The sequence below is a fragment of the Dehalococcoidia bacterium genome, from assembly GCA_035310145.1.
Taxonomy (GTDB): domain Bacteria; phylum Chloroflexota; class Dehalococcoidia; order CAUJGQ01; family CAUJGQ01; genus CALFMN01.
In genome coordinates this window covers 1-54,679 of the sequence record DATGEL010000043.1, presented here as the reverse complement: position 1 = coordinate 54,679, position 54,679 = coordinate 1, and the positions used below count along the sequence as shown (strand labels likewise).

The window sequence follows — 54,679 nt, the reverse complement described above, 5'->3', positions numbered from 1 at the left end:
GTGAAATCCGCCATGCGCGGCTATGATGCCCGCGCATCCCGCAGGCATGGCCGCGCCACGGCCGCGGTACACGGAGTTGTCAACGGAGTTCTCAGATGAAGCTCGGCATGTTCCTGATGCCCTCGCACCCGCCGGAACGCGACTTCAAAGAAGGCCAGGAGTACGACCTGCGCGTGCTGCGCACCGCGGACGAGCTGGGCTACAACGAGGCCTGGATCGGCGAGCACTTCACCTCGCCCTGGGAGCCGAACCCCTCGCCCGACGTGCTGATCGCCCAGGCGCTGCTGCAGACGAAGCAGATCAAGCTCGCGCCCGGCGCTCATCTCCTGCCCTACCACCACCCGGCCGAGCTGGCCTGCCGCGTCGCCTTCATGGATCACCTGGCGCGCGGCCGCTACATGCTCGGCGTCGGCGCCAGCGGCCTGCCCAGCGATTGGCAGCTCTTTGCCGTGGACGGCGCCGGCGGCAAGAACCGCGACATGACCCGCGAAGCGCTCGACATCATGCTCAAGATGTGGGAGACGGACGGCGGGCTGGACTACGAGGGCCAGTTCTGGCACGTGAACGTGCCGGAGCCGATGCTGCGCACGCTGAAGCACCACATCAAGCCGTACCAGAAGCCGCACCCGCCGATCGGCGTCGCCGGCTTCAGCCCCGGCTCGGACACGCTCAAGCTGGCGGGCGAGCGCGGCTTCATCCCACTCAGCCTCAACCTCAGCCCCGGCTACGTCGCCTCGCACTGGGATTCCGTGGTGGAGGGCGGCAAGCGCACCGGCCGCGTGCCCGACCGGCGCGAGTGGCGCATCGTGCGCGAGATCTTCGTCGCCGACACCGACGAGCAGGCCTACGAGCAGTGCGTGCACGGCGACATGGGCCGCATGATGCGCGAGTACCTGCTGCCGCTCTTCCAGGACTTCGACTTCATCAAGTACCTGAAGGACGACCCGAACCTCCCCGACGCGCAGGTGACACCGGAGTATCTCTGGAACCACGGCTGGCTCGTGGGCTCGGTGAAGACCGTGTCGGAGAAGCTGGAGCAGATGTACAAGGACCTGGGCGGCTTCGGCACGCTGCTGCTCTTCGTCTTCGACTACGCCGACCACCCCGAGCCGTGGTTCAAGTCGATGCGGCTCCTGGCTGAGGAAGTGCTGCCGCAGTTCAAGGACCTTGAGCCCGCGCCGCCCGTGGCCGCCGGCGCCGCGGACTGAGCGGCGCGGCGCCCGCCTGTGATGCGTGGTTGGGGCTGCCGCGCACTCGCCGACGCGGCGCCCGCTCCGGGGCATCCAGCCCTGGTTTCGCACGCGAAACCTGTCCCTTTCCGACACGGGAAGGGACTCCTGGAGCGGTCCAAACGGTGTGCGAGGGGAACGGGGCGACGTTGCTACCCGTGGCGGCGCACCGCAGGCGCCCTTCCCGGGAAAGCCCCGACATACGGCCGCGATACCCGATGCGGGCGCCACGGTTGGTTGTGGCGGCGCTCCGGCGCTACGCCGTTCCGGTGAGCGCGGCCACGATCGCATCGAGCACGCCCTCAGCCTTGTGGCGCACGGCTTCACGGCCGGCGTTGGCGATCGGCGCGGGCACGGAGAGCGAGCGCAGATCGGGGCGGCCATAGGCGCGGGCGTGGGTGACGGCCGAGTTCATGAAGGTGTGCGTGTGCAGCGCCACCGCGGGCACGCCGCGGTCTTCCAGTTCCACCACGTCGTGCATACTGCACGACACGCAGGAGCCTCAATCGCCCACGGCGGTGACGACGAAGTCGCAGCGCTCGGTCAGGTGCTCGATCTCGGCGGGTGTGGCCTCGCGCGAGTAGATGAACTTGTGTACCCAGCTCTCGCCGGATAGATCGAAACGCTCGGCCAAGAGCGCCCGCACCTCTTCCAGCAGCACGTCGGCGTTCGCCTTGTGGTTGTCCAAGAAGCCGGCGCGCTTGCCGTTGAGTGTGCTCAGCCGCGGTGCCGCGCGGTGCTCACGCGGCTTCGGCCGGTCGGTCGGGTCCACCAGGCCGAGCGCCAGCAGGCGCTCGGCGGCCTCACCCCCTGGCCCCCTCTCCAGAAACTGGAGAGGGGGAAGCTGTGGGAGGGTTTTGTTGAGTTCAGGCTGCACCGTCAACCCTGTGTCCTCCGCCCTCTATTTCCTGTTTCCTGCCCCTCGCGTCACGGAGCGGGTGCCCCAGCCGGGAATGTAGAGCGAATGCCGGCCGGGGCCGCCGGCGACGATCACGATCAGGTCGTCGGGGCGGCGGGCGACGGGCACGCGCGTCTCGTCGTTCGCCTGGTCGAGCCAGCGCGGCCACGGGTTCATCTGCGTGCGGGCGCCGTGCAGGCCGCCCCGCTTCAGGTCGCCCAGGCGCACACGGGCCGTGTCGAAGAGGAAGTCGCGTACGTCGCGCTTGCGCCAGCCTGCTTCCGCGCAGACGCGCGCGTGCTCCGGCGAGAGCACGACCATGCTCTCGCTCATCAGGTAGGGGTGGTTTGAGCCGAGGTTAGCCATCATCGAGGCGATCGTGCGCAGCAGGTCATGCGGGTTGTCCGCCGTCTGGTTGTTGATATTGTGCGGCGCTTCGGCGCCGTAGACGGTGACGGCGCTCTGATCCGCCGCAAAGCCGCGCTCGACGTGCAGTGGCTCCCAGGGGCTTTCTTCCTCGTTCTCGCCGATGCAGTACGTGTACTTGCCGGGATGGCCGAAGGTCGCCTTGTCGGCATCGCCGGGCACGGCGCCGCCGAGGTTGACCAGCGCCAGCTTCACGGCGCGGCCGATCGTGGCGTTCGCCCGCCAGCCCTGGCCGAAGGCGTTCGCCCCGCAGTTGATGCCAAGCTCGCGGCGGATGGGGCCGTGGAAGATCAGCAGCGGCGTGCTCAGGTGCGTCGAGCACTGCATGCCGCGCAGGTTGAAGCGGTCGTCCTGCATCGCCTCCAGCGCCGCCAGTACGGCGGGCATGTGCTCGGGCAAGCAGCCGGCCATCACGGCGTTGGCGGCGATCTTCTCCACGGTGCCGCGCCCGCCCAGCGGCGGCACGATCAGCACCAGCTCGTCCGCCGCCCGGCCGCTGGCCGCGACGAAGCGATCGACCAGCGCCCGCGCCGGCGGCACCACGGGCAGCCCGTCCGTCCAGCCCGCCGCGTAGATCAGCTCCGTCAGCTCGCCGATCGACAGCACGGCCGGCGCCTCGCCTTGCGTCACGCGCGCACCTCCGCGGGAGGCCAGTGTAGCATCTGAGGGATCAGGGATTAGGGGTTAGGGGTTAGGGGTCAGGGAATAGGGGTTCGGCGCCGCGAGCGCGGCCGCTGCGGCGGCGCGCGGCAGCCAGATGTGCACGGTGGCGCCGCCGCCTGGCGTCTCGCCGATCGCGATCGTGCCGCCGGCCGCGGTCACCAGCTCGCGTGTGAGGGCGAGACCAAGGCCATGGCCGTCGGCGCCGGCAGTGTTGAGCCGGTAGAACGGCAGGAACACGCGTTCCCGTTCCTCCGGCGGAATGCTGAGGCCGTCATCAACCACCTGAACCGCCATGCCGCGCTCGTCGTCCGCGGCGCGGACGCGGACGGTCGTGCCTGGCGGTGAGTGCTGCAGCGCGTTGCTCACGAGATTGATCAGGACCGCACGCAGCGCCGCGCGGTCCGCGCGGACGGGCGAGCGCGCGCCGCTCCCGATCAGCAGTGCGCTGCGGCGTTCCGCGGCGATCGGCTGCATCGCCCGTTCAACGTCGGCCAGCACCTCGCGCAGGTCGATCGGTTGCGGTGCGGACGGGGGCGCCCCCCGCGCCAGTTGCAGAAGGTGCTCGATCAGCACGGTCATGCCGTCGACCTCTTCGCCAACCTCCTCCAGCACGGCGCGGTAGTCGGCGGCCGGGCGCTCACGCGAGAGCGCCACGTCGATGCTGCCGCGCATCACGGTGAGCGGCGTGCGCAGCTCGTGCGAGGCGTCGGCGGTGAAGCGGCGCTGACGCGCCATCGCGTCGGAGATCAGGCGCAGCGTTCGGCCGGCCAGCAGATAGGCGCCGGCCGACCCGAGCACCAGCAGGCCGGCGTTGCCCAGAAGCAGATAGATGCGCAGCTCGCCCAGGACGAAGTTCGCCGTCTCGCGCTCGGTGGCGCGTTTGCTCGCCGGCTCGTGCCGCTCGTGGTGATGGCCGGGCAGCCGCGCCGCCAGGATGCCGTAGACTACCGCGCTGAAGCCCACCACGACCAGCATCAGCGTGAGCACGTACCAGGCGGTGGGCTGCAGGCGCGCCCGGCGGAACAGCGGCCGGTCGGCGCCGGCAGGCGGCGGACGCCACGGCGGCAGCAGCCCGCGCAGCCGCATCATCCCGCGACCTTGTAGCCGACGCCGCGAATCGTCTCGATCAGCGGCTGCTCGCGCGTGTCGCCGAGCTTCTGCCGCAACGAGCGGATGTGCACGTCGATCACGTTGGATTCGCTGGCGAAGTCGTAGCCCCGGACGTGCTCGGCGATCGGCGCGCGGCAGGCGACGCGGCCCGGCTGCTGCATCAGGAATTCGAGGATGGCGAACTCTTTCAGCGAGAGCGGCGCCGGTACACCGCCGCGGCGCACCTCGTGACGCACCGGGTCGAGCACGAGGTCACGCACGCGCAGCTCGTTCGTCGGCCGGTCGCCGGCGCGGCGCAGCAGGGCGCCAGGCCGTCGTGCCCCGGCAGCACGACGTCGAGCACGATCACGTCGTAGCTTCCCCCCTCCGCGAACGCCAGCCCTTCCTCGCCATCGTAGGCGACATCGACGGCGAACCCCTCTTCGGCCAACCCCCGCTCCAGAAAGCGGGCGATCCGCCGATGATCTTCCACCACGAGCGCACGCATGGCGCAGCCTCTCACGGCAACCGACAACAGGATACAGGGGGGAGCATGAAAACGAGATGAAGGCCCGGGCGCGTCGCTCGACAGACGCGCGGCGCCTTCGACCCGACGATCGGCCGGCGGCAAGAAGCCCGCGGCTTCAACCGCGAATCCATCTCCGGCAGCGTCACGGTGCCCGGGGAAGCGGAAGACGATGCCCCGCGCGAGCTACCGCGACGTGGAGTTGAACGCGGCAGCCGGCACGATCAGGCTGCGCCGGCCGCTGCTGCTCGACCTCGGCGCCGTGGCCAAGGGGCTGGCGATCGACCTCGCCGCGCGCGAGCTGCGATCGTTCGCGCGCTTCTCGGTGGAAGCGGGCGGCGACCTCTTCGCCGGCGGCGCCGGCTGCATGCCGCCCCGGCAGATCGGCGGCGGGCGCGGTCCTGCTTCCTCCCGTGTTTGCCCTCGTATACTGAGGCGGCCGCGGCCGGCCCGCGTGACCGCCGCGCGGCCGGGCGCCACGCGAGTGCGGCGGGCAGAGCCGGGAGGTGAGGATGGCGCCGACCAATGTTGTCGTGATCGCCGCGGTCTCGGACGCGGCGTTGAACCAGATCGCCGGGGTGGCTGCGGACGTCGCCGCGATCGATGCGCGCGGCTGGTTCGACGGCGAGGCGCGCGCGGGCTCGCCGGCCTGGCACGACCGCGGGCATGGCCGCGCTGAGCATCCGGCCAACTCCCGAGACGCGCGCGACCGGCTGCTCGCCACGGCGGAGGTCATCCTTGTGAGCTTCCCCGTGCCGCTGGATCTGCGGGCGCGCTCGCCGCGGCTGCGCTGGGTGCACCAGACGCCGGCAGGGGCGAGCAACCTGCTGCGCACCGACCTCTGGGGCAGCGACGTGGTCGTGACCACCTCCCGCGGCCAGGCCGACACGCGCCAGCCCTACGCGGAGTACGCGCTCGGCAGCCTGCTGCACTTCGCCCGGGGCCTTGCGCAGGCCCATCTCGACCAGGTGCGGCACGAGTTCGCGCCCCGCAGCTACGCGCCGCTGCTGCTCCAGGACAAAACGGTCTGCATCGTGGGCGCAGGCGGGATTGGCCAGGCGGTGGGGCGGCTGTGCGCGGCTGCCGGCATGCGGGTGGTGGGCACGCGGCGCAGCGTGACGCCGGGCGAAGCGCTGCCGGCGGGATTCAGCCGGTTGGAGCCGGCTGGCCGCCTGCTGGAGTTGCTCGCGGAGAGCGACGCGGTGGTGGTGTGCTGCCAGTGGACGCAGGAGACGACCAACCTGATCGGCGCGGCCGCGTTTGCGGCCATGAAGCCCGGCGCGATCCTCGTCAACGTGGCGCGCGGGGAGATCATCGACGAGGAGGCGCTGATCGCCGCACTCGCTGAGGGGAAGCTCCGCGGCGCGGCGCTCGACGTCTACGTCGGCGAGTTCAGCGGGCCGCCGGACCGGCGCCTGTGGGACGACCCGCGGGTCTTGATCACGCCGCACATCTCCGGGGGCAGCGATGCTCCGCAGTCGCGTCCCGTCGACCTCTTCTGCGACAACCTGCGCGCCTACCTGGCCGGCCGTCCGCTGGTCAACGCGATCGAGTGGGAGCGGGGCTACTGAGGCGTGGCCGGCGCTGCCAGATGCGGAGCCGGCGGGGTATCTCCGCATCTGGCAGCTTGTGCGATCCGTGTGCCGGCTGCCCGGCCGGCTTACGACGCGAAGTGGTCGTCGTAGGCGTAGGTGCCGCCGACGACCGGCGTCGTGTGCGTCACCTGGAAGCTGCCGCCGCCGTGCAAACCGGCCAGCCCGCCGCTGCCGCTCTGGAACGTCAGGCGCGAGTTCAGGCGGCTGCCCGCGGCGGAGAACGAAAAGGTCGCCGTGTAGTCGCCCGTGCGGCCGCCGATCGTGCAGCCGGCGCAGGTTTCGATGCCCTGCGCGTTCAATGAGCCGTCGGCATGCACGACCAGCCTGTAGGTATCGACAGCGATGCCGGTCAGGCCGCCGACGTAGGCCGGCGACTCGACCACGTCGAAGAACTGGTTGCCGTCGGCTGTTCCGATCAGCGTCCGTGTGCGAAAGAGCAGGCTCCACGTGCCGGCGGCCGTGGGTTGGTCGGCCCGCGCCGAGCCGGCGACGCCGGGGCCCAGGGCGGTGGCTAGCGCCAGGCTGAGCAGCAATAGGCGGCGGCGCGGATACTGCGAGGTCATGACAGGCTTCCTTTCATGCATGCCGGCCGCCGCGGGGGCGGGCGTACCGGCGTCATGCCGGCATCGTGCCGCGCGGCGCCCGAGCTGCCATCACGGAAGCCCTGTATTTCCGCGCACGAGCGGCGGCGGTGTCGGAGGAAGCGAATACCGGAGAACCTGCAGTGGTTACCGAGGCGGCAGAGCCGCGAGGCCGTGGGCGTGCGCGTAGCTCGTGGCCTCGGCGCGGTTGCGGGCGCCGATCTTGGCGTAGAGGTTGCTGATGTGCCGCTCGACCGTGCCCTCGGCGATGGTCAGCGCCCCGACGATCTCCCGGTTGGTGCTGCCGGAGGCGATCAGGCGCAGCACCTCGACTTCGCGCGCGGAGAGACCGCCGGGGTAGGCGGCGCGGCCGCGCGCGGCCCCCGGCTCCGCCGCCAGCAGCGCCCGCGTCGCCGTCGCAGCCCGTGCGAGGCCCAGCGCTTCGTACAGCGCCAGCGCTTCTTCCAGTTCGGCACGGGCCCCGCTCGACGCATCCTCGCCGCCGGCGGCGCGCAGCAGCACGGCGTATTCGCGCAGGCTGTGGGCGAGCTGCACACGGGCGCCGAGACCGCGATTCAGCGCCACGGCGGCGGCGTAGTGCGCCAGCGCATCGTCCTTCCTGCCGAGCAGGGCGGCGAGCATGCCCCGATAACGGTCCGCCGCGCCGAAGCAGATACAAGTATTCGGACCGATGACGATGCAGTGGCCGGCGTAGGTTTCAAGATAGTGGTAAAGCGGCAGGGCGCGGCGGGTATCGCCCAGGGCCACGCAGACTTCCGGCAACAGCGCCAGGCAGAGCAGCCAGTTCCAGCCGGCGGGGCCGGGAATCTCGCCGAAGTCGTTGACCGCCAGGCCGTCCAGCTCGCGGTGCGCGTCGGACAGCCGCCCCGCCCTGGCGTACAGCCAGGCCAGCCGGGCGCGCCAGTGCGACGCCCATGGATCTCGCCGGGCGCGGGCGATCAGCTCCGCCTCGGTCTGCGCCAGCAGCTCCGCCTCGCGCTCCTGATCGCAGAGCAGCGCCGCGCGTTGCAGGTCGTGCCAGAACCACGCCAGCGGCTGCCGCGCCCGCTCTCCCAGGGCGAGGGCCTCCGCGAGCAGGCCGTACGCATCGCTGAAGTGCCCTTCCAGCATCGCCCACATCGCCGTGACCAGCGCCACGTTGTACTGATAGATCGGCTCGCGCAGCTGCTCCGCCTGCGTCTGGTCGAAGGCCAGCGCTCGCCGCGCCTCGACGCGATCACCCAACCGCACCAACAGTTGCTGCTTCCAGAGGAAGCCGAGGGCCGTCCACTGGCGCTCGCCGGCCGCCTCGTTCAACTCCAGCAGCTCCATCACCGTGGTACGCCATCGCGGTGACGAGGGCTGCGGCACGATCCAGGCCAGCGACGCCGCCAGCATCGTTGCCGGATCGCCGAGGCGCCGCGCCATCGCCAGCGCCTCGTCCAGCAGCGCCCGCCGGCGCTCCTGCCGCGAGATCGTGGTTTGCAGCGATTGCGCGACCCGGCTGAGCAGCCTGACACGCAGGCTGCTGTCGTGTGCCGGCAAGAGGCGCAGCGCCGTCTCCAGCAGCTCATGGCCGACCATGCCTGTGCCGGGATAGCGGGCGCGGCTCAGGGCCGCTTCCGCCACCACCTCCGGCAACTCCGCCGCCAGCGCCAGCTCCGCCGCTTGTTGAAGGGTCTCCCATGAGGCCTGCAATGCGCCCGCTCGCGCCTGCGCCTCCCCCAGCGCCAGCAGCAACCGGGCGCGTTGCTCGATCGCTTCGGGCGGAAGCAGCTCAAGCACGATCTGCCACTGCTCGGCGGCGGCGGCCCAGGCGAAGGTGCGGGTCGCGGCCGCCGCGGCCAACCGTGCATAACTCGCCGTTCTACCGGCGTCGGCGCCCCTTCCGGCGAGATGATAGTGCCGCGCCAGCTCCGCCGCGCGCTGCGCAGCCGCCTCGGGATAGCGCCGTTCAATCGTCTCAGCCGCGCGCAGGTGGAGTTGCTGCCGCCGCGGCAGGGCGGTCTCCGCAAGCACGGTCTGCCGGATCAACGCGTGCGCGAACGCGTAGCCCCTATCCGGTTCGGGCTGCTCGCGCAGCAGCCCGGCGGCCACCGTGTCCTCCAAAGCGCCCGCCAATTCCGCGGGCGTCGCGTCGCGCACCGCGGCCAGCAGATCGAAGGGGAAGACGTCGCCCAGGATCGCCGCCGCCTGCAACAGCGCGTTGCCCGCCTCCCCCAGGCGCGCGAGGCGGCTGCCGATCACCTGGCGCACCCCCTCCGGCACGGCCCAGCCGGCCGCCGCTGCATCCGCGGCGGCGAGGTCGATCCCCTCTTCTTGCAGGTTGCGGATCATCTCGGTGACGAAGAAGGGGTTGCCCTCGGTCTCAGCGTGGACGCGGCCGGCCACCGGCGCCGCGGCCGGCGTACCGATGAGCGCCGCGATCAGCTCGCCCGTCGCCGCCGGCGGCAACGGGCGCAGGTGCAGCCGCTCCACGTTCGGCTGGCGGGCCAGGTCGGCCAGCACGCCCTGCAGCGGCTGGCCCGGCCGCGGCGCCACGGTGCGGTAACTCGCCGCCAGCAGCAGCGGCAGCTCCGGCAGGCGACGCACGACGTGTTGCAGCAAGGCGAGCGAGGCGGCGTCGGCCCAGTGCACATCCTCGAGCAGGAGCAGCAGCCCGCCCGCCGCCGCCCGCGCCGCCGCCGCCAGCAGGTCCGCCACCGCCTCGAACAGGCGGTAGCGGTCCAGCTCCGGCGACTCCATGCGGCCGGCGGGTAAGTCGGGGGAGCGATCGTGCAGCTCCGGCAGCAGCAGTGCCAGTTGCGCCAGCCCCTCGCGCGGCAACGCGGGCACGGCGCCGGGGTCGCAGGCGCGTACATAACCGCGCAGCGCCTCGATGAAGGGCAGATAGGGCGGCAGCCCTTCGCCGTCGTAGGCGTGGCCGGTGAGAACTACCGTGCCGGCGGCACGCGCATGGCCGGCAAGTTCCGTGAGCAGGCGCGTCTTGCCAATGCCGGGCTCGCCGGCCAGCAGCGTAACGCCTCCGCGGCCGGCATGCGCCTCGGCCAGACAGGCACGCAGCGCCGCCAGCTCCTGCTGCCGCCCGACAAACGGCGCCTGCCGCCGGGGTCCAGGCATATCGGACCACGCCACACCGCGTGCAGCGCAGTATACGCCCGCGACAGAGTCCCCGCATTCGATCGGCATCTGTCCAACCGGCGAGCACCGGCGCACCCCGCGCCCAGCGACCCTCGCCCATGTCGATCAACGTCGCGGCCGCGACAATTCGCGCACTCCTCCCGGTGCTCTGAGCGAGGAAGAAGGAGATAGGAACGAGGAAATAGGAAATAGGGAACGGGAGGCGAGCGTTCCCAGGCCATGGCTTGCGGCCGCGCCGCGAAACGTGCGCGCCGCGCGATCCTACGCCCTCTATTCCCTATTCCCTGTTCCCTCGCTCGCCGTAGTCGGCGAAGGGCGCGTCGCGGCGGCGGATCGTCTCGCGGAAGCCGATCTCGCCAAAGCTCTCGCGCCAGCGCAGCGCCTCTTCCGTGTGGCGGGTGACGCCGTCGAAGAAGGTGCCGAGCAGTTGCGTGGTGCGCAGGCCCATGTTCTCGAACGCCTGGTTGATCAGGAGCTTGTTCAAGGCGAGCTGATTGGCGGGAATGTGCTGGAAGCGGCGGGCGTGGCGCTCCGTCTCCTCGGCCAGCCGCTCCAGCGGCAGGACGCGCGAGACGAGGCCGATGCGGTAGGCCGTGGCCGCGTCGATTGCGTCGCCGGAGAGTAAGAACTGCTTGGCGTGCTCCAGTCCCAGCCGGTAGACCCAGAGCATCGACGTGGGCGTGCCGTAGACGCGCGAGGGCGGGTAGCCGATGAAGGCGTCTTCCGCCATGAAGATCTGGTCGGCGCAAAGCACCAGGTCGGTGCCGCCGCCCAGCGCGTAGCCGTGGAGTTGGGCGATCACCGGCTTGGGACACTCCCATAGCTTCATGAAGCGGCGCATGTTGTGGCCCATGAACTGCAAGTCGCGCACCGGGTCCCAGGCGCCCGGCCGTGCCTCCGGCGAGGGCGCGTCGTAGAGCGGCCGGCGCGGGATGCGCTCGCGCGGGTTGAGGTCGTAGCCGGCGGTGAAGGCCCGCCCGGCGCCGCGCAGCACGATCGCCCGCACCTCGCGCGAGGCCGTCGCGGCGTCGATCGCATCGGCAAGGCCCTGGATCACCGCCTCGTTCAGCGTGTTCAGCTTCTCCGGCCGGTTGAGGGTGATGAACGCGAGCGTGTCGCGCTCTTCGTAGAGGACGGGCTGTTCGTCTGGCATGGCAACGCCTTTCTGAGGCTGCGTGCAGCGCCCGCATTGTGGCAGATTGCCGACACGAGGCGCGTGCCCGCGCACGTGACGGCTGCTACGATCGGGCGCGGTGCAGGAGAGGCGTGGCGATGGCAGAGGACGCGAGTGAGGGTGAGCGCAATTCGCGCTTTTCAGACGAGCTGCGGGCGCAGGCGGCGCCGCTCTGGCAGCGGGTGCACGCGCATCCCTTCGTGCAGGGCATGGCGGACGGCAGCCTGCCGCTGGTGGCATTCCGCTACTACATGGTGCAGGACTACCTCTTTTTGGTGGAGTTCTGCCGCGTGCTGGCGCTGGGCGCGGCCAAGTCGCACGAACTGGAGACGATGGGCCGCTTCGCCGGCCTGCTGCACGAGACGCTGCACACGGAGATGGCGCTGCACCGCGCCTACGCGGCGAAGTTCGGCATCGGCGAGGCCGAACTGGAGGCGGCCGAGCCCTCGGCCACGACGCACGCCTACACGCGCCACCTGCTGCACGCGGCGCAGGCCGGCACGCTGGGCGAACTGGCCGCGGCGCTCCTGCCCTGCCAATGGGGCTACGCGGAGATCGGCCAGGCGCTCGATCGTACCGCGCCGCAACCGCGCCACGAGCCGTACGGCGAATGGATCGCGGCCTACGCCTCGCCGGAGTTCGGGGCGCTGGCGGAGTGGCTGCGGGCGCTGGTGGACCGGCTGGGCGCAGAGGCCGGCGCGGCGGAGCGCGGCCGCATGGCGCGGCACTTTCTGCACAGCTCGCGCTACGAGTTCATGTTCTGGGACGCGGCCTACAGGCAGGCCGGCTGGCCGGTCTGAGCCCGCGTGCGCCGCTGTTCGCGGCGCGGCCTGCGTGCTGCGCGTGCAATCGTGTGCCATGATGGGTATGGCGCTGAGCGCGATCTGAGCGAATTGAGGAAAAACACCCGTGGCCGTCACGACACCAGCCGGGCCCATGCTGCGCACGGAGCTGACCAGCCGCCTCTTCCAGGTGCTGGCCGATCCGACCCGCCTGCGCATCGTGGAGCTGATCCTCGACGGCGAGAAGAACGTCAGCGAGCTGGTGCAGCTCCTCGGACTGCAGCAGGGGCGTGTTTCCACGCACCTGGGCTGCCTGCGCTGGTGCGGCTTCGTCACCACCCGGCGCGAGGGTAAGTACGTGTACTACCGCATCGACGACCCGCGCGTGCGCGAGCTGACGAAGCTGGCACAGGCGCTGCTGGCCGACCACGCCGGCGAGGTCGCGAGCTGCTTCCGCCTCAGTAACGAGGACGCGCTGTAAGCGCGATCACGCGGGCCCGGCCAGCGAGCGCTTGACAGACGCTCCGTTGTGCGTATCGTATACTCATAAATAGATATGAGTGATGCAAAGCCGACTGAGCACGCACGGCGAAGGAAGACCGGCATGCGCCGTACCCGCAGCACGGGCTGGTGGTTTTGGGCGTTGCCGGCTTTGGCCTGTATCCCTTGTCTGCTGCTGCCGGCCTTCATCGCCCTGGGAGCAGTGCTCGCCTCGGCGACCGGGGGAGTTCTGGGCGGTGTGCTCGTCGCCGGCGCCATCCTGCTCATGGGTGGCGGCCTGAGCGTGAGCGTGTATCTGTTCCTTCGGAGCCGCGCACGCCGCAACGCTGCCTGCTGCTTGCCGATCGCTGCTTTGCCGTCGATGACCGGGCCGCAGGAGCCAGCCGAAGAGCCCGTCAGCGAAGTGGCCCGATGACAGCGACTCAACACAGCCACTTCGACCTGGTGATCCTTGGCTCCGGCTCGACCGCCTTCGCCGCGGCGCTGCGCGCGGCCGAGCGGGGCAAGAGCGTGGTGATGACCGAGCAGCGCACGATCGGCGGCACCTGCGTCAACCGCGGCTGCCTGCCGTCGAAGAACCTGATCGAGGCGTCCAGGCTCGTGTACGATGCCGCCAATCCACGCTACCCGGGCCTCGCCGGCGCGCGCCTGCCCCTCGACTTTCGCGCCCTGATCGCCCAGAAAGACCAGATCATCCACGACTACCGGGGCAAGAAGTACGAAAGCATCATCGGCCCCGAGAAACGCATTGAGATTGTCGCCGGTGAAGCCCGCTTCATTTCTGACCGCACCGTGGCCGTCGCAGACCGGGTGCTCAGCGGGGAGCGCTTCGTGATCGCCACCGGCTCGCATCCGGTCACCCCGGATATTCCGGGCCTGGCTCAGACGCCCTTCCTGACCAGCGACCTCCTGACCAGCGACGAGGGCATGGAACTCACCGAGCTGCCCGCATCGCTGGTGATCATCGGCGGCGGCTACATCGCGCTGGAGCTCGGGCAGATGTTTGCCCGCTTCGGCACGGCGGTCACCATCGTCGAACGCAGCAGGCAACTGCTCGCGCACGGCTACGAGCCCGAGGTCGGCCCGGCTATCACCGACATTCTGCGCGACGAAGGGCTGACGGTGCTCACCAACGCGCGGGTCCAGGCGACCGAGCCAACGGAGGGCGGCGTCTCGGTGCACGTCCAGGTCTATGGGCGAGAACGCGTGCTGCACGCCGAGCGCCTCTTGCTCGCCGCCGGCCGGCAACCGAATACCGACAACATCGGCCTGGAGCAGGCGGGGGTTGCCCTCGACGAGCACGGCGCCGTCCGCGTCGACGAGTACCTGCAAACGAGCGTGCCGCAGATCTTCGCTGCCGGCGACGTGGTCGGCCGGGAGACCGGCAGTCAGATGGCGACGCCGGTCGGCGCCCACGACGGCGGCATCGCCGCGCACAACGCCTTCGCCGGCGCTGGTCAACGCCGGCGCGTCGATCACCGCGTGATCCCCCGCGCGATCTTCACCGACCCGCCGATCGCCAGCGTCGGCCTGACCGAGGCGCAGGCGATCGCGGCCGGCCATCCCTGCTGGTGCAACACGGTACCCATGGAGCTTGTCCCCCGCGCCGGCGCCATCCGCGACACGCGCGGCCTGATCAAGATGGTCGCCGACGCCGACACCTACGAGGTTTTAGGCGTCTCGATGGTCGGCGTCGCTGCCGGCGAGGTTATCCACGAAGCGGCGATGGCCCTGCGCTTCCACGCTTCGCTCGACGACTTCATCGACCTCGTGCATGTCTACCCGACGATGGCCGAGGCGCTCAAGATCGTCGCCATCTCGCGCTACAAAGACCCCGCGCGGCTCTCTTGCTGCGCCGAGTAGCCGGTTCACGCGCGGCACCGCGGTTGCATCCCGCTGGAGCAGGCCATGTCGTCCATCTCCCATCGACCTCCAACTATCCGCGCGTCACGGCGCAGGCTCACTCTCGGCCTCACCGCCGTGGGAATCCTGGTGGTGCTCGGCGTGCTGGTCCTGGGCTACGCCACCAACCGGGGCGGGCGCTCCAGCCATGCGGTAAGCGCAGCAGCCGGCTCGCCGCCAGGACGTGCGAGCGGCCCGGCGCTGAGCGTGCCCGACTTCGCCGTGTCCGCGGCGCCGTTTGTGGGCGGGCAGCGCTTCGTGCTCTCGCAGCACACCGAGAAGCCGACCGTGGTGTTCTTCATGGCCTCCTGGTGCGTGAGCTGCGTGCCCGAGGCCCGCGCGATCGCCCAGCTCCAGGGCGAGATGGGGCAGCAGGTCAACTTCGTCATCCTGGATATTGACCTCGGCGACAACCTGATCGGCCTGGAACACTTCTGGAAAGCGGCGTTCAGCCCCGCCAATCTCTGGGCGCTCGACCAGGGCAGCCAGGTATCCTCGGCCTACCACGTGAACAGCCTCGACACGACGATCGTCATCGCCGGCGGCAAGGAGGTCTCGCGCACGATCGGCTCACGTTCGCTGAGCCAGCTCAAAGAGACGCTCGCGGCGGCCGGGGTGCCGCGGTGAACCCGCTCGACCCCGCGGCCTATCAAAGCGCCGTCAGCGGCTGGCTCGTCGGATTGCCGCTGGCCTACGCCTTTGGCGCCGGCATGCTCGCCTCGGTCAACCCCTGCGGCTTTCTGATGCTGCCGGCCTACGCGACCTACTACGTCAGCACCGAGGACGCCGCACAGCGCACGACGGCTGCGGCCCGCAGCCTGCGGGCGGTGCAGCTGGGCCTGATCGCAACCATCGGCTTCCTTGCCGTCTTCGGTCCGCTCGGCCTGGTGATCTCGCTCGACGGCCATGCGCTCGTGCGGCTCTTCCCCTACGCCAGCCTCGTCATCGGCGCGTTGCTCATTGTCCTGGGGGTGAGCCTGTTGCTGACCCGGCGGCGGGTGTCGCTCGGCCTGGCCGAACGGGTGCGGCTGACACGATCCCGCAGCCCGCGCGGCGTGTTCCGCTTCGGCATCGCCTACGCGGTCGCCTCGCTGGGCTGCACGCTGCCCGTCTTCATCATCGTCGTGGGTACTGCCGTCAGCGCTCACAGCTTCATCAATGCGCTCGTCCAGTTCCTCAACTATGCGCTTGGCATGGGGCTGGTGCTCATGGTCGTCAGTGTGGGTGCGGCGCTTGCGCAAGGCGCCGTCACCAACCGGCTGCGACACGCCCTGCCGTACGTGGAGCAGACCGGGGCGGCGCTGCTGGTCGCCGCCGGGGTCTATCTCCTGTACGTCTGGTTCAGCCTCGGGCGCGTGCTCGCCTGAGCGATTGCAGAGGTTCCGATGACGGCCGTACTGCTCTACCGCCAACGCCACTGCGCCGCCTGCGCCCCCGTGGAACGCTACCTGCGCGAGCACGGCGTCGCCTTCACCCCCAGAGAGATCGACACGGACCCGGCGGCGATGGCCGAGTTTCTGACCTATGGCTACCTGACGACGCCGCTGACGGTCATCGCCGGCACACCGGTCGCGGGGTTTCAGCCGAAGCGCCTGGCCGAGCTGCTCGCATCACGGGCGGCCGCCGCAGAATGCACCCCGTAGAGAGGCTTCGATGGATACCATACCCATCCCCCAGGGAGACCTCGCCCTGCTGCAGGATCCAGTCGCCCAGTCGTTGCTCCGGTCCACGATCCCGGCCCGCCTGGCCTATGCGGCGTTGGACGGCACGCCGCGGGTGGTGCCGATCTGGTTCCACTGGACGGGCTCGGTGTTTGTGCTCGGCACGCCGCCCCGGGCGCCGAAGCTCAAGGCGCTGGCGCAGCACCCGCGGGTGGCGCTGACGATCGACAGCGCCGAGCCGCCCTACAAGGTCCTCTCCGTCCGGGGGACGGCGGCGGTCGAGCACCTCGACGAGGTGACGCCCGAATATGCGGCGGCGGCGCAGCGCTACCTCGGCGCGGAGCAGGGCACCGGCTGGGTCGAGCAGGTGCGCGGGATGGGCCTGGGCATGACGCGCATCACCATCCACCCCACCTGGGTGGGCGTGCTCGACTTCGAACGCCGCTTGCCCAGCGCGCTGGCTGACCGCGATGGAGCGCACGAAGCGGGACGGGGAGTTCGGTGATGTCGCGACGAGCACGGCTGCACATCGGGGACCTGGCGCGGCAAACCGGTGTCTCGGTCAAGGCCCTGCGACTGTACGACGAGCGCAGGTTGCTCCTTGTCGCCGGCCGCAGCGAGGCAAACTACCGGCTCTTTCCGCATGAGGCCGTGGCCTGCGTCCAGTGCATTCGCGCCATGCAGGCGGCCGGGCTGACGCTGCGCGAGATGCAAGCGATCGCCAGCGCTCAGTGCAGCAGTGCGAACCTTTCCGAGTTGCTCCCGCAGGCGTTGGCCCGGGCGATGGCGCGCCTCGACGAGCAGGCCGCGCAGCTTGAGGCCAAGCGCGCCCGCCTGCGGCAGAGCATGGCGAGCGTCGATGCGACCATCCGGCAGTACACCGCTTGACTCTCCCCCAAGGGGGAGGCTCGACACTCAGACCGTGCACAAACCAGCTTCATCGCTGGCAGGCAGTTCAACGGTGCACGGGAGGAGGTCGAGGTCATGAAGCTAGAGGAACAGGTGCGGCGCGGCGTAGCCGTGATCGGTCAGTACGACGAGTTCAAGCTGATACCGCCGCTGGTGCGTCTGCTGGCAGCCGGCGAGCCGGTGACCGTCGAGCAGCTTGCCGAAGCCGGCGGCTGGACGGTCGGCGAAGTGCGAGCGCAGCTCGCACGGCAGCCGAGCGTCGAGTGGGACGGCGCGGGCAGGATCGTGGGGTTCGGGCTCACGTTGCGGCCGACGCCGCATCGCTTCATGTTCGACGGCCGCACCGTCTACGGCTGGTGCGCCTCAGATATCCTGACCTTCTCAGCGCTGCTGAGCACCGACGGTGTGGCCGAGTCGACCTGCCCGGTCACAGGGCGACCCATCCGTGCCGAGCTGACGCCGGAGTCGGTCCGGCGGGTCGATCCGCCCCGCGGTGGTGTCCGAGGTGCGCCCCGAGCAGCGGGTCGCCGACGTGCGGGCCGAGATCTGCAGCCTCGGCAGCTTCGTCAGCTCGCGCGAGGTCGCCGCGGGCTGGCTCGCTGAACACCCCGAGGGGCAGCTCAACTCCGTGGAGGAAGACTTCGAGCTGCGCCAGCGGGTGCTGACAGAGCTCGGCTGGCTGCGCCGCTGACCGGCCGACATCCGGCGCCGCGGCGAGTCCCGCCGCGAGCCCCAAGAGTAGCCACAGGTGACGCTATCTACCTGGCTTGAGGAGCTACCATGACTACCCAGATGACTACTGCCCAGACGATCGCTGGCTCGCCGCCCGCCCTGGACGAGGTCGCGCCCGATCTCATAGCCGAGTTGGACGGCTTTTCCTCCGCGCCGGACCCCTACCCGACGTATGCCCGCTGGAGGCAGGCGTGGCCGGTGTCGCAGATGTTCGGCGCGGTGAACCTGCTCCGCTACGCCGACGTCGAGGCGGTGCTGCGCCACCCGCGGGTCAGCGCGGACGACCGCAACGCGCGGGCGCACCGGGAGCAGGTCGCGCAGCAGCGGCTTGCGCCGCAATACCTCTCACAGATGGACGAGCGCTCCTTCCTGCATCGCGACCCGCCGGACCACACCCGCTTGCGCCGGCTGGTGACCAGGGCGTTCACACCGCAGCGGATCGAGGCGCTGCGGCCGGACATCCAGGCCTTTGTGGACGCCGCCCTCGACACGGCGGCCGGCGAGGGCTGGATCGAGCTGGTCGACGCGCTCGCCTATCCTCTGCCGATCGCCATCATCTCGCGGCTGACCGGTATTCCCGCGGAAGACGGGGAGATCGTCGAGTCGTTGCAGCGTGCCCAGCTATGCTGCACGTTCGAGCCTGCCAGCGTGTTTGCGGTGAAGAACGGCGACGGCGAGACGAGCGCCACACAGGTCGAAGCCAACCGCATCCAGCAACAGCTCAGCCAGTACTTCGACGGCATGATCGCGCAGCGGCGCCGGCGGCCCGGATCGGATCTCGTATCCGCGCTGATCGCTGCCGAGGAGCAGGGTGAACGGCTCAGCCACGAGGAGATCAACGCGACGCTGCGCTTGCTCTTCATCGGCGGCTACGAGACCACGGTGAACCTGCTCGGCAACGGCGTGCTCGCCCTGCTGCGCTACCCCGACCAGCTCGCCGCGCTGCGGCAGAACGCCGCGCTTGCGTCGGCCACGGTCGACGAGGTGATGCGCTACGATGCGCCGTTCCAGTTCACGCGGCGCATCGCCCTGGACGACCTCGAGATCGGCGGCTACCGCATCGATGCGGGGACGACGATCCTGCTCTGGCTGGCCGCCGCCGACCGCGATCCGGCCCAGTTCAGCGAGCCCGATCGCTTCGACATTACCCGCGGCGATAACCGGCACCTCGCCTTCGGCACGGGCATCCATGCCTGCCTGGGCGGCCCGCTGGCTCGCCTGCAAGGCGAGATCGTGTTCGAAACGCTGGCTCGCCGATTGGTCGACCCGGCACTGGAGGCCGACCCGCCGGCCTACCTGTGCGACGTCTTTCGCGCCCTGCAGGCGCTGCCCATCGGCTTCCGTGCCGTGCGCCCCGCCGATTCCCGGGCAAGCTGAGGCGATCCGAGCTGCCGGTTGTCATCTGATCGGCAGGCCAGCGACCATCTCCCCGGCCAGCGCCTGGCGCTGGCCGGGGATCGCGCCGGCACAATGCTGCGTCGGCGGATAGCAACATCGGGCGAGGAATACCCAGGATGCGGCAGCACGCTGTGGGTCAGGGAGAGACCATGACGCTGGAGTCCAAAAACATACCGAACCGCTGGTGGAGAGTCAAAGGCGCGGGCCTCGGCGACGGTGAACTGGGCGTACTGCGCGCAATCCTGCACGGGTTTCTCGAGCGCGGACAGCCGCCGGCGCCGGCCGAGCTGCGCAGCGTAGCCGACGCGGCTGGCGTGGGCCTGGATACGGCGCTGGCCGAACTGGTCCGGCATGACATGCTGGTGACCGCTGCCGCCGACGGAGCGATCCTCGGCGCCTACCCATTTTCCGCTGTGCCGACTGAACACCGGGTGGCGATCCTGGGCCGGGCGACCGTCTTCGCGATGTGCGCCATCGACGCCCTCGGCATCCCATACATGGTGCAGCGGGCGGCGGCGATTACGTCGCGCGACGCGGCCACGAACGAGCCGTTGCAGGTCCAGATCGATCCAGTGACCGGGCGCGCGGCCGCGGACCCGCCGAGCGTGATCGTCTTTGCCGGCAGCAGCGGCGGTGAGGGCACGGCGGCCGCATGCCGCTGCCCGTTCATCAACTTCTTCCGCTCGGCGGAGGCGGCAGACGAGTACCTACGGGCTCATCCGGAGCTGGATGGCCAGATCCTCGCGCTGGACGACGCCGTAGCGTTTGGCCGGCGCGTCTTCGAAGACCCGGACGGCCTCGTGATGTCATGAGAGCGACGGCAGGGCTGGAACTACTTCCAGCTCTGCCGCTGGCTGCCGTCGCGCGCTGCACAGGGATGCGCTCACGGCTTACTGCTTGCTGCTTACTGCTTACTGCTTAATGAAGAGCGTCCCGCCGCTGACCTTGTCATTGAAGTTGAGCGCCCCCTGGACGACTAACCGAACTCCCTCCGCGTGACCGGGTGGGTTGGTGCCGAGATCGCAGTCCTGAGTCAGGATGCCATCGAACTGCTCGCCTGACGCCCCAACAAGGTGGACACGGAGAATAGCCTGCCCGCCGCTGAAGCTCGGCGGCAGGCCGAGACTGGGGTCGGAGCCGGTCGCGTCGAAGCTGAGGAGGTCAGTCGCCGTCCAGGTGCCTTTGCCGAGCACGGTGCTGCCGTGCATATGGACGAAGGTGCCGCCGCCGGAGGCCGTCTTGGGATGAATACTGAGCGTGCCCTGACCGCTCAGAGCAATAGTGTCGCCATTGGATGCCATGGCGACATCGGGACAGACGCTGGGGCCAAGGGCACAGATGAGCCCCGCTCCGAGCAGGTAGTGATAAGTCGCTGCCCCACTGTCTGCCCGAACGGGCGCGCGGGCGAGGGCGCCACCGAGCGCTAGAACGACTGCCAGGACCATGAGCCGGTACCGCATGAGGCTGCTCCTTCCTGCCGCTGCCCGGTTACGATCGCGTTTCGGCAACGCTCGTCGGTCGGAGCATCATACACCCTCATACACGGATGTGATGAGGTGAACGACATCGAATATCTTGCGAAGAAAGAGGGAGGGCAGCGTGCGAACGCGCGGGTTGTGTCCGCTCCTGGCGGGTTCGCACCGGGCAAGCGTCCCAGGCAGGGCGCTACAATCGAGGTGGCCATTGCCGTCGTGAGTACAGCGACGTACACACGCGCCTGACGCAAGGAGCCGCGCATGCCGCCGCGTTTCTGTGTCGGACCGAGCATGGCGACGGACTGGGGCGAGCAGGCGCCGCTCAGCCTGTGCCTGCTCCGGCGCGTCTTTGCCTACTTCCGCCCGTACTGGCGGCGCGCCCTCATCGTGTTCGGCTGCATCGGCGCCGGGGCCGGGCTGGGGTTGGCGCCCGCACTGGTCACCAAGGGTCTGATTGACTATCTGGCCCATCCGGACGCGGGCCTGCGGCCGCTGGCGCTGCTGGTCGGCGCCGGGGTCGGGGCAACGCTGCTCGGCGGCCTGGTGGGCGTGCTGCAGGAGTACCTGACGGCGACGATCAGCCAGGGCATCATGTTCGACCTGCGCGAGCAACTCTTCAGTCACCTGCTCGGCCAGTCGGTCGGCTTTTACACCAGTACCCGCTCCGGCGACCTGTTGTCGCGCATGAACAACGACGTGGGCGGCATCCAGGACGCCGTCGCCGAGACGGTCTTCGGCCTGGTCAGCAACGTCGCGACCGTCGTGACCACGCTCGTCTTGATGTTGATCTTGAGCTGGCAGCTGACGCTGGCGGCCTTCGTACTCATGCCGCTCATCCTGATCCCAAGCCGCTATGTGGGCCAGGCGACGTACCGGGCTCGCCGGCGCACCCAGGAGCAGCTCGGCGAGATGAGCGCCTACCTGCAGGAGGTGCTCGGCATCTCGGGCATGCTGCTGGTCAAGGCCTTCACCAAAGAACGCGCCGAGCACGCCCGCTTCCGCGTGCTCAACGCCGAGCTGCGGCGGCTCGAAGTGCGGCAAACGATGATTGGGCGCTGGTTTCAGCTGATGGGCACCGTGCTTATCACCCTGGGGCCGGGGCTCTTGCTCCTGTTCGGCGGCTACCTGGTGCTGCACGGCCAGGCCAGCGTCGGCACCGTGGTCAGCGTGATCACGATCCTCGCCGGCCGGCTGGCCGGTGCGGCGGGGTCACTCGGCAACACGTACGTCAACATCACCGGCTCGCTGGCGCTTTTTCAACGTCTGTTTGCCGTGCTCGACCTGCCGCCCGAGGTCAGCGACCAGCCGGAGGCCCGAACCGTGGCGCACGTGCAGGGTCGGGTGACCTTCGAGGGTGTAACCTTTGCCTACCCCGGAACTGTGCAACCGGCCGTCGCCGGCGTGTCTTTCCAGGTGGAATCGGGTCAGCTCGTTGCGCTCGTCGGCCCGAGCGGCGCCGGCAAAACGACGGCCACGTACCTGCTCGCCCGCTTCTACGACCCGCAGCATGGCCGCATCCTGCTCGATGGCGTGGACCTGCGCGCCATGACGGTGGAATCGCTGAGCCGGCAGCTTGGCATCGTCTTTCAGGATACGTTCCTGTTCCACGCCAGCGTGCGCGATAACCTGCTCTACGCCCGCCCCGACGCCGCCCAGGCTGAGCTGGAAGCGGCGACGCGTGCCGCCCAGATCCACGACTTCATCGCGTCGCTGCCGGAGGGCTACGACACGCTCGTGGGCGAACGGGGGCTTCGCCTCAGCGGCGGCGAGAAACAGCGGCTGGCGATTGCGCGGGTGATCCTCAAGAACCCACGGCTGGTCATCCTCGATGAGGCGACCTCGAACCTGGATACGGTATCGGAGCAGCTTATCCAGGCGGCGCTGCGGCCGCTCTTCGCCGGGAGAACGGCGTTTGTGATCGCCCACCGGCTCTCCACGGTGCTCGCGGCCGATCTCATCCTCGTCTTCGACCACGGCCGGATCGTTGAGCGCGGCAGTCACCACGAGCTGCTGGCGCAGGACGGCGTGTACGCGGACCTCTACCGCCGCCAGTTTCTGGGCGAGCCGGCGACAAAGCGCAAACTCGCCGGCGTGGCAGTGTAACCGGCCTCAGCCGAGGGGCGATGGACTGCTGGCGATACTATCCATTCTGCAATCCCTTGAGTCTGGCCAGCCCGGACGACCTGCTCGGCCCGCGCGACCTGTGCGCAGGCACGGTGAGTCTTCAGCGCGTGCTGGCGTATTCGTAATGCAGTCACCGGCCGCGGCTTGAACTAGCGGGCGACCGGACGCTGCTCCGCCTGCCACTCCGGCCAGCCGCCCTCAAGGCGGAAGGCCTCGTAGCCGTGGCGCCGCAGCAGCGCCACGGCTTCGTCGGCAAACAGGCAGTACGCGCCCCGGCAGTAGGCCACGATGGGCCGGTCCCGCGGCAACTCCTGCAGTCGCCGCGGCAGGTCATCGATGGGAACGGAGAGCGCGCCCGGCAGGTGGCCGTGCGCATATTCGACGGGCGGGCGCACATCGAGCAGCAACACCTCGCCCTGTGCGGCGAGCTGTTCCACCCTGTCACGGGCGTACGGCTGGGCGTCGGCGCCATCCACGGCGTACTCGTGTGCGATGGCTTGAACCTCGGCGAACTGTCGCTCCGCCACGGTCCGCAGCATCAGCCAGAGACGCAAGACATCCTCGCTGGCGAGGCGGTAGAGCACCCGGTTGCCGTCCCGCTCGGCCTCGACGAGGCGGGCGTTGCGCAGCACCTGCAGGTGCTGCGAGACGTTCGCAACCGACATCTCGGTCTCGGCGGCGAGCGCTTCGACGTGCCGCGGAGCCTGGGCGAGTAAGTCCAGCAGCTCCAGCCGCTTCTCGCTGGCCAGGGCGCCGCCCACGCGGGCGAACTGGGGATAGAGGCGGTTCTTAAAGGGGCGGTGGTTCATGGCCCCAGCATACGCTCCGGGGCGCGCTTTACTCCAGTATTCAATTAATGACTGGACTACTTGAATTGCTTATGCGATGCTCGACCCCAGAGCGAACCTGTTGCAGGCAAGGGTCGAGTATGGATTGCACCGTTCCCGTCCTCCGCCACGCTCGCGGATCCGCTCCGGTGTTGGGCCTGCGGGCCAACTGGCGGCAGTTCGCCCTACTCGTGGCGATCAACACCTTCGTCGGCGGCATGGTTGGGCTGGAACGCACGATCCTGCCGGCGCTGGCCAGGCACGACTTCGGCGTCGGCTCCAGTACCGTCGCCGTCTCCTTCATCGCCGCCTTTGCGCTGGCCAAGGCCCTGGCGAACCTTTTCGCCGGCCGGCTCTCGGCCCGCTTCAGCCGGCGGAGCCTGCTGATCGCCGGCTGGCTCTGCGGCTTGCCGGTGCCGTTCGTCATCATCTGGGCGCCGAGCTGGTCGTGGGTGATCGCGGCCAACGTCCTGCTCGGCCTCAACCAGGGCCTCGCCTGGTCGATGACGGTCAACATGAAGATCGACCTCGTGGGCCCACGCCGGCGTGGGCTGGCGCTGGGCTTCAACGAGGCGGCCGGCTATCTTGCCGTGGCCGGCGCCGCCTTCCTGAGCGGTGTGATCGCCGAGCACGCCGGCCTGCGCCCCGCGCCGTTCTATCTCGGCATCGCCTTTGCTGCCGGCGGTCTCGCCCTCAGTGTGCTGTGCGTGCGAGACACGACGCCGTTTGTCGTGGCCGAGGCTGCCGGGCACGCCGAGCGTGGGCCGGCGCCGTCGCTGCGGCAGTGTTTCGCGGAGACGACCTGGCGCCGGCGCCACTTGTTCGGCGTCAGCCAGGCCGGCTTCGTCAACAACCTCAACGACGGGCTCGCCTGGGGCATCTTCCCGCTCTTCTTCGCCAGCCACGGGCTGTCGATCGAGGGGATCGCCGTGCTCGCAGCGGCCTATCCCCTGCTGTGGGGCGGGCTGCAGCTGGGCACCGGCTGGGCGAGCGACCTGGTGGGTCGCAAGCCGCTCATTGTCGGCGGGATGCTGCTGCAAGGGGTCGCGATCGCGCTCGTGGGTCTCAGCGCGGACTTTGCCGGCTGGCTGGCCGGCGTTGTCCTGCTCGGCGTTGGAACGGCGATGGTGTACCCGACCCTGCTGGCGGCGATCGGCGACGCCGTTCACCCGCACGCCCGCGCGACCTCGCTCGGCGTCTATCGCTTCTGGCGGGATGCCGGAGCGCTGGCGGGTGCGGTGCTCGCCGGCGCCCTGGTCGATGCCTTCGGCTTCACGCCCGCGATTTACGTCATCGCGCTCTTGACCGTGTTCTCTGGCCTGGTCAGCGCCGGCGCCCTCGAGCAACCGTCGCGACGTGTCAGCGTCGCTCAGATGGAGGTCTCCACATGAATGTCACACCCTTCGTGCACGAAGGCCTGGGCAATAGTTCCTACCTGGTTGAGGTAGGCGACGGTGAGGCGATGGTGATCGACCCCGATCGTGCCATCGCCCGCTACGTCGCTGCTGCCGAAGCCCGCGGCCGGCGCATCGTCGCCGCGTTCGAAACGCACCTGCACGCCGACTTCGTCTCCGGAGCGACGGCGCTGGCGGCGGGCTCGGACGCCACGGCATACGTGCCGCATGGCGCCGAGGCCCGCTTCCCGCACCAGCCGCTGGCAGCGGGCCAGCGCGTTCGGCTCGCGGGGGTCGAGGTCGAGGCGATCGCCTCGCCGGGCCACACGCCCGAGCACCTGAGCCATCTGCTGAGACGGCCGGCCGGACCGCCGCTGCTGTTCAGCGGCGGCTCGCTGCTGGCCGGCGGCGCGGCCCGCACCGACCTGATCGCTCCCGAGCAGACGGAGGCGCTCACGCGCGCCCAGTACGCGACGATCACGACCGCCTTTGCGGCGCTCCCGGACGAGACGCTGCTCCTGCCGACGCATGGCGGCGGCTCGTTCTGCTCGGCGGGCGCCGGCGCCGAGCGCACGTCGACGCTGGGCCGGGAGCGAGCCTCGAATCTGCTGCTGGCCGTGCCCGACGTCGAGATGTTTGTGCGCGACTTTCCGCGGACCTTCCCGGCGGCGCCGGAGTACTTCTTTCGCCTGCGCGCGGTGAACCAGGCCGGTCCGCGCCTGCGGCGAGAGATCCCCCTGCCTCGCCCCCTTTCGCCCGAGACGTTCGCGGCGGCGAGCGGTGACGCGCTGGTGGTCGACGTGCGCCCCAAAGAGGCATATCACGTCGGCCACATCCCCGGCGCCCTGAGCATTCCCTTCCGCGATGCCTACGCCACCTGGCTGGGCTGGTTGACACCGGCGGAGACGCCGCTCCGGTTCGTGACGGACGGTGTGCCGCTGGAGCGGGTGGTGGACGAGTCGTTGCTGGTGGGCTACGAACGCTTCGCTGGCTGGCTGGACGGCGGCATGGCGGCCTGGGCCGCTGCCGGGCTGCCGCTGCGGCGCTCGCCGCTCGTGCAGGCCGCTGCCGCTCGTGCGCAGCTCCTCGCCGGTGCGCTGGCGCTCGACGTGCGGGAGCCGGGCGAGTATGCGGCCGGCCACCTGCCCGAGGCGCTGCACGTGCCGCTCGGCAGACTCGCCGGCGAGCTCTCCCGATTGCCGCGAGACCGGCCGCTGGTGGTCTACTGCGGCCACGGCGAACGTGCGGCCACCGCGGTGTCGCTGCTGGAACGGGCGGGGTTCGCCGGTCCGTTGCTGAACCTCGATGGCGGGATTGGGAGCTGGATCGCTGCCGGCCTGTCCGCGGCGTAACACCGCTTCGCCGCAACGGCTTCCAGTTCTCGGATAGGAAGCATCGCCCGAGCGTGTCCAGTCTGGCGCGGTAGCAGCCGTGCCGGCTACGTGGCGGGGCGTGCGCCCGTGCACTGCGGTATGCTCTTCACAGCGATGCAACCGCTGCAGTGGAGCGCGGCCGCCCATGACCCAGGAGCTTTCGCCGGACGAGAACCGCGACATCGACCTGCTGCTCGCCTCGCTGCGGGCGGACATGGCGGACACGCACGCCTTCTTGCAAGCGCTGGCCGTGCGGCTCGACGGCGCCCTGCCCGGCCAGGTCGAGGTCGAGCGGCACGGCGGCCTCTTCTCGCGCGACCACTCTGTGAAGCGCATCGCCCTGGACCTGGGCGAGCGGCGCTACGGCATCGCCGACGAAGGGCACGGGCGGCTGCGCGCCGAGCGCACCAACGTCGTGCGCAATATCGCGCTGAAGACCGAGCAGCTCGGCGTCGATGAATGGCTGCAGAGCCTTGCCGGCGACCTGGCCGGCATGGCGCAACGCAGCGGGCGCGGGCGTGAGGCGCTGGAGCGGCTGCTGCTCGGCCGCCCGCCGGAGGCCTGACGCCGCCGCGAGATCGGAGCAGGCACGCGCATGGCAGAGCCGAACGACGCCGAGCGGCCGGAAGACGCGGCCGCCTCGCAGGAGAGCGCGCAAGAGCTGGCCGCCGGGCAGTTGCCCATGGCCGCGCGCGGGCGCCTGCAGCAGGAGACGGGCGGCCGGCGCTTCTTCGCCACGGACCTTTCCGTCGCCGAGCTGCTGCTGATCGAGGCCGAGGGCTACGAGCCGCTGGGCGTGGTGATGGGCAGCAGCGTCTACCACGTCGGCTGGCAGACCTACGGCTGGAGCTGGTACGGCGGCGCGCAGGAGCTGCAGACCGTCACGCAGGCGCACATGCACGCCCGCGAGCTGGCGATGGGCCGCATGGAGCAGGAGGCAGCGGCGCTCGGCGCCCACGGCGTGGTCGGCGTGCGGCTCACGGCCGAGGGCTATGAGGGCGAGAGCGGCCTGCTCGACTTCAAGGCGATCGGCACCGCCGTGCGCCTGCGTGGGGCGCCGGCCCCGCCGCGGCCCTTCGTCAGCGACCTCTCCGGCGACGACTTCTGGACGCTGATGCAGGCGGGCTTTCTGCCGCTCGGCCTGGCGATGGGTTTCTGCGCCTACTACAACTTCCCGTATCAATACCCCTACGTCGCCGGCGGCATCTGGCGCTACGGCAACCAGGAGCTGCCCGAGTGGACGCGCACGCTCTACGACGCCCGCCGCCTGGCGATGCAGCGGCTGGAAGCAGACGTGCATCGTGCCGGCGCCACGGGCGTGGCCGGCGTCAGGATCGACGTGCAGAAGCACCTGCACGAGCGCGAGAGCAACAACACGCACTACCTGGCGCTGGTCGTCGATTTCTTCGCCATGGGCACGGCGATCGCGCCGGCGCGTCAGGCGTTCGCTTCCGGCCGGCCGCGCCCCGTGCTCGACATGATCGGCCTGGCGCGCCGCTCGGCCACCGAAGCCGAAGAGTTGCAGACGAAGTGATTGCACCCGCGATCATCGCGTAGGACGAACTGGCGATGCAGGCAACGGCCGCCGCAGCTCCGCCCTGGAGGAACGCATGACCACCAGCAACGAACCCGGTATGCCCCAGATTCCGGACGCCGCCCGCCAGCGGCTGGACGCGGCGCGCGCCGTTCAGGGCCGCCGCTTCTTCACCAGCGATCTCTCGGTCAACGAGTTTTTGCTGGTCAAAGAAGCCGGCTTCGACCCGGTCGGACTGGTGATGGGCAGCTCGATCTACCACATCGGCTACCAGTTCGGGCGCTGGTCCACCAACATGGAGCTGGAGAAGTTGACCCAGGCGATGTACGAGGCGCGCGAGCTGGCGATGGCGCGCATGGAGGAAGAGGCCGACGCGCTGGGCGCCGACGGCGTGATTGGCGTGCGGCTGGAGGTGGCGCGCCATGCCTGGGGGGAGCACCTGGCCGAGTTCATGGCGATCGGCACGGCGGTGATCGCGCAGAACGGCCAGAGCCACCGTACCGCGCAGAACAAGCCGTTCACCTCCGATCTCTCCGGCCAGGATTTCTGGACGCTGTTGCGCGCCGGCTACCGTCCGCTGGCGCTGGTGATGGGCAACTGCGTCTATCACGTCGCACACCAGGGGGTGATGCAGGCGATCAAGCAGATGGGCCAGAACCGCGAGATGACCAACTACACGCAGGGCCTCTACGACGCGCGTGAGCTGGCGATGGAGCGCATGCAGGCCGAGGCGCTGGAGGTGCAGGCGGAGGGGATCGTCGGCACGCAAATCACGGAGAACAGCCACGGCTGGGGCAGCCACGTGATCGAGTTCTTCGCCGTTGGCACCGCCGTCACCGCAACGTCTGCCGAACACCAGATCCAGACGCCGCAGATGGTGCTCAGCGTGAACACGTAGCCGCCGTGCGAACCATGAGGAGAACTGCCGTGGTCGAGCAGTCTGTACCCGAGCCGATGACGATCGATGAAGTCGGCGAGCGTTACACGAACAAATGGATCCTGATGGACGTGACCGAATGCGACGCGCGGGACGCGCCGGTTGCCGGCATTGTCCTTGCCATTGGCCGGAAGGAAGCGGACATCCAGGAGGCCACGATGAAGGCGCTCAGAGAGCCGAACCTCCACAGTCAGGGTACTATACCTTCCGCCCGGACCCGAGGGGGTCGCCATGATCGAAGCGACAATCCTTCGGGGCGCCCGCCGTGGCATCAGGAGGAAATAGCCTTGCCATCCACCGGAATCGCCACCGGAACGGCTTTCTGCTCAAACCGTGCAGGGCCGATATTACGCTCATCGGGAACGTACTGCCGTACCGGTTCGAGCTCATGCTGAACACCGGCCGGCCGCTGTCGGTCATCAGTCGTGAACTACGTGACCGACTCACCGCTTTTGGCTATCTTGACGAGATTTCATCGGAACTGTACCAGCTGCGGGGCGTACAGATGGATGGCCAGCAGGCGCCGCCGCTGATCGCCCGGGCAAGCCGAGGGCCGGCTTTGCTCGGTTTCGCCGGCATGCTCGGCCTCCAGTTCTTGGACGGCTTCCGCCAGATTCACTTCGACCGCGACACGCGCCTGCTGACCCGCATCGGCTGAGAGCGTGTCTAGAGGGCGCCGGCGGCCGGCCGGACGGCGCCGATCCGCGCCGGCGCGATGCTGCCGGCCCGCCGCAGCAGCACCATGCCGATGCACAGCCCCCAGAGGATGTACAGCGCGGGAGCAATCTGGCCCGCGGCAACCTCCGGCGCGAACAGCCCGTCGTGGGCGAAGGCCGCGCCGGCGACCAGGTGCGCGGCGCCGGTCAGCAGGCCGAGCCAGGCCAGCCAGTTGGGGAAGAGCCGCGAGCGCAGCATCAGCAGCGAGAAGGCGCCGACGTTCACCGCGGTCGGGAAGCCGCTGAGCGTGAAACTCAAGGCCGAGAGGTCCAGCAGCAGGCGCGCGACCGCCGGATCGCCGCCGGGGGTGCGGTAGACCAACCCCAGCGGGAAGAGCAGCCCCACGAGCACGGTGGCCACCCACCCTACGCCGCCTACCAGGCCAACGACGGCGATCACGCCTGTGCCCTCGCCATCGCCGCGCAGCAGCGCCGCCAGCCCGACGCTGACGCACAGCGCCAGCGCCAGCGCGAGGCCGGTGAGATAGATCGCGATCAGCAGGGCGTCGTGGTGGGCGGTGGCGTAGGCGATCACCTGCGCACCGCCGGCCGTGCCGCCGGGCGGATTGCCCTGCAACAGCATGGCGATCACGTAGAGGGGCACCGCGATCAGCGCCGCCAGCCCGGTCAGGCGGGCTACAAGTCGCTCGTTCATTGGCTCAACTCCTCTGCAGCGTCCAGCCCGTGGGTTGCCTGCTGCCGGACGAGGGGCAACGCGGGCAGCTCGGGTACCTCAATGTTTGACGGTCTCGGGAGCCGTCGCCGCATCGGCGTGCCGAAGGGAAGACCAACGGGCGATGCAACGTCCGATCGCCGGCGATGCGGCCGCCGCCTTCGGTGAGTTGCTGCGGCGCTTCCGCCTGCGGGCCGCGCTGTCGCAGGAGGCGCTGGCCGAGCGGGCCGGTCTCAGCGCCCGCGCGATCAGCGACCTGGAGCGCGGCATTCATCGCGCACCGTACGGCGACACGGTGCGGCTGCTCACCGAGGCGCTTGCGCTGAGCGCCGAGGAACGCGCCGGTCTCGAAGCGGCGGTCGACCGCCACCGCCGGCCCGCTGCCCCGCGGGCGAGCGGCGTGCTGCGTGGCGACCTGACGCCGCCGCTGACGTCGCTGCTGGTGGGCCGCGAGCGCGATCAGGCGGCGGTGACCCGCCTGCTGCGGCGCGCGGACGTGCGCCTGCTCACGCTCACCGGGCCGGGTGGCGTGGGCAAGACGTGGCTCGCCCCGCAGGTCGCCCTCGAGCTGGCCGACGACCTGGCCGGCGGCGCCATGAGCGTCGGTCTGGCCTCGCTGCGCGAGCCGGCCGAGCTGCTGCCGGCGATCGCTCGGGCGCTCGGCCTGCGGGATGAAGGCTCCGGCGTGGTGGCGGATGTGCTGGCCGCGCAGTTGCATGGGCGGGAGCTGCTGATTCTGCTCGACAACTTCGAGCACCTGCTCGGGGCGGCGCCGGCGCTGCCGCCGTTGCTGGCGGCCTGTCCGCGGCTCAAGCTGCTCATCACCAGCCGCAGCGCCCTGGGGCTGCGCGGTGAGCAGGAGTTCGCCGTGCCGCCGCTGGAGCTGCCGGCGCGCGCCGATCCGCGCCCGCCGGAGGCGCTGGCGCAGGCGCCGGCCATCAAGCTGTTCGTGCAGCGCCTGCAAGCGATCCAACCCGGCTTTGCCCTGACCGGAGAAACGGCGCCGCTCGTGGCGCAGATTTGCCGGCGCCTGGACGGACTGCCGCTGGCGATCGAGCTGGCCGCCGCCCGCGGCCGGGTGCTTTCGCCCGCGGCGTTACTGGCGCGGCTCGACCAGCGGCTGCCGATGCTGGCGGAAGGCGCCCGCGATGCGCCGGATCGTCACCAGACGCTGCGGCGCGCGATCGCCTGGAGCTACGACCTGCTGGCGCCGGCCGAGCAAGCGCTCTTCCGCCGCCTGGGCGTCTGCGCCGGCGGCTGCACATCCGGCGCCGCGGCTGCCCTCCGCGCCGCGGAGGGCCCTGGGGATGAGGCATCGACGCTCGTCGCCCTCGCCTCGCTGACGTGGCAAAGCCTGCTGCTCGCGGAAGCACAAGGCGAGGGTGAGCCGCGCTTCCGCATGCTGGAGACCGTGCGCGAGTTCGCGCACGAGCAGTTGAGCGCCTGTGGCGAAGCCGAGGACGCCGCCGGGCGGCACGCCGCGGTTTTCCTCGCGCTGGCCGAGGCCGCCGCCGAACCGCTGTGCGGCGGTAACTGGCTGCCATGGACGCGGCGCCTGGACGCCGAGCAGGACAACCTCCGCACCGCCCTGCTTCGCGCGGACGAGCGCGGTGATGTGGAAACGGCGCAGCGTCTCGTGGCCGCGCTTTGGCTCTGGTTCCAGCGCGGCCGCCTGCGCGAGGGGCGGCTGTGGACGGAGCGTGCCCTGGCGCTTCCCGCAGCGGATGTGCCGCTCGTCACCCGCGCGGCGGCCCTCTTCGCCGCCGGTGCGTTGGCGATGTGGGATACCGACTACCAGAAGGCGCGGGCAGCGATCGCGCGGAGCGTTACGCTGTGGCGCGAGGCCGGCGACGGGCGGGGGCTGGCGCGGGCGCACACCTGGCTGGGTATCTTGAGCGACCAGCAGGAGACGCTGCAGGAGGCCGCGGCGCTCGCCCGGCAGGCGGGCGACGACTGGTGCCTGGGCGTCGCGCTGCTGTGGCAGGGCTTCCGCATCACCATGGGGCCGCAGCCTTCGAGGGCACGAGCATGCTTTGAGGAGGCGCTGCCGATCGCCCGGCGCGTCGGCGAACCGTTCCTGCTCGCCAACGCGCTTGGCGATCTCGGGAGGCTTGAGCTGCTGGAGGGAGAGCCCGCCCGTGCCCGCGCAGGCTTCGCCGAGGCGCTGGCGATCGCGCGGCAGGGAGGCCACCGACGGGACATCGCGACCGGGCTCGCGAACCTGGGCGCCGTGGCGCTGCTGGAGGGCGACGGCGGGCGGGCGTCCGCGTGGTACAGTGACAGCCTGCGCACGACGCTGGGTCTGGACGAGCAGCCGTTGCCGGAGGATGCGGCCGAGCGGCAGGCGCGGATCGCCGCCGCGCTGCGCGCCGCCGGCGGGTTGGGGCGCTGGGGCTTCCACGCGCTCGAAGGACTGGGCTGTGCCGGCGTGCTCTGCGGCGAGGCGGAACACGGCGTGCGCCTGCTTGCCGCGGCCGGGGCGCTGCGCCGGCAGGCCGGCGATCCGGGGGTCGTCGGCCGCCGTCTGCTCACGGAACGGGCGGCGACAGCGGCACGGGCGGTGCTGGGAGAGACGGCGTATGCCGCCACCGGCGCCGCGGGGGCGCTGCTGAGTCAGCCGGGCGCCACCGTGCTGGCGCTCTCTGTGGCGGACACGCTCGCCGGCTTCCCGCCGGCCAGCCGCAGGTCTGCCGCCGAGGAACCGTAAAGTCATCGGCCGGTTGCGAGAAGGTCCCGTCGCGGTGCAGGAGGCGCAGTCGCCATGTTCGTCGCCGGCATGAGCGGGAGCGAGCTGGCGCTGGCGCGACAGGCGGGGCTGGAGCCGCTGGGTCTGGTCTACGGCGTGGTGAACCGCGTCTCGGCCGCGGGCGGCATCAACGTGGTCGGCGAGCAGCGGCGCAACGCGCAGGCGCACCTCGACGCCCTGCGCCTGGCCCTGCAACGCATGAGCGAGCAGGCGCAGAGCTTCGGGGCAGATGGCATCGCCGACGTGGCGATCGAGCTGCGCGTGCAGGTGGCGCCCGGCTCGCAGGTCATGCGCCTGATCGAGTGCCGCGCCGCCGGCACGGCGGTGCGCGATCGCGCGGCGCCCGCGGGATCGGTGCTCTGGACCGCCGCCCTCTCGGCATCGGAGATCTGGGCGCTGCGGCGGACGGGATACCTGCCGCTAGCGATCGTTGTAGGCTACGGCTCGATCTTCGCGAACGGCGACCGCTGGGCGGCGCGCCGGCAGATGCGCGGTCAGAGCGCCCGGTCAATCAACCGCAACATCGAGCTGAGCTGGATGGCCGAGGCGCTGCAGCAGGCGCGCCGTCTGGCGCTGGCCGGCATCGAGGCGGAAGCGCAGCAGGCCGGCGCCGCGGGCATAGTCGGTCTGGCGCTGGAGAAGCGTATACACCGTGCCGGCACGAACAGCCTGATCGTGGATCTGCAGGCGATCGGCACCGCCATCACGCCGCTGCGACGAGCGGCAGAACACCAGCTTCCCGCGCTCGTCATGGACATGACGGCCCTGCGCCGGATCGCGCTGCCGGCGCCGCAACACGCTGGAGTCGCTCGGTCTCCGGCCGCTGCAACGGCCGAGCCGCGCAGGGACGGCGAGCAGGCCGGATAGACCGCGCGCTTCCCAGCCCGCGTCCCTGATGCAGACGCTACGGGCGGCAGGAAGGCCCGCGGCAGGGGCCGAGACCTTCCCGTGCGCCGGGTTGCAGCGCGAAGACTCCGTGCAGGTCGAAGAGCGGCGTCATCAGTTCACACCGTTCGCCCTATCGCAGGTGAAGCCCAGCGGCGCGCCGTTGAACTCGCAGCCGAGTCCGAACGCCGCCTGCAATGTCGCCACCAGCGCATCGTGGTTGTACGGGTTCGGATCCTGCAGCGGGTGCAGCCGGTGGTTGCGGATCACGACCGTGGCGATTCGCCCGCCGCCGGGAACGGTACGCCGGCTGTCAAGCTGCGGTCCCAGCCCCGATCGAGGCAGTCCGCGGCGCGCACGGCGCCCCCACGCCCGCGGCGGCACAGATCCCGCGCGGCGGCACGGGTGTGGGCGTGCCGGGACAGCGTGACGCCACGGCCAGGGCGCGCCGCCGGCGGCGTTGCGGTGGCGGCTACAGCAGCGCCGGGCCGAGCTCCACGCCGAGCAGCACTTTGCCCACGGTCTCCAGCGTCGGCTGCTGCACGATGACATGCTGTGTCAGCGCGTGCACGTCGCGGAAGCAGCGCTCCAGCGGGCTGCTTTCGTAGATGCTGGTGGCGCCGCCGGCGTTATACAGCAGATCGACGGCCTGCGCCGATTGCAGTACGGCCGTCGTGGCCGCCAGCCGCACCAGGGCGCGGACCCGCTCGTCCAGCATCTCGCCCGCACAGGTCATAGCCCAGGTCTCCTCCGCCGTCTCATAGAGAAAGGCGCGGGCCGAGCGCACGAGCGCTTCGGCACGGGCCAGATCGGCCTGCACGGCGGCGCGTTCGCGCAGCAGGCTCGTTTGCCCGGTCGGCGTTTTCGCCTGGGCGAGCTCGCCGAGCGCCTCGATCGCATGGCGGGCAATGCCGAGGCCCACCGGTGCGACCTCGGCGGCGAGGAACGAGATCAAGGGATACTGGTAGAGCGCTTCGGGCCGCTGTGGCCGCCCGACGAAGGCCTGCATGCAGTACTCCTCCGGCACAAAGGCGTCGGCGATCGCGAAGTCCGTGCTGCCGGTGCCGCGCAGGCCGGAGACGTGCCAGGTGTCGAGGATCTGGTAGTCCGCGGTGGGCAGCAGCGCCATGATCGCCTCGGGCAGGCCGAGCGGACCGAGACGCGGCGCCTCGCCGTCGAACACCACGCAGCCGCAGCCCATCAGCTGTGTGTGACGGATGCCGCTGCCGAACGGGAAGCGCCCGGAGATGCGGTAGCCGCCCTCGACGCGCACGGCCTTGCCGCGCGGCACGATCGAGCCGCCCGCGATGAGATCGGGATAGCGCGCGTAGAGGTCACGGGTGGTCTGTTCGGGGAAGAACGCCGACAGATAGCCCGTCGTGGCGCCGATCATGTAGGTCCAGCCGGTCGAGCCGTCGGCCCGCGACAGCTCCTCGATGATGCGCAAGAAGTCGGGCAGTTCCAGCTCGGGGCCGCCGAGCGCCGCCGGCTTTGTCGCGTCCCAGAGGCCGGGGGCGCGCAGCGCCTCCACGAGCGCCGGCGTCATGTCGCGTTCCTGTTCGCTCGCCTCCGCCAGTTCGCGCACGCGCGGCGCCAGCTCTCGCGCCGCCCGCAGCAGGTCCGTCGCGGTGGTGGTCGTCATCGTGAAGCTCCTTCGCCTGCCCCGGTGGACGCGAACGATCGCGCGTCGTCGAGCCGCGGCTCCGACGATCTGGACGATTCAGGGCATGGTCTTGTGACAATGCGCGCGACACTCTCCAGAGGATACGGCCGCGGACCGGTCGTTGCACGGCGCTTGCGCCTGCGATCGTTGCGTACCTGCAAGCCGGCGCCGGCGATCGCGGCGCTCACCCGATCCCCCGCCCCTTTTCCGTGGCCCAGGCGATGCGCTCGTCCAGCCGGCGCTGCAGGAAGAGGGTGAGCGGGCGGAAGCCGCTCCCCAGCCAGAAGCGGGCGCCGGGCAGGTTGGCGCTGAGGAAGTTGAGCTGGCACCAGGCCGCGCCGTGCTCGCGCGCCCGCGCCAGCGTCGCGTCAAACAGCGCCGAGCCGAGGCCGCTGCCGCGCTCCTCCGGCGCCGTCCAGGCGTCGAAGATGTAGACGCAGCGCTCGGGCGCGACCATGTCCTCCGGCGGCGGGCCGAAGCTGAAGCCGCCCAGGAGTTGACCGTCGCGTTCGGCCAGCAGCGCGCCGCCCGCCGGGTCAGAAAGCAGTGCGGTCAGCTCGCGGCGCAGGTCGGGCAGCGTTTCGGGCAGGTAGGGCGCGAACATCGGGCTCGCCGCCTGATGCCGGTTGACAGCATCGCTGAAGCGCAATACAGCGTCGAGGTTGTCCAGCGTGGCTGCGCGGAGGGTGATGCCGGCGGGCAGCGCTGCTCCGGCCACCGGCCGTGTGTCGCGCAGGCCATGAACGGCGAGCTGGCCGAAGCCGAGCGCGAACCAGGCATCGAGCGCGTCGCGGTCGCCGGCGTGAAGGCCGATGTGGTGCGCGAAGGAGCCGGCTGCCACCCAGCGTTCGGCCAGTTTCGCGTACAGGGCACGGTAACACTCGCCGGCGAGTGCCGGCTGCGCGGCGTGGCTGGTGATCCAGCCGGCGCGCGGCGGGTCGAGCAGGGCGCGGAAGCTGACGGGGTTCGGCAGCTCGATCGCGCCGATCAGATAACCCGCCAGCCGCCCTTCATGCAGTGCGGCGAAGCCTTCGGCGCGCGGCGCCGCTAACGCCCGCTCGATCGCGCTTCGGGCGGCCGACGGGTCTGCAAGCAGTGCAGGCAGCGAGGGCTCGCGCTCGTACGCGGCCTTGCCGCGCAGCGCCAGCAACGCCGCGGCCGGGCCAAGATGGTCGTCGGAGAACGGGACGATGTGCATGGGCAAAGACCTGCTCGCCTGGTGCGTTCGGCGCCCTTCGCGGGCCGGCGCCGGGTTCCCCGGCTGCGGCGAGCGCTGTCATTCATTTTTCAGTGTGTGAGTGCGCGAGCTCACCATAACGGAGGCAGTGTCGGTTCGTATGTCTGGTCGCGCACGCGCACAACGCCGCGTGTGCCCGTGCGCACGCTGGACCCCCGGCGCCGGACCCGGCCAGCGTGAAGCTGCCGGAGCATGCTGCTGGTCGACGGCGATGACGCGGAACGTGCCTTGCTGCACCGCCTGCTCGACGCCGACGGCCGCTTCGATCTTCCGGGCGATGGCCACCCGGCGCAACGGCGCACTCGATCTGCCGTGCCTTCATGCGCTGATCGTGGCAGCCCCTTGCCGCCCGCCGCCGCGATCAGCCGCACCGTCTCCGCGGCGCCCGCGCCGTGCAGATCGAGCACGGCGACGCCCACCCGGTCGCGCGCCAGCCGGCAGGCGATCGCCCGGCCAATGCCGGAGGCGCCGCCGGTGACGATCGCTACTGCTCCGTAGGCGGACCGTTCCGCCATCGTCATCGCCTCGCCGATCGGCGTCGGAACGAGGAAATCGGAACAAGGCTCTTCTCCACACTCCATTTCCTACTTCCTCGTCGCTACTGCTGCAGGAACGGCTCCAGCACGGCCAGGAAGCCGGCCGTGTTCTGCGAGTGGACGTTGTGGCCGCTCTTTGCCACTTCCACAAGCCGGCCGCGGGCCAGCGTCCTGGCGAAGCGCTCCGCCATCTCCGGCAGCAGCACGTTGCTCTGCGCCCCGCGCACGATTAAGACCGGGCAGGGAATGCGCGCCACCTCTTCGTAGCCTGGCCGGTCGATGCGCGCCGCATTCTCGGCGGCGGTCGTCGCCGGCGGCTCCGGGTCGTCCAGCTCCACCACCTGCGTCTGTCGCGGCCGCCACTCCAGCCGGTCGCGGTGGTCGTGCTTGCTCACGAACTTGCCGTCGGCCCGCTGCATCAGGTTGTAGCGCACCGTGCGGTTGATGTGCTCCCGCGTGCGGAACGGGTCGTACGCCGCCACGCGGTCGACGAACTCGTCCAGCGAGTTCACTTCGTGCACGCTGCTGACGAAGTTGCCGATGTACTTCGCCCCCGCGGCCCCCACCTCCGGTCCCACGTCCACGATCACCGCCTTGCGCGCCAGCTCCGGGTAGGCGACTAGCAGCGTCATCGCCACGATGCCGCCCATCGAGTGTCCGGCCACCACTGGATGGTCGATGCCCAGCGTTTCGAGCAGCCTGTGCGCGTCGTCCGCCTTGGCGTGGCGGTCGGCCGCGCCGTCGCGGGGCCATTCGGTGTCGCCGTGGCCGCGCTGGTCGAGGGCGATGATGTGGTAGCGATCGGCCAGCTCCAGGCTGACGAGGTCCCAGCTGTGCGCCGTCTGATTGCCGCCGTGCAGGAAAAGCAGCGCGGGCGCCGCCGGGTCGCCCCACTCCAGGAAGTGGAAGCGCAGGCCGTTGACCACCGTGTTGCGCGAGACGTAGCGGACGCCGTGCGGCGCGCGCAGGCCCAGGTCGTGAGCGCTCGCCACCAGGCTGGCGAACTCGTCAGATTTGGTCATATCGAGCGGCTCAAGCCCCTGCGCAAAGCTGTTGAAGTAGGACATGCGGCACACCGCCTTCTCCCCGCTGCTCAGCGGCGGGTTGTCGTTCGCGCGTCTGCACGCGGCCGGCGCTCTGCCGGCATGATACGACGCCCCGCGCACCGTTCATCTGGCCGCCGCGGCGACGAAGAAGTGGAGTTGACGATCGACGGCTCGCCGGACACGCTGGTGCTGGCGCAGAGCACCGATCCGGCCGCGTTCGGCGGCGTGTACATCGAGCGGCGCGAGGAAGGGTGAGGGCAAGGCGATGGCGGACTTCTCGAAAATGGGCGTCGAGCCGACGCTGGCGGCGCAGTACAGCCACCTGGTCGGGCGCCTGCTGCTGTACAGCACGCTGGCGGTCGATGGGCTGACGGTCGATCAGTTGAGCGACACGCACGGCGGCCGCGCCAACGCGATCGGCTTCGACGTCTGGCACGTGGTGCGCACGACGGACAACATTATCCACTTCGTCTTCGAGCGCGAGCAGCCGGTTTGGCTGACGGGCGGCTTCCACGAACGCTGGGGGTTGCCGAAGGTCGATCAGGGCACGGGCATGAATCCCGGCGAAGCCTACGCGCAGAAGTACCCCGAGCCGGAGGAGTTCAAGCGCTACATCCGCGCGGTCGAAGAGGCAGTGGTGCCGCGCATCGCGGCGATGGACGCGGCGTACCTGGCCACCGTGCAGTTCATCCGCCCCTGGGGTGAGATCCCGCATATGGAGGCGATCGGCCACGGCCTGATCGGCCACGGCAACGGCCATCTCGGCCGCGCCTGCCTGGCGCGCAGCCTGCTCGGCCTGAAGGGCTTGCCGTACTGAGATGCCCGCGCGGCCATCGCACCGCGTCTGGCGGGTTCGAACGTGCCGCTGCGCCCTTCAGTGCCGCGGGCGTTTCAGCGCTTCACGGCTGAGCGCACAGCCCGCATTGCCCTCGTCACGGGCGCCGGGCCGGGCGGCGGCCGGCGATCATGCGGACGGGTGAAGCGGCGCGTCGAGGAACGGCGAGACGATCGCAACCAGCCAGTCGGCGCGGTCGAGCATGCCCAGGTGCGTCGTCCCCGGCAGCACGGCGAGCTGGGCGGCCGGGAGCCCCGCCAGGTCGCCGAAGACGCCCCCGCCGCGCAGCCGAAACAGCTCGACCGCGTGCTCGGGACGGATCCCGTCGGCGTCGCCGAGCACGATCAGGGTGGGCGCGCCGATCGCCCGCACTGCCTCGGCCGGCCAGGTATAGGGGGTCATGTCAAGCTGCCGCAACTTCGCGACCAGCGCGGCGAAGGCCCCGGGGTGGGGCGCCGTGCGGTCGTATGCCCCGCGCCAGGGGGTACCGTCGAACAGCTCCGGCTTGATCTGCTCGATGCCGGCCAGCACCTCAGGGTACATGCCCTCGCTCGTATAGGAAGCCGAGGCCACGATCAGCTTGCGGACCACTTGCGGGTGGCGCAGGGCGATCTGCAGGGCGACGCCGCCGCCCAGGCTGTAGCCGTAGACGTCGGCGCTCTCGACCCCGACGTGACGCAGGAGGGCTGCCGTGTCGTCCGCCAGGTTTTCGTAGGTGATCGGGCGGTCGATGTCGGCGGTGTGCCCATGCCCCTGAAACTCGACGGCGATGACCTGGCGGCTCCTGGCCAGCTCCGGCACCAGCTTGCCCATCAGCTCGATCGTCATGAAGGAGCCGTGCAGCACCACGAGCGGCTGCCCCGTGCCGTGGATCTCGTAGTACATCTTCAGCCCGTTCACCGGGGCGTAGCCGGTCTGGCGGTCAGCGTCTTCCATCCGGGCTTCCTTGGCTTCCATCGCGACGCCGCACCGTGCCGGTGCCCGACCGCTGCGCTGCACGCATGCGCCGGGGCTGCAGCGACGCGCTTGCGGCCCGCATTGAGCCCCGGACCGGCTCCGGGCGAAACCGGGCTTTGCCAGCGCGGGATCGGCCATGCCGGGCGCCATTTGCAGGGTAGCAGCGATCGCCGCGCTACGCCGAATCGACCAGCGCCGTCCTGCACGACTGGCCGGACGTGAACGACGGAATCGCCAGGCCGCTGGTCTTCGGCGTTGGTACCATGGACGAGTGAGGGCTGCAGCCGCGCGGCCAACGCAAGGCCAAGGATTCGCGATGCGCAAGATCATCGTGTTCATGTCGGTGTCGCTCGACGGCTTCTTTGAGGGGCCGCACCACGAGCTCGACTGGCAACTGGTCGACGACGAGCTGCACCGCCACTTCAACCAGCAACTCGGCGCGATGGGCGCCTTCCTCGACGGCCGCGTCACCTACGAACTGATGGCCGGCTACTGGCCGACCGCCGACGCGGACCCCGCGAGCGGCGAGCCCGAGAAGGAGTTCGCGGTCATCTGGCGGGAGATGCCGAAGTTCGTCTACTCCCGGACCCTGGCGCGGGCCGGCTGGAACACCACGATCGTGCGCGAGGTCGTGCCTGAAGCGGTCAGGGCGCTGAAGGCGCAGCCGGGGGGCGACCTGGCGCTCGGCGGAGCCAGCCTCGCCGCGGCCTTCCGGCGCCACGGCCTGATCGACGAGTACCGGCTCTACGTCCACCCGGTCGTCATCGGCCGGGGCAATCCCCTGTTCCAACCCTCAGACGCCGCCTTTACGCTCCGGCTCGCCGAGACCCGCAGCTTCGGCAGCGGCGTTGTCCTTCTCCGCTATCAGTGCCCCGATGCGCCCGACGGGAGATAAAGCACGCCAGCCGGATGCGGCCATGTGCGGGCGCTGCCGCGGCGCTTATGTCCGCCCTTGCTGGCTGCGCCTGCCGTTTGGTGGCATCTTGGAAGAAGCAAGGAGCGCAGACGGATGACGACGACGGCAGCGGCACTTCCTCTGAGCACGTTCTACGGCGGCTGGGAGATGTACCAGCGCAACCTGGCCGAGATCATCGCGCCGCTTTCGCCCGAACAGCTCGTTCTGCCCGCGTCATCGCGCCACTACTCGATCGGAATGGTGACGCAGCACGTCATTGCCAACCGCGTCTGGTGGTTTCACGTGTGGATGGGCGAGGGCAGCCCCGATCTGGCCCCCATCGCCCACTGGGACCCCGCGGACCCGGTGGAGGTGCCCCCGCGCTCGTCCGCGGAGCTGGTCACGGGCTTCAAAGCTACCTGGCAACTGGTTGCCGACGTCCTCGCCCGCTGGACGCCCGCCGATCTGAGCCAGCGTTTTGCGCCGCCGCCGCAGATGCGCGAGGAAGAGCGGCGCGCCATCGGCGAACGCACGCGCCAGTGGATCATCTGGCACGTGCTCGAACATGAGATCCACCACGGCGGCGAGCTCTCCCTCGCCCTCGGCGGCTACGGCCTGGAGCGCATCTACGGCACCCTGTAGGTTCAACAGGCACGAAGGGCTCGGTGCTGCACACGAGGCTCGGCCTGGCGAACGACCGCGCTGACTCGCCTGCCTCCGGCGTCGCCACCATGCAGCTGTGAAGTGCGCCGCGAGCAGCGCCGGCTGCACATCGAATCGCCACCGCGCGAGGGGGCTGAACGCGCTGGACCGGGGCGCTACGCTCGGACGGGTGCGTGCGCCTTGAGGAAGCGGCGCGCGTGCTCCACGGCCGCGTCGATGTGCTCCGGCGAATCCTTCCAGGGATAGATCGTCACCTCGGCGTGCGGAGCGAGGCCGGCCACCTCCATCGCGACGGCGTACGGGTGCGCGGGCACGTCGTCTGGCGCGATCAGCAGCGGCGTCTGGATCGTGCGGACGAAGTCGCGCGGCACGGTGAAGACGAAGTCGGCGTGGTTGGTGTACATGCTGGTGAGGAAGTCGTGGACCATCTCCATCGTGATCTCGGGGCGCTTCGCGCACAGCCCCGGCCCCCAGCCCTTGATGTTGTTCTGGTAGAAGAGGTCCGGCAGCTCCGGCCGGAAGCCGCTCGGCTGCATCATCGCCGCCGCGACGATGCGCTCCGGCGCCCGCTTGATCAGGTTGTGGATCATCGGCCCGCCGATGCAGAAGCCCATCACCAGGAACTCGCGGATACCCAATTCGTCCATCAGCCCGAGCTGATCGTCGGTGTAAGCGTCCCAGGGGCGGTCGATCTCCAGCGGGCCGCTGGACTGGCCGGGATTGGCGTTGCGCAGGTCGGCGCAGATGCAGCGGAAGTCGTCTTTGTACCGGTCCATGGGGTTGAAGGGCGAGGCGGTCTGCCAGGAGGAGAGCGCCGAGTTCAGTCCGCCGCCCGGAATCAGCAGCAGGGGGAAGCCCGAACCAACCTCTGCGTAGTGGATGCGGACGGGTCCACGTTCGTAGAACGCCATGGCGCTCACGCTCCTTCAAGCTGGGCCGGCTCGGTTTGTCGATGCCAATGCCTGAGCTTGACACAGCAACAGGGCGTTCCGAAAGACCCTGCAGTCTGCGGTTAGGACGTTACTGGCCGGGCGCCGCAGCGACGCCGCGCAGGAGCACCCGGCAGACGCGGTCCGGGAGGTGGCGCTGAAGCACCAGCTGGCCGGCCATCCGGCTGAGCGAAGTGGCCGGGTCGCGGCGGCCGCCATCCGTGCTACTGTGACAGCGCCGTGTCCCGGAGCGGGGAGGAGGCAACGACGATGACGATGACGGCCTACACCGAGGCGCTGCTCAGCCGCGACGGCGCCGTGGCCACGATCACTCTGCACCGGCCCGAGCGGCTCAACGCCTTCACGCCGAAAATGGAAGACGACCTGCGCGCCGCGATCGCCGAGGTGCGCGCCGATGCCGCCGTGCGCGCCGTGGTGCTCACCGGCGCCGGCCGCGCCTTCTGCTCCGGCGCCGACGTGAACGCCTGGGACGCGCGCCTGCGCGAGGGCGGCGAGCCGTCGGCCGTCGATCGCTGGCGCCAGAATGAGCAGCGCCACGCCATGCCGCTCGGTCTGCACGAGCTGGAGAAGCCGGTGATCGCGGCGGTGAACGGCGCGGCGGTGGGCATGGGCATGGATATCGCCCTCGCCTGCGACCTGCGCCTCTGCGCCGAGAGCGCCCGCTTCGCCATGCTCTACATCAAGCGCGGCCTCGTGCCCGATGAAGGCGGCGCCTGGTTCCTGCCGCGGCTGGTGGGGCTGGCGAAGGCGTACGAGCTGATCTTCACCGGCGATTTCGTGCCGGGGCCGGAGGCGGAGCGCATCGGGCTGGTCAACCGCTGCCTGCCCGACGCGGAGCTGGCCACGGCCGCGCGCGAGCTGGCGGAACGCATCGCCGCCGGCCCGCCGATCGCGCTGGCGATGGCGAAGCGGGCGATCCGCGAAGGGCTGGGGCTGCCGCTGCGCGGCCACTTCGACGCGATCGGCTACTACATGAGCGTGCTCAACAATACGGAGGACGTGGCCGAGGGCATGCGCGCCTTCGTCGAGCGCCGGGCGCCGGCCTTCCGCGGCCGCTGATACCGGTTCAGCTCGGCGAAGCCGGCCGTTCGAGATCGCGCCGCAACGCGGGCGGGCGACGGTCCTGCGCTGTGCCGCGGTAGGGGCAGTTGCGGCAGCCGCAGCCGCAGCAGAAGCCGCGGCGCAGCAGAAAATCGCGCGTCGCCACCATCAGACCGTCTTCGTTCAGCTCAAAGTCGGGCATCGCCTCGCATCCGGCCGTGCCTTCAGCGTAGCGTGCCGCTTTCTGGCCCGCCCGCGTGACCGTATGGCCCCCGCGGGCTAGCGTAGCAGGCAGAGCGGCGGCGAGCGAACGCGGCGGCCGAGTGGGTGATGCGGGGATGAGCGAGCAAGAGCTGGCGAGCGGCCTGGTCGAAATCGAGCGCGAAGGGCGCATCGCCCGGGTGCGGCTGAACCGGCCGGAGAAGCTGAACGCGCTCAGCCGCGAGCTGACGGCCGCGCTCGCGGAGGCGTTCGCCGGCTTTGCCGGCGACCGCAGCGTGGCGGCGATCGTGCTCTCCGGCAACGGGCGCTGCTTCAGCGCCGGCGCCGACGTGAACCAGTTGCGCGAGCTGGACGGCGCCACGGGCCGCGCCTTCATCACGCACCTGCACGAGCTGATGGCGGCGATCCGCGCTCTGCCGCAGATCGTGATCGCCGCCGTGCACGGCTACTGCTTCGGCGGCGCGGCCGAGCTGGCCGCGGCCTGCGACATCCGGATCGCCGCCGGCTCGGCCCGCTTCGGCATGCCGGAGATCAAGGTCGGGCTGCCCTCGGTGATCGAGGCGGCGCTGTTCGTACCGCTCGTCGGCCTGGGTCGCGCCGCCGACTTCGTGCTCAGCGGCGACGAGTGGGATGCGGCCGCGGCGCAGCGCTACGGCCTGGTCACGCGCGTGGTGCCGGCGGAGGCGCTGGCCGCGGAGAGTGCGCGGCTGGCGGAGCAGATCGCCGGCTTCAGCGGTCCGGCGCTGCGCCTGCAGAAGCAACTGATCCGCGCCTGGGCGGGCGAGGCGATCGACCGCGCGATCGAGCGCGGCATCGAGATCTTCGCCCACGCATACGACACGCCCAACCCGCGCGAGGCGCTGGACGCGCTGCGCGAGCGGCGCCCGCCGCGCTTCAGCGTGGGCTGAGCGGTCGCCGCTTTCCACTCGTGCCCTGCCGGACCGGCTTTGAGCAATGATGCTGCACGGCGCTCGGAAGCCGGCGACAGTCCCATCTACGCGCGATGCCGCGCCACGCGGGCGGTGAAGATCTCCTGGATGCCGGTGCGCGTGTCGGTCCAAAACGGGAAGAAGCCCAGGTTGCTCGCCGCAAGCCCGAAGTAGTCGCCGATGAACGTCACCCACGGGTCGCCGTGCGACAGCGGCGCATCTACCGTCGGGTCCCACGGTTGGTCGGTCACCAGTGCTCGCCGGCTGAACGGCGTGCCGCTGCCGGTCGTCGCCGCCAGCACCACGTCGATCCGTGGGAGACCGGCCGGCGGGCTGCCTTTGGCACCGAACTCGTAGAAGGCACAGCCGATCGCCCCATCCGGCATTGAGGCGAGCTGGGGATGGAAGTCGTGTTGCCCTGCCGGGGATGCGACCGCTCCCGTGAGCAGCGGCTCGCCCGCCGCCGTGCCCTCCCAGGTCGCACCGCCGTTTGCGGAGCGGCGGTAGTAAACGCGCGAGACCCCTTCGCGGTAGTCGGCCCAGGCCACCACCAGTTCGTTGGCCAACCCTGCACAGATGACGGGAAACGTCACGACGCGGAAGTGCCCGCCCGGGAGTTGCGTCCACTCGTCCGTTTGCGGCAGCGGCGGCGAGGTCAGCGGGCTGATGCCGCTGGCCACGATGCTGGGCGCCGAAAAACTCTCGCCGCCATCAGTGGAACTGACGCGCTTAATTACGTCGCCGGCGATCCAGATGATATGCACCGTCCCGTCAGGTGCGATCGCGATCTCGGGGGCGAAGGAATCGTGAACCACCGTGTCGAGCCCCTCCCCCACCGGCCGCGCCCCGACCCCTCGCCAGGTTGCACCGTGGTCGGTGGTGCGGGCGAAAGAGAGGCGGTGATCGGTGTCCCAGGCTGCATAGACGCGCCCGACATACGGACTGGCCGGAGTCGTATCACCCGCCACCGCCTGCTTGTCGTCGGCGTCGCTTGTCGGAGCCGGATGGGGATGGATGAAGTTGGGAGCGCTCCAGCTCATGCCGCCGTCGCTGGAGCGGTAGACCGCGATACCCAGCGTGAAGTACGGCCCGTTCTCGCTTGGAAAGGGCAGGGCGACGAGGTAGACGTTGCCGGCGTCGTCCCAGGCCACGACCGGGTCGGAGACGCCTGCCCAGGTCTTGTCCGGGTCCGGATCGGTAAGCAGTTGCAGGGGCGGTGACTCTTGCCACGTCTGGCCGCTGTCGGTGCTGTAATAGGCGGCGAGGGTGAAGCCGTAGTGGGTAGGGTCGATGAATCGCTTGGAGGCGCCGACCAGCGCAAGGGCATTGTGCGGGTTGATGGCGAGAGCGGACTCGCTGCGCGCGTTCAAGGGAGTGGCGCTGTGGCTCACCTGGACGTTGGCGCCGACCGGCCCAAACACCCAGTGAGGCAGTGGGCGTTCCATGCAGCCCTGCTCTCCCAGGCTGGCACGGATGGCCGCCAACTCGTCCGATGCGATCTGAATCCCACGTTCCAGGTCGTGCCGCTGAGAAGGGTCGGTTGCATGCGCGAGGCTGGCCGGCAACAAGCCCAGCGTCCGTGAAACCGCCGCCTCATCGCGGCGCAACTGGTCACAGTCGCCGCCGGCATCGCCGCCACCGCCGGATCCTGGTCGAGGTAGGGGGTGATGAGGCCCGGATGGTGAACCCGGCTCCGCCATCGTCGTGCTCCTGTGCTCTTGCGCCCCGGGGATGGCCGCCCGACCCCTCCCGATGCGCCCGGCAGGCTCGACGCACAGTGGCGCCGGCCGGCGCAGCCTGCCCCTAGCCTGCCTATGAGGATCAACGCGCTGCCGTGGTAGATTCGGCCAGAGAGCGCGGTGTAGACGGCGGCAGACGACGAGAATACGTGCCGTGGGTACGTGGAGGAGGCGGCGTCGAATGCACGGATTCGCCGGCGTCAGCGGCACGAACCCTCAGGGCAACTGTTGCGGTCAGACCAGGCGAGCAGGGGCGCCGCGAACGGAGCTCAAGCGAGACGGCAACCGCTCAACCCGCGTTCTGCGGTACGAAGCCTTCGCCGTTTCCTGGTCGCGCACCAGCGTTGGCCTCGCCGCCGGGGCGTGCCCGGCTACTGCTCGTACTTCTTGAACAGCAGCGTGGCGTTGTGGCCGCCGAAGCCGAAGGAGTTGGTCATCGCCACGTTCACCGGCAGGCAGCGGGCGCTGTTCGGCACGTAGTCCAGGTCGCAGTCCGGGTCGGCATGCTCGTAGTTGATCGTGGGCGGAATCGTGCCGCTCTGGATCGCCTGCACGCAGAAGCCCGCCTCGATCGCGCCGGCCGCGCCGAGCAGGTGGCCGATCATCGACTTGGTCGAGGAGACGGGTACGCCAAACGCCTTCTCGCCGAAGACGGTCTTGATCGCCTGCGTCTCGAACTTGTCGTTGATCGGCGTCGAGGTGCCGTGGGCGTTGATGTAGTCCACGTCCTCCGGTTGCAGCCCGGCCTGCTTCAGCGCCCGGCGCATGGCGCGCACGCCGCCCTCGCCGCCCTCGATCGGCTGCGTGATGTGGTTGGCGTCGCCCGTGGCGCCGTAGCCCACCAGCTCGGCCAGGATCGGGGCGCCGCGCTGCACGGCGTACTCCAGCTCCTCCAGCAACAGCACGGCCGAGCCCTCGCCCATCACAAAGCCGTCGCGCTCGGCGTCGAAGGGCTGCGAGGCGTGCGCGTCGGTGCGCAGTGTGAGCGCCTTGCAGGAGGCGAAGCCGGCGAGGCCGATCGGCACGATCGCCGCCTCCGAGCCGCCGGCGATCATCGCCTTCGCGTCGCCGCGGCGGATCACCTCGCAGGCGTTGCCGACGGCGTCGGCGCCGGTGGCGCAGGCGGAGACGGTACAGAAGTTCGGCCCGCGGGCGCCGGTGTGGATGCTGACCAGGCCCGAGGCCATGTCCACGATCATCATCGGGATCAGGAAGGGGCTGACGCGGCCCGGCCCCTTCGTGCGCATGATCTCGTACTGCTCGGAGAGGGTGATGATGCCGCCGTTGCCGGAGCCGATCACCACGCCCACGTCGTCGGCGTTGTCGGCGTCGATCACCAGGCCGGCCGCGTCCAGCGCCTCGCGCGCGGCGGCGATGGCGAGCTGGATGAAGCGATCCGTGCGCCGCGCCTCTTTGCGGTCCATATAGTTGGTCGGCTCGAAGCCCTTGACCTCGGCGGCGATCTTCGCCTCGAAGTCGGTCGTATCGAACGAGGTGATCGGGCCGATGCCCGACTGGCCGCGCGTGATCGCGCTCCACGTCTCGCCGGCGGTGAGGCCGACCGGACTGACCATGCCGAGGCCGGTTACGACGACTCGCTGTGTCACGCTGTCCTCTCAAGCGGGGTGGTTGGCCGCGCCGGCACGGCGCCAGCTCGCGCTGTGGCTTGCATTCTAGTCGGCTGCGCGCCTAGAAGCACGCCGGCCGTGTTGCCGACGCCGGCCCTACAGATACGCCCCGCTCGGCGGCAGGCCGAGCAGCACCTGGCCGACCGTCTCGAAATTCGCCGGCCAGATCTGCGCGTGCGCCGTGGCCGTGTGCACGTCGCGGAAGCAGCGTTCCAGTGGATTCGCCTCGTAGATGCTGCTGGCGCCGCCGGCGTTGTACATCAGGTCCACCGCCTGTGCCGCGGTGATGCCGGCGTGCGTGGCCGCCAGCCGCAGCTGCGCCCGCTGGTCCAGTGTGGCCGGCTCGCCGCGCAGGGCGCACGCCCAGGTTTCTTCCACCGTCTCGCGCAAGAAGGCGTCGGCTGAGCGCAGCAGCGCCTCGGCGCGGGCCACGCCGGCCTGCACGGCGGCGCGCTCGCACAGCAGGCTCGTCTGGCCGGTCGGCGCCTTCGCCTGCGCCAGCGCCAGCAGCGCCTCGATCGCGGCGCGGGCGATGCCCAGCGGCACGGCGCAGACCGTGACGGCGGCGATGCTCATGTAGGGGAAGCAGAAGAGCGGATCGTCGGGCCAGGGGCGCTCGGTGGGATCGGCCGTCAGGCGGGTGAAGGTGTGCTCCTCCGGCACGAACTGCCCGCGCACGGCGAAGTCGTCGCTGCCGGTGCCGCGCAGGCCGCCCGTATGCCAGGTCTCCACGATCTCCGCCTGCTCGGCGGGAAAGAGCACGAAGCGGAAGACGGGTGTGCCGTCCGGCCGTGTGCGCGGCGCCGTCTCGTCGTCGTAGAGGCGGCAGTTGCCCCACAGCCAGCTCGCGTGGTGGCAGCCGCTGTTGAACGGCCACTGTCCGCTGACGCGGTAGCCGCCGGGCACGGCCACGGCGCGGCCGCGCGGCTGGCCGCTGCCGGCGGTGATCGCATCCGGGTCCAGCCCCCAGATGGCGCGGGCCACGTCCTCGCGCACGAAGCCGGCGAACATCGCCTGCTCCATGCCGATCATCAGGTTCCAGCCCACGGCGCCGTCCGCGCGCGAAACCTCCTCGATCACGCGGATCGCCGTGAGCGGGTGGCCGTCGATGCCGCCCAGCGCCCGCGGCAGCAGGATGCGGAACAGCCCCGCCGCCTTCATCGCCTCGATCAACGGCAATGGCACGCGCCGCCCGCGCTCGATCTCCACGCGCCGCGCCTGGGTCTGGGGCGCCAGCGCCCGCGCCGCGGCGACCAGCTCGGCGCGCGAACCCGGCAGCGCGGCGTCCGCGGGCGCCGTCATGGCCGCTCCTCCGGCCCGACCACGTCGTCGGCGAACACCAGCTCTTCGCTGCCCTCCAGCGACGGATCTTCGGGAGCGCTGAGGTAACGCACCAGCAGCCAGGCGCCGTCGCGCGGGTTGCGTACGACCTCGCCGATCGCGTCGCCGGAGAGGCGCACGCGGGTGCCGGGCGCGATCTCCAGCAGGTTCCAGGCGCGGCGGACGGGCGGCGGCGGTGTGGCGTCGTGCCCCGGGTCGTGCTCTGGCATCGCGCACCTCGCTGCATATGACCGGCAGGGACGGTCCAGGGTCAGTATAGGGTGGGGCGAGCAGCACGTCGCCGCGCCGGGCGCCCGCGAGGTGTAGACGGCGCATGGCCCGGACGGAGCATCGCCCCTACGCCGCGCGGACGCGCGGCGGACACGATCGCAACCGCGGTAAGGATGGCGATGATCGCGGCCGTCTCCGCAAGCTTACAGGTGGGTCCAAAACCGGGCGGCACGCTCCCAGCTCTGCCTGGATCGCCGGTGCATGCCCGGCCCCGGTCCATCTCTCATGCGAGGCAGGGTGCGGAGGAACGTGCGCGTGCGCTGGAGCGAGGTGGCAGCGGAGCTGGCGCCGGAGGTCTACTCGCTGATCGTCAACCGCTTCATGGCGGGCCGGGGCTGCGCCTATCTCGCCGCGCGGGCGGCCGAGCGCGACGCCGAGTTGGTCGTGCTGGTGCGCAACCTTGACGACGCCTTGTGCTGTCTGCGCGAGATGCGGGCGCTGCTCGCCGAGCACGCGGCGCGGCATGAGCCGCCGGCCGCCGGCGCGGCGGCAATCATGCCGTCCGCGCTTGCCGCCGGCGCCGGCCTGCCGGCCGAGCCCCGGCGCCTGGCCGCGGCGCTGAACGAAGCGGTCAACTGCGCGGCGCACGCGGCCGCGGAGATGAGCGGCGACGGCGAGTACACCTGGCTGCTGGGCCACCTCGACGAGATGGTGTTCAGCCTGGCGTTGGCCCGCCTGTTGAGCGCGCTGCTGTTCACGAGCTGACGGCCGCCGGCACGGCTCCCTGGCGCAACTCGCCGCCCCCGATCGCCGACGAGAGGTTGAGCGTGGGACGGGCTGTGATTCTTCCCGCGGAACCGGGCGCCGTCTGCCGCCCGCCGCGCGATTCGACCCATGGCAACCGGTCGTGGGCAAGACCCCGCTGTGCCGGCCGGCGCGCCGCGTGCCTGCGCCTCGGGCGTGGTTACAATAGCGGCGGCAGGGCGAGACGCAGCCGGGTGCGGCCGGCGGGCGCGCCGCTGGCAGAAAGACCGCTTCCGTGCCCTGGTGCCCGTTTCCGGGTCTCGTGTTCCACTTCTCGAAGGGTTGGTTGCGAGTGAGTCGCCGCGAAACCCCGTGAGCAGGAGGCGCGAATGGCGGCAAATCCTCCCTCAGAGCCGGCAGCGGGTCAGCGACCCGCCCTGGGCCTCGCCGGCCTCACCGTCCATGCCATGGCGCTGATTGCGCCCGGCGCCTTCCTCTGGACGACGTTCCAGACGCAGGCGGCGCTGACCAAGGGCACGAAGACCACGGCGTCCGACATGTTCTTCTCGCTCTTCGCCGTGCTGGTCATCGCCTGCCTCACGGCGCTCTGTTACTCCGAGCTGGCGAATCTCTACCACCAGGCCGGCGCCGGCTCCTCGTACGCCTTCGCCGAGGCCGCCTTCCTCGACAAGGAGAAGGCGCAGCACCGCAAGTGGGCGCGCATGGCGAAGATGTCCGCCGGCTGGATCTCGCACCTCTATTACTGGGTCTATCCGGGTGTGCTTGTCGCCTACATCGCCACGCTGGTCGTCTATGTCGTCGGCATTTTCAGCCCGAGCACGACGGTGAACAGCGGCGTGCAGGTGCTGATCGCCGTCGCCTCCGCTGCGCTGATCGGTTACATCGCCTTCCGCGGCCTGATCGGCTCGACGAAGGCGGCGCTGGCGGTCAGCGTGATCCAGTTCGCCATGCTGCTGATCGTCTCGGTGCTGGCGATCGTCTTCCGCGCCACGCACGGCAAGGTCGTCTACGAGCACAGCAGCGCCCTGGACGTGATCACGCCGCACAGCCCGACGAACGTCGTTTATCAGGGCACGATCGCGATCCTGCTCGTCGCCGGCTTCGAGTCGGTGACGGCGCTGGGCGCCGAGGCGAAGAACCCGAAGCGCCACATCCGCCAGGCGATCCTGCTCTCGCTGGCCATCCAGGGCATCTTCGCCTACCTGTTCGAGTACTTCGCCGCCAACTACTTCATCGGCAACCAGATCGTGGGCACGGGAACAGATCTGAATACTGAGCTAACGGGCTATGCCTCGGCCGCGGCCTCCAGGGCGCCGCTGGGCGACTTCCTCACGTACATGGGCGACCACTGGTTCAGCAACCTCGGCATCGCCTTCGCCACGATCGTGGCGGTCACGGTGGTGCTGGCGCTGGTGGGCAGCATCCTCTCGGCGATGAACACCGGCGTGCGCATTACGTCGGCGATGGGCCGCGACAAGGAGATGCCGGGGCTCTTCGGCTTCCTGCACGGCAAGTACGCCACGCCCCACTACGGCGTGTTGCTGATGGTGGTCGTCTCGGCGCTCCTTGGCGCCTACGGCGTGCTGGGGATCAACAACCTGACGCAGATCACGCTCGCCTCCAACGTCGGCACGTTCGCGCTCTACGGCCTCACCTGCCTCGTCACTCTGGTGGCGTTCTGGAGCCTGCGCGATCGCCATGTGGTGCGGCATACGATCGTGCCGTTTGCCGGCGCCGTGCTCAACATCTTCATGATGCTGGCGGTGTTCTACGTCGCCTTCAGCGACCGCGGCGATTCGTCGCGCAACGGACTGAAGGCGCTGGTGATGGTTGCGGTGTGGGTGCTGCTGGGCGTGGTCTGGTTCGTCTGGAACTCGGCGCGGCAGGGCCGCGCGCTGCTGCATGCCGCCGGCTGACGCCGCGCCCGGCCGCATGCGGTCACGCACGCGCTCCAGCGCCGTCATCGATCGTGCCGGGGTCGCGGAGTGACGGAGATTCGGAGACGGAGCACGCGGTGCAGAACTACGAGCCCAGCATGAGCTTCGGCGAGGACGCCGCCGCGACGTACGACGCCGTCCCGCGCGGCGACGAAGCCGCGGCGGTCGCCTTCCTGGCCGAGCGTGCCGGCGACGGCCCGGCGCTGGAACTGGCGATCGGCAGCGGCCGCCTCGCCCTGCCGCTGGCCGCCCGCGGCCTGCGCGTCGACGGCGTCGACTTCTCCCCCGCCATGGTCGCCCGGCTGCGGGCCAAGCCGGGCGGCGCCGCGATCGCGGTGACCCTGGGCGACTTCGCCGCCGTGCCGGTGCCCGGCCGCTACCGCCTGATCTACCTGGTGTTCAACACGCTGTTCAACCTGCTGACGCAGGACGCCCAGGTGCGCTGCTTCGAGAACGTGGCCGCCCACCTGACGCCGGGCGGCGTGTTCGTGGTGGAGGCGTTCGTGCCGGCATTTCTCTACCGCCTGCGCCAGGACCAGTACGTGGACGCTGAAGCGGTGGGCGTCGCGGAGGTGCGGCTCGACGTGGGGCGGCACGACCCGGTGGCGCAGCGGCTGGAGGAGAGCCACGTGTCGCTGTCCGCCGCGGGCGTGCGTCTCAGCCCGATCGTCACGCGCTACGCCTGGCCGAGCGAGCTGGACCTGATGGCGCGGATCGCCGGGCTGCGCCTGCGGGAGCGCTGGGGCGGCTGGAGCCGCGAGCCGTTCACCGCCGCCAGCGCGGCCCACGTCTCCGTCTACGGCCGCTGAGCCGGCGCCTCGCCTTCGCCGCGCCGGAGGCCGATCAGCCGCGCGGCAGGCCGAGGCCGCGCGTGGCGATCACGGTGCGCTGGATCTCGCTGGTGCCGGCGAGGATCGTCGCCTGCACCGCGTGCAGGTGGGCGAAGGCGATGAAGCCCGCGGCCGGCGCCCGCGGCTCGCCCTCGTAGAGCTGGCCGTACAGCCCCATGATGCGCGTGCCCGCGTTGGCGATGCGCTGGTTCAGCTCCGAGCCGAAGACCTTGGACATCGAGGCCTCGTGGTTCGGCACCAGCCCGCGCGCCTGCATCCAGGCCACGCGGTAGCAGAGCAGCCGCCCCACGTGCAGCGCGATCTGCAGATCGGCGAGCTGCGCCCGCACGCCGTCGTCCGCGCCCTGCTCCTGCGCGTATTCAACGATCGCGTCGAGCACGCGCTGGCCGGAGACGACGCGGTCGATGCCCGAGCGCTCGAAGTCGAGCGTGGTCAGGGCCACGTACCAGCCGCGGTTCTCCGGCCCCAGCATCTGGCCGGCGGGCACACGCACGTTGTCGAAGAACGTCTCGCACAGGTCGGCCCGGCCCGTCAGGTGCGTCAGCCGCCGCACGGAGACGCCGGGCGTCTTCATATCAAAGAGGAAATACGAGATGCCGCGATGCTTGGGCGCATCGGGGTCGGTGCGAGCCAGCAGGTGGATCCAGTCCGAGCGGAAGGCGCCCGTGGTCCAGATCTTCTGGCCGTTGATCAGGTAGTCGTCGCCGTCGCGCACGGCCCGCGTCTGCAAGGAGGCGAGATCCGAACCAGCTCCCGGCTCGGAGAAGCCCTGGCACCAGGCGATCTCGGCGCGGGCGATCGGCGGCAGGAAGCGGCGCTTCTGTTCCTCCGTGCCGTGCAGCATGATCGCCGGCGCGATCACGCTCGCGCCCTGCCCCAGCGGCGCCCCGGCGATCGCCGCCTCCTCGCGGAAGATCAGCTGTTGCACCTGGCCGGCGTCCTGGCCGCCGTAGGCTTTGGGCCAGGCCATCGTCAGCCAGCCGCGCCGGGCCAGTTGCCGCTCGACGGCGCGGGCGCGGGCCGTGTCTTCGCCCTGGTCGAAGCCGCCGAAGCCGGGCATCGGCCCCAGCTCGGCGAAGAAGTCGCGCACCTCGCGGCGGAACGCCTGCTGCTCGGGCGTGAAGCTGAATTCCACGTCGCGCTCCTCTCTGCTGAGTTGGCCGCCGCGCCAGGCTAAGCGAGCCGCTGCCGGAAGAGCGCCAGCGTGCGCTGCCAGGCGTCCCGCCTCGCTCCCCCGTTCTCGCGGTCACCATAGCACCCGCGGCACGGCAGGCGGCGCCGCGAACAGCGGAATCGGCGTGCGCCGCCGTCGCCGTTGCGGCAGACTGAGCGGCAGCACGACC

Annotated in this window: 57 protein-coding genes and 1 pseudogene; 32 read left to right on the top strand and 26 right to left on the bottom strand. The window is 70.4% G+C overall.

Features of this window, described 5'->3' with window-relative positions:
- Window positions 1-95: 95 nt before the first annotated feature.
- Window positions 96-1,208, top strand: a complete 1,113-nt coding sequence (locus VKV26_08760) for an LLM class flavin-dependent oxidoreductase (GenBank protein ID HLZ69982.1) — start codon at window positions 96-98, stop codon at window positions 1,206-1,208.
- A gap of 277 nt (window positions 1,209-1,485) precedes the next feature.
- On the opposite strand, the gene VKV26_08755 is transcribed toward VKV26_08760, so the two are convergent.
- The 6 genes from VKV26_08755 to VKV26_08730 are packed head-to-tail and all read right to left on the bottom strand — an operon-like array spanning window position 1,486 to window position 4,813.
- Entirely contained in the window at window positions 1,486-1,722 is a 237-nt protein-coding gene (locus VKV26_08755) for a hypothetical protein (GenBank protein ID HLZ69981.1), read from the bottom strand.
- Between the two features lie 9 nt (window positions 1,723-1,731).
- Window positions 1,732-2,112 carry a hypothetical protein gene (locus tag VKV26_08750; protein HLZ69980.1) on the bottom strand — a complete coding sequence of 127 codons (381 nt, stop codon included), beginning with the start codon at window positions 2,110-2,112 and terminating at the stop codon, window positions 1,732-1,734.
- A gap of 18 nt (window positions 2,113-2,130) precedes the next feature.
- Window positions 2,131-3,183, bottom strand: a complete 1,053-nt coding sequence (locus tag VKV26_08745; GenBank protein ID HLZ69979.1) for a hypothetical protein — start codon at window positions 3,181-3,183, stop codon at window positions 2,131-2,133.
- A 54-nt stretch (window positions 3,184-3,237) separates the two neighbouring features.
- Window positions 3,238-4,305, bottom strand: a complete 1,068-nt coding sequence (locus VKV26_08740) for a HAMP domain-containing sensor histidine kinase (protein HLZ69978.1) — start codon at window positions 4,303-4,305, stop codon at window positions 3,238-3,240.
- Window positions 4,302-4,586 carry a winged helix-turn-helix domain-containing protein gene (locus VKV26_08735; protein HLZ69977.1) on the bottom strand — a complete coding sequence of 95 codons (285 nt, stop codon included), beginning with the start codon at window positions 4,584-4,586 and terminating at the stop codon, window positions 4,302-4,304. The genes VKV26_08740 and VKV26_08735 overlap by 4 nt, the downstream gene beginning before the upstream one ends.
- Window positions 4,514-4,813, bottom strand: coding sequence for a response regulator (locus tag VKV26_08730; GenBank protein HLZ69976.1), 300 nt, complete (start codon window positions 4,811-4,813; stop codon window positions 4,514-4,516). Before VKV26_08730 ends, VKV26_08735 begins: the two co-directional genes overlap by 73 nt.
- 530 nt (window positions 4,814-5,343) lie before the next feature.
- Between VKV26_08730 and VKV26_08725 the strand changes: the two genes are divergently transcribed.
- Entirely contained in the window at window positions 5,344-6,402 is a 1,059-nt protein-coding gene (locus VKV26_08725; protein HLZ69975.1) for a D-2-hydroxyacid dehydrogenase, read from the top strand.
- An 89-nt stretch (window positions 6,403-6,491) separates the two neighbouring features.
- On the opposite strand, the gene VKV26_08720 is transcribed toward VKV26_08725, so the two are convergent.
- The 3 genes from VKV26_08720 to VKV26_08710 all read right to left on the bottom strand — a co-directional run bounded on the left by VKV26_08720 (window position 6,492) and on the right by VKV26_08710 (window position 11,301).
- Complete coding sequence (locus tag VKV26_08720; protein HLZ69974.1) at window positions 6,492-6,989, bottom strand: DUF3224 domain-containing protein; 498 nt, start codon at window positions 6,987-6,989, stop codon at window positions 6,492-6,494.
- Between the two features lie 165 nt (window positions 6,990-7,154).
- Window positions 7,155-10,127, bottom strand: coding sequence for an AAA family ATPase (locus tag VKV26_08715; GenBank protein ID HLZ69973.1), 2,973 nt, complete (start codon window positions 10,125-10,127; stop codon window positions 7,155-7,157).
- A 298-nt stretch (window positions 10,128-10,425) separates the two neighbouring features.
- Window positions 10,426-11,301 (bottom strand): crotonase/enoyl-CoA hydratase family protein, encoded by an 876-nt coding sequence (locus tag VKV26_08710; GenBank protein ID HLZ69972.1) that lies wholly within the window; start codon window positions 11,299-11,301, stop codon window positions 10,426-10,428.
- Between the two features lie 119 nt (window positions 11,302-11,420).
- On the opposite strand from VKV26_08710, the gene tenA reads away from it, so the two are divergent.
- The 9 genes from tenA to VKV26_08665 all read left to right on the top strand — a co-directional run bounded on the left by tenA (window position 11,421) and on the right by VKV26_08665 (window position 17,056).
- A complete protein-coding gene (gene tenA, locus VKV26_08705) occupies window positions 11,421-12,122 on the top strand; it encodes a thiaminase II (GenBank protein ID HLZ69971.1) in 702 nt (233 codons plus the stop codon).
- Window positions 12,123-12,231: 109 nt separating this feature from the next.
- Entirely contained in the window at window positions 12,232-12,585 is a 354-nt protein-coding gene (locus tag VKV26_08700) for a metalloregulator ArsR/SmtB family transcription factor (GenBank protein HLZ69970.1), read from the top strand.
- 123 nt (window positions 12,586-12,708) lie between these two features.
- Window positions 12,709-13,020, top strand: coding sequence for a hypothetical protein (locus VKV26_08695; protein HLZ69969.1), 312 nt, complete (start codon window positions 12,709-12,711; stop codon window positions 13,018-13,020).
- Window positions 13,017-14,468, top strand: coding sequence for a mercury(II) reductase (merA, locus tag VKV26_08690; protein ID HLZ69968.1), 1,452 nt, complete (start codon window positions 13,017-13,019; stop codon window positions 14,466-14,468). Before VKV26_08695 ends, merA begins: the two co-directional genes overlap by 4 nt.
- A gap of 45 nt (window positions 14,469-14,513) precedes the next feature.
- Window positions 14,514-15,134: a thioredoxin family protein gene (locus VKV26_08685; GenBank protein HLZ69967.1), complete on the top strand. Its 621-nt coding sequence runs from the start codon at window positions 14,514-14,516 to the stop codon at window positions 15,132-15,134.
- A complete protein-coding gene (locus VKV26_08680) occupies window positions 15,131-15,874 on the top strand; it encodes a cytochrome c biogenesis protein CcdA (GenBank protein ID HLZ69966.1) in 744 nt (247 codons plus the stop codon). The genes VKV26_08685 and VKV26_08680 overlap by 4 nt, the downstream gene beginning before the upstream one ends.
- An 18-nt stretch (window positions 15,875-15,892) precedes the next feature.
- Entirely contained in the window at window positions 15,893-16,150 is a 258-nt protein-coding gene (locus VKV26_08675) for a glutaredoxin family protein (protein HLZ69965.1), read from the top strand.
- A 10-nt stretch (window positions 16,151-16,160) separates the two neighbouring features.
- Window positions 16,161-16,673, top strand: a complete 513-nt coding sequence (locus tag VKV26_08670) for a pyridoxamine 5'-phosphate oxidase family protein (protein HLZ69964.1) — start codon at window positions 16,161-16,163, stop codon at window positions 16,671-16,673.
- A complete protein-coding gene (locus tag VKV26_08665) occupies window positions 16,673-17,056 on the top strand; it encodes a MerR family transcriptional regulator (protein HLZ69963.1) in 384 nt (127 codons plus the stop codon). Before VKV26_08670 ends, VKV26_08665 begins: the two co-directional genes overlap by 1 nt.
- Window positions 17,057-17,158: 102 nt before the next feature.
- Here the strand turns inward: VKV26_08665 and VKV26_08660 are convergent, their stop codons facing one another.
- On the bottom strand, window positions 17,159-17,398 hold the full coding sequence (locus tag VKV26_08660) for a hypothetical protein (GenBank protein HLZ69962.1): 240 nt from the start codon (window positions 17,396-17,398) through the stop codon (window positions 17,159-17,161).
- A gap of 172 nt (window positions 17,399-17,570) precedes the next feature.
- Between VKV26_08660 and VKV26_08655 the strand changes: the two genes are divergently transcribed.
- The 3 genes from VKV26_08655 (at window position 17,571) to VKV26_08645 (ending at window position 20,019) form a co-directional block, all read left to right on the top strand.
- Window positions 17,571-17,768 carry a hypothetical protein gene (locus tag VKV26_08655; GenBank protein ID HLZ69961.1) on the top strand — a complete coding sequence of 66 codons (198 nt, stop codon included), beginning with the start codon at window positions 17,571-17,573 and terminating at the stop codon, window positions 17,766-17,768.
- Window positions 17,769-17,857: 89 nt separating this feature from the next.
- Window positions 17,858-19,186 (top strand): cytochrome P450, encoded by a 1,329-nt coding sequence (locus VKV26_08650; GenBank protein ID HLZ69960.1) that lies wholly within the window; start codon window positions 17,858-17,860, stop codon window positions 19,184-19,186.
- A 170-nt stretch (window positions 19,187-19,356) separates the two neighbouring features.
- Window positions 19,357-20,019: an alkylmercury lyase family protein gene (locus tag VKV26_08645; protein ID HLZ69959.1), complete on the top strand. Its 663-nt coding sequence runs from the start codon at window positions 19,357-19,359 to the stop codon at window positions 20,017-20,019.
- Between the two features lie 99 nt (window positions 20,020-20,118).
- Here the strand turns inward: VKV26_08645 and VKV26_08640 are convergent, their stop codons facing one another.
- Window positions 20,119-20,667: a hypothetical protein gene (locus VKV26_08640; GenBank protein HLZ69958.1), complete on the bottom strand. Its 549-nt coding sequence runs from the start codon at window positions 20,665-20,667 to the stop codon at window positions 20,119-20,121.
- Window positions 20,668-20,943: 276 nt separating this feature from the next.
- Here VKV26_08640 and VKV26_08635 point away from each other — a divergent pair, with 276 nt between their 5' ends.
- Window positions 20,944-22,785 carry an ABC transporter ATP-binding protein gene (locus VKV26_08635; GenBank protein ID HLZ69957.1) on the top strand — a complete coding sequence of 614 codons (1,842 nt, stop codon included), beginning with the start codon at window positions 20,944-20,946 and terminating at the stop codon, window positions 22,783-22,785.
- Window positions 22,786-22,955: 170 nt separating this feature from the next.
- Here VKV26_08635 and VKV26_08630 read toward each other — a convergent pair whose 3' ends face one another.
- Window positions 22,956-23,615, bottom strand: a complete 660-nt coding sequence (locus tag VKV26_08630; protein ID HLZ69956.1) for a metalloregulator ArsR/SmtB family transcription factor — start codon at window positions 23,613-23,615, stop codon at window positions 22,956-22,958.
- Between the two features lie 167 nt (window positions 23,616-23,782).
- Here VKV26_08630 and VKV26_08625 point away from each other — a divergent pair, with 167 nt between their 5' ends.
- From VKV26_08625 to VKV26_08595, 7 genes are all read left to right on the top strand, one after another.
- The gene (locus VKV26_08625; GenBank protein ID HLZ69955.1) at window positions 23,783-25,024 is read left to right on the top strand and encodes an MFS transporter; all 1,242 of its coding nucleotides are present in this window, start codon (window positions 23,783-23,785) and stop codon (window positions 25,022-25,024) included.
- Window positions 25,021-26,379: an MBL fold metallo-hydrolase gene (locus VKV26_08620; protein HLZ69954.1), complete on the top strand. Its 1,359-nt coding sequence runs from the start codon at window positions 25,021-25,023 to the stop codon at window positions 26,377-26,379. Before VKV26_08625 ends, VKV26_08620 begins: the two co-directional genes overlap by 4 nt.
- A gap of 166 nt (window positions 26,380-26,545) precedes the next feature.
- Complete coding sequence (locus VKV26_08615; protein HLZ69953.1) at window positions 26,546-26,965, top strand: hypothetical protein; 420 nt, start codon at window positions 26,546-26,548, stop codon at window positions 26,963-26,965.
- A gap of 30 nt (window positions 26,966-26,995) precedes the next feature.
- Window positions 26,996-27,934 (top strand): heavy metal-binding domain-containing protein, encoded by a 939-nt coding sequence (locus VKV26_08610; GenBank protein ID HLZ69952.1) that lies wholly within the window; start codon window positions 26,996-26,998, stop codon window positions 27,932-27,934.
- Window positions 27,935-28,010: 76 nt separating this feature from the next.
- On the top strand, window positions 28,011-28,832 hold the full coding sequence (locus VKV26_08605; protein ID HLZ69951.1) for a heavy metal-binding domain-containing protein: 822 nt from the start codon (window positions 28,011-28,013) through the stop codon (window positions 28,830-28,832).
- A gap of 29 nt (window positions 28,833-28,861) precedes the next feature.
- Complete coding sequence (locus tag VKV26_08600) at window positions 28,862-29,266, top strand: hypothetical protein (protein ID HLZ69950.1); 405 nt, start codon at window positions 28,862-28,864, stop codon at window positions 29,264-29,266.
- Window positions 29,260-29,529 (top strand): hypothetical protein, encoded by a 270-nt coding sequence (locus tag VKV26_08595; protein HLZ69949.1) that lies wholly within the window; start codon window positions 29,260-29,262, stop codon window positions 29,527-29,529. The genes VKV26_08600 and VKV26_08595 overlap by 7 nt, the downstream gene beginning before the upstream one ends.
- Before the next feature lie 8 nt (window positions 29,530-29,537).
- Here the strand turns inward: VKV26_08595 and VKV26_08590 are convergent, their stop codons facing one another.
- Window positions 29,538-30,242 carry a DUF4386 family protein gene (locus VKV26_08590; GenBank protein HLZ69948.1) on the bottom strand — a complete coding sequence of 235 codons (705 nt, stop codon included), beginning with the start codon at window positions 30,240-30,242 and terminating at the stop codon, window positions 29,538-29,540.
- 142 nt (window positions 30,243-30,384) lie between these two features.
- Here VKV26_08590 and VKV26_08585 point away from each other — a divergent pair, with 142 nt between their 5' ends.
- The gene (locus VKV26_08585; GenBank protein ID HLZ69947.1) at window positions 30,385-32,967 is read left to right on the top strand and encodes a helix-turn-helix domain-containing protein; all 2,583 of its coding nucleotides are present in this window, start codon (window positions 30,385-30,387) and stop codon (window positions 32,965-32,967) included.
- A gap of 54 nt (window positions 32,968-33,021) precedes the next feature.
- Window positions 33,022-33,873 (top strand): hypothetical protein, encoded by an 852-nt coding sequence (locus VKV26_08580; GenBank protein HLZ69946.1) that lies wholly within the window; start codon window positions 33,022-33,024, stop codon window positions 33,871-33,873.
- A gap of 132 nt (window positions 33,874-34,005) precedes the next feature.
- Here the strand turns inward: VKV26_08580 and VKV26_08575 are convergent, their stop codons facing one another.
- The 5 genes and pseudogenes from VKV26_08575 to VKV26_08555 form a co-directional block, all read right to left on the bottom strand.
- Window positions 34,006-34,161: a hypothetical protein gene (locus VKV26_08575; GenBank protein ID HLZ69945.1), complete on the bottom strand. Its 156-nt coding sequence runs from the start codon at window positions 34,159-34,161 to the stop codon at window positions 34,006-34,008.
- 202 nt (window positions 34,162-34,363) lie between these two features.
- Complete coding sequence (locus tag VKV26_08570; GenBank protein HLZ69944.1) at window positions 34,364-35,533, bottom strand: acyl-CoA dehydrogenase family protein; 1,170 nt, start codon at window positions 35,531-35,533, stop codon at window positions 34,364-34,366.
- 205 nt (window positions 35,534-35,738) lie between these two features.
- A complete protein-coding gene (locus tag VKV26_08565; GenBank protein ID HLZ69943.1) occupies window positions 35,739-36,752 on the bottom strand; it encodes a GNAT family N-acetyltransferase in 1,014 nt (337 codons plus the stop codon).
- Window positions 36,753-37,135: 383 nt separating this feature from the next.
- A pseudogene (locus VKV26_08560) lies at window positions 37,136-37,306 on the bottom strand (SDR family NAD(P)-dependent oxidoreductase).
- A gap of 83 nt (window positions 37,307-37,389) precedes the next feature.
- A complete protein-coding gene (locus VKV26_08555) occupies window positions 37,390-38,394 on the bottom strand; it encodes an alpha/beta hydrolase (protein ID HLZ69942.1) in 1,005 nt (334 codons plus the stop codon).
- A gap of 244 nt (window positions 38,395-38,638) precedes the next feature.
- Between VKV26_08555 and VKV26_08550 the strand changes: the two genes are divergently transcribed.
- Window positions 38,639-39,190, top strand: coding sequence for a DinB family protein (locus VKV26_08550; GenBank protein ID HLZ69941.1), 552 nt, complete (start codon window positions 38,639-38,641; stop codon window positions 39,188-39,190).
- 147 nt (window positions 39,191-39,337) lie between these two features.
- On the opposite strand, the gene VKV26_08545 is transcribed toward VKV26_08550, so the two are convergent.
- Window positions 39,338-40,144 (bottom strand): alpha/beta hydrolase, encoded by an 807-nt coding sequence (locus VKV26_08545; protein HLZ69940.1) that lies wholly within the window; start codon window positions 40,142-40,144, stop codon window positions 39,338-39,340.
- 337 nt (window positions 40,145-40,481) lie between these two features.
- Here VKV26_08545 and VKV26_08540 point away from each other — a divergent pair, with 337 nt between their 5' ends.
- On the top strand, window positions 40,482-41,060 hold the full coding sequence (locus VKV26_08540; protein ID HLZ69939.1) for a dihydrofolate reductase family protein: 579 nt from the start codon (window positions 40,482-40,484) through the stop codon (window positions 41,058-41,060).
- Between the two features lie 114 nt (window positions 41,061-41,174).
- On the top strand, window positions 41,175-41,702 hold the full coding sequence (locus VKV26_08535) for a DinB family protein (GenBank protein ID HLZ69938.1): 528 nt from the start codon (window positions 41,175-41,177) through the stop codon (window positions 41,700-41,702).
- Window positions 41,703-41,878: 176 nt separating this feature from the next.
- Here VKV26_08535 and VKV26_08530 read toward each other — a convergent pair whose 3' ends face one another.
- The gene (locus VKV26_08530; protein ID HLZ69937.1) at window positions 41,879-42,634 is read right to left on the bottom strand and encodes an alpha/beta hydrolase; all 756 of its coding nucleotides are present in this window, start codon (window positions 42,632-42,634) and stop codon (window positions 41,879-41,881) included.
- A gap of 288 nt (window positions 42,635-42,922) precedes the next feature.
- On the opposite strand from VKV26_08530, the gene VKV26_08525 reads away from it, so the two are divergent.
- Window positions 42,923-43,732, top strand: a complete 810-nt coding sequence (locus tag VKV26_08525; protein HLZ69936.1) for an enoyl-CoA hydratase-related protein — start codon at window positions 42,923-42,925, stop codon at window positions 43,730-43,732.
- Window positions 43,733-43,739: 7 nt separating this feature from the next.
- Here VKV26_08525 and VKV26_08520 read toward each other — a convergent pair whose 3' ends face one another.
- Window positions 43,740-43,916: a DUF5522 domain-containing protein gene (locus VKV26_08520; protein HLZ69935.1), complete on the bottom strand. Its 177-nt coding sequence runs from the start codon at window positions 43,914-43,916 to the stop codon at window positions 43,740-43,742.
- Window positions 43,917-44,052: 136 nt separating this feature from the next.
- Here VKV26_08520 and VKV26_08515 point away from each other — a divergent pair, with 136 nt between their 5' ends.
- Window positions 44,053-44,844 (top strand): enoyl-CoA hydratase-related protein, encoded by a 792-nt coding sequence (locus tag VKV26_08515; GenBank protein ID HLZ69934.1) that lies wholly within the window; start codon window positions 44,053-44,055, stop codon window positions 44,842-44,844.
- An 86-nt stretch (window positions 44,845-44,930) separates the two neighbouring features.
- Here the strand turns inward: VKV26_08515 and VKV26_08510 are convergent, their stop codons facing one another.
- The 4 genes from VKV26_08510 to VKV26_08495 all read right to left on the bottom strand — a co-directional run bounded on the left by VKV26_08510 (window position 44,931) and on the right by VKV26_08495 (window position 49,782).
- Window positions 44,931-46,310 (bottom strand): sialidase family protein, encoded by a 1,380-nt coding sequence (locus VKV26_08510; GenBank protein ID HLZ69933.1) that lies wholly within the window; start codon window positions 46,308-46,310, stop codon window positions 44,931-44,933.
- A gap of 665 nt (window positions 46,311-46,975) precedes the next feature.
- A complete protein-coding gene (gene fabF, locus VKV26_08505; GenBank protein HLZ69932.1) occupies window positions 46,976-48,211 on the bottom strand; it encodes a beta-ketoacyl-ACP synthase II in 1,236 nt (411 codons plus the stop codon).
- A 117-nt stretch (window positions 48,212-48,328) separates the two neighbouring features.
- Window positions 48,329-49,534, bottom strand: a complete 1,206-nt coding sequence (locus tag VKV26_08500) for an acyl-CoA dehydrogenase family protein (GenBank protein ID HLZ69931.1) — start codon at window positions 49,532-49,534, stop codon at window positions 48,329-48,331.
- A complete protein-coding gene (locus tag VKV26_08495; GenBank protein ID HLZ69930.1) occupies window positions 49,531-49,782 on the bottom strand; it encodes a hypothetical protein in 252 nt (83 codons plus the stop codon). The genes VKV26_08500 and VKV26_08495 overlap by 4 nt, the downstream gene beginning before the upstream one ends.
- A 316-nt stretch (window positions 49,783-50,098) precedes the next feature.
- On the opposite strand from VKV26_08495, the gene VKV26_08490 reads away from it, so the two are divergent.
- The 3 genes from VKV26_08490 to VKV26_08480 all read left to right on the top strand — a co-directional run bounded on the left by VKV26_08490 (window position 50,099) and on the right by VKV26_08480 (window position 53,294).
- A complete protein-coding gene (locus VKV26_08490; protein ID HLZ69929.1) occupies window positions 50,099-50,548 on the top strand; it encodes a hypothetical protein in 450 nt (149 codons plus the stop codon).
- A 368-nt stretch (window positions 50,549-50,916) separates the two neighbouring features.
- Entirely contained in the window at window positions 50,917-52,464 is a 1,548-nt protein-coding gene (locus VKV26_08485; GenBank protein HLZ69928.1) for an APC family permease, read from the top strand.
- A 98-nt stretch (window positions 52,465-52,562) separates the two neighbouring features.
- The gene (locus VKV26_08480) at window positions 52,563-53,294 is read left to right on the top strand and encodes a class I SAM-dependent methyltransferase (protein HLZ69927.1); all 732 of its coding nucleotides are present in this window, start codon (window positions 52,563-52,565) and stop codon (window positions 53,292-53,294) included.
- 34 nt (window positions 53,295-53,328) lie between these two features.
- On the opposite strand, the gene VKV26_08475 is transcribed toward VKV26_08480, so the two are convergent.
- Window positions 53,329-54,471 carry an acyl-CoA dehydrogenase family protein gene (locus VKV26_08475; protein HLZ69926.1) on the bottom strand — a complete coding sequence of 381 codons (1,143 nt, stop codon included), beginning with the start codon at window positions 54,469-54,471 and terminating at the stop codon, window positions 53,329-53,331.
- Window positions 54,472-54,679 lie beyond the last annotated feature (208 nt).

What these genes read in the sequence shown, in the direction of transcription:
- VKV26_08730 (HLZ69976.1), bottom strand. Translation starts at nt 4,813, where the DNA reads ATGCGTGCGCTCGTGGTGGAAGATCATCGGCGGATCGCCCGCTTTCTG.
- VKV26_08610 (HLZ69952.1), top strand. Translation starts at nt 26,996, where the DNA reads ATGGCAGAGCCGAACGACGCCGAGCGGCCGGAAGACGCGGCCGCCTCG.
- VKV26_08545 (HLZ69940.1), bottom strand. Translation starts at nt 40,144, where the DNA reads ATGGAAGACGCTGACCGCCAGACCGGCTACGCCCCGGTGAACGGGCTG.
- VKV26_08635 (HLZ69957.1), top strand. Translation starts at nt 20,944, where the DNA reads ATGCCGCCGCGTTTCTGTGTCGGACCGAGCATGGCGACGGACTGGGGC.
- VKV26_08630 (HLZ69956.1), bottom strand. Translation starts at nt 23,615, where the DNA reads ATGAACCACCGCCCCTTTAAGAACCGCCTCTATCCCCAGTTCGCCCGC.
- VKV26_08500 (HLZ69931.1), bottom strand. Translation starts at nt 49,534, where the DNA reads ATGACGGCGCCCGCGGACGCCGCGCTGCCGGGTTCGCGCGCCGAGCTG.
- VKV26_08740 (HLZ69978.1), bottom strand. Translation starts at nt 4,305, where the DNA reads ATGATGCGGCTGCGCGGGCTGCTGCCGCCGTGGCGTCCGCCGCCTGCC.
- VKV26_08660 (HLZ69962.1), bottom strand. Translation starts at nt 17,398, where the DNA reads ATGCGGCGTCGGCCGCAACGTGAGCCCGAACCCCACGATCCTGCCCGC.
- VKV26_08715 (HLZ69973.1), bottom strand. Translation starts at nt 10,127, where the DNA reads ATGCCTGGACCCCGGCGGCAGGCGCCGTTTGTCGGGCGGCAGCAGGAG.
- VKV26_08620 (HLZ69954.1), top strand. Translation starts at nt 25,021, where the DNA reads ATGAATGTCACACCCTTCGTGCACGAAGGCCTGGGCAATAGTTCCTAC.
- VKV26_08760 (HLZ69982.1), top strand. Translation starts at nt 96, where the DNA reads ATGAAGCTCGGCATGTTCCTGATGCCCTCGCACCCGCCGGAACGCGAC.
- VKV26_08565 (HLZ69943.1), bottom strand. Translation starts at nt 36,752, where the DNA reads ATGCACATCGTCCCGTTCTCCGACGACCATCTTGGCCCGGCCGCGGCG.
- VKV26_08525 (HLZ69936.1), top strand. Translation starts at nt 42,923, where the DNA reads ATGACGATGACGGCCTACACCGAGGCGCTGCTCAGCCGCGACGGCGCC.
- VKV26_08590 (HLZ69948.1), bottom strand. Translation starts at nt 30,242, where the DNA reads ATGAACGAGCGACTTGTAGCCCGCCTGACCGGGCTGGCGGCGCTGATC.
- VKV26_08495 (HLZ69930.1), bottom strand. Translation starts at nt 49,782, where the DNA reads ATGCCAGAGCACGACCCGGGGCACGACGCCACACCGCCGCCGCCCGTC.
- VKV26_08725 (HLZ69975.1), top strand. Translation starts at nt 5,344, where the DNA reads ATGGCGCCGACCAATGTTGTCGTGATCGCCGCGGTCTCGGACGCGGCG.
- VKV26_08670 (HLZ69964.1), top strand. Translation starts at nt 16,161, where the DNA reads ATGGATACCATACCCATCCCCCAGGGAGACCTCGCCCTGCTGCAGGAT.
- tenA (HLZ69971.1), top strand. Translation starts at nt 11,421, where the DNA reads ATGGCAGAGGACGCGAGTGAGGGTGAGCGCAATTCGCGCTTTTCAGAC.
- VKV26_08555 (HLZ69942.1), bottom strand. Translation starts at nt 38,394, where the DNA reads ATGTCCTACTTCAACAGCTTTGCGCAGGGGCTTGAGCCGCTCGATATG.
- VKV26_08570 (HLZ69944.1), bottom strand. Translation starts at nt 35,533, where the DNA reads ATGACGACCACCACCGCGACGGACCTGCTGCGGGCGGCGCGAGAGCTG.
- VKV26_08650 (HLZ69960.1), top strand. Translation starts at nt 17,858, where the DNA reads ATGACTACCCAGATGACTACTGCCCAGACGATCGCTGGCTCGCCGCCC.
- VKV26_08535 (HLZ69938.1), top strand. Translation starts at nt 41,175, where the DNA reads ATGACGACGACGGCAGCGGCACTTCCTCTGAGCACGTTCTACGGCGGC.
- VKV26_08695 (HLZ69969.1), top strand. Translation starts at nt 12,709, where the DNA reads ATGCGCCGTACCCGCAGCACGGGCTGGTGGTTTTGGGCGTTGCCGGCT.
- VKV26_08585 (HLZ69947.1), top strand. Translation starts at nt 30,385, where the DNA reads ATGCAACGTCCGATCGCCGGCGATGCGGCCGCCGCCTTCGGTGAGTTG.
- VKV26_08645 (HLZ69959.1), top strand. Translation starts at nt 19,357, where the DNA reads ATGACGCTGGAGTCCAAAAACATACCGAACCGCTGGTGGAGAGTCAAA.
- VKV26_08640 (HLZ69958.1), bottom strand. Translation starts at nt 20,667, where the DNA reads ATGCGGTACCGGCTCATGGTCCTGGCAGTCGTTCTAGCGCTCGGTGGC.
- merA (HLZ69968.1), top strand. Translation starts at nt 13,017, where the DNA reads ATGACAGCGACTCAACACAGCCACTTCGACCTGGTGATCCTTGGCTCC.
- VKV26_08530 (HLZ69937.1), bottom strand. Translation starts at nt 42,634, where the DNA reads ATGGCGTTCTACGAACGTGGACCCGTCCGCATCCACTACGCAGAGGTT.
- VKV26_08720 (HLZ69974.1), bottom strand. Translation starts at nt 6,989, where the DNA reads ATGACCTCGCAGTATCCGCGCCGCCGCCTATTGCTGCTCAGCCTGGCG.
- VKV26_08520 (HLZ69935.1), bottom strand. Translation starts at nt 43,916, where the DNA reads ATGCCCGACTTTGAGCTGAACGAAGACGGTCTGATGGTGGCGACGCGC.
- VKV26_08515 (HLZ69934.1), top strand. Translation starts at nt 44,053, where the DNA reads ATGAGCGAGCAAGAGCTGGCGAGCGGCCTGGTCGAAATCGAGCGCGAA.
- VKV26_08605 (HLZ69951.1), top strand. Translation starts at nt 28,011, where the DNA reads ATGACCACCAGCAACGAACCCGGTATGCCCCAGATTCCGGACGCCGCC.
- VKV26_08675 (HLZ69965.1), top strand. Translation starts at nt 15,893, where the DNA reads ATGACGGCCGTACTGCTCTACCGCCAACGCCACTGCGCCGCCTGCGCC.
- VKV26_08665 (HLZ69963.1), top strand. Translation starts at nt 16,673, where the DNA reads ATGTCGCGACGAGCACGGCTGCACATCGGGGACCTGGCGCGGCAAACC.
- VKV26_08510 (HLZ69933.1), bottom strand. Translation starts at nt 46,310, where the DNA reads ATGGAACGCCCACTGCCTCACTGGGTGTTTGGGCCGGTCGGCGCCAAC.
- VKV26_08685 (HLZ69967.1), top strand. Translation starts at nt 14,514, where the DNA reads ATGTCGTCCATCTCCCATCGACCTCCAACTATCCGCGCGTCACGGCGC.
- VKV26_08595 (HLZ69949.1), top strand. Translation starts at nt 29,260, where the DNA reads ATGCTGAACACCGGCCGGCCGCTGTCGGTCATCAGTCGTGAACTACGT.
- VKV26_08485 (HLZ69928.1), top strand. Translation starts at nt 50,917, where the DNA reads ATGGCGGCAAATCCTCCCTCAGAGCCGGCAGCGGGTCAGCGACCCGCC.
- VKV26_08540 (HLZ69939.1), top strand. Translation starts at nt 40,482, where the DNA reads ATGCGCAAGATCATCGTGTTCATGTCGGTGTCGCTCGACGGCTTCTTT.
- VKV26_08580 (HLZ69946.1), top strand. Translation starts at nt 33,022, where the DNA reads ATGTTCGTCGCCGGCATGAGCGGGAGCGAGCTGGCGCTGGCGCGACAG.
- VKV26_08615 (HLZ69953.1), top strand. Translation starts at nt 26,546, where the DNA reads ATGACCCAGGAGCTTTCGCCGGACGAGAACCGCGACATCGACCTGCTG.
- VKV26_08550 (HLZ69941.1), top strand. Translation starts at nt 38,639, where the DNA reads ATGGCGGACTTCTCGAAAATGGGCGTCGAGCCGACGCTGGCGGCGCAG.
- VKV26_08710 (HLZ69972.1), bottom strand. Translation starts at nt 11,301, where the DNA reads ATGCCAGACGAACAGCCCGTCCTCTACGAAGAGCGCGACACGCTCGCG.